Origin of the sequence: Pseudarthrobacter sp. NamE5 (genome assembly GCF_005796225.1) — a bacterium.
Classification (GTDB): domain Bacteria; phylum Actinomycetota; class Actinomycetes; order Actinomycetales; family Micrococcaceae; genus Arthrobacter.
The window spans coordinates 57,672-114,830 of the sequence record NZ_VAHO01000013.1; the positions used below are offsets into that span (position 1 = coordinate 57,672).

Genomic DNA, 57,159 nt, shown 5'->3' on the forward strand with positions numbered 1-57,159 from the left:
CGCGTATGCCCCGCCGGCAGCCAGCAGTGAGGCGTGCGTCCCCTGCTCCACGATCTGCCCGGCCTCCAGCACCAGGATGAGGTCGGCGTCGCGGATCGTGGACAGGCGGTGGGCAATCACAAACGAAGTCCGGTCGCTCCTCAAAGCACTCATTGCCTTCTGCACCAGCACCTCGGTCCGCGTATCTACCGAAGACGTCGCCTCGTCCAAAATCAATACAGAGGGCCGGGCCAGGAACGCGCGCGCAATCGTCAGCAGCTGTTTCTCGCCGGCAGACACGTTCCCACCTTCGTCCTCCAGCAGCGTGTCGTACCCGTCAGGCAGCGAACGCACGAACCGGTCCACGTACGTCGCCCGCGCCGCCTCCAGGATCTCGGCTTCAGTAGCCCCAGGCCGCCCGTACGCAATGTTGTCCCGGATGGTGCCCGCGAACAGCCACGTATCCTGCAGCACCATCCCCATCCGCGAGCGCAGCTCGCGCCGCGGGACCGAGGTGACGTCCACGCCGTCGAGCGTTATCCGACCCGCGTCCAGCTCGTAGAATCGCATCATCAGGTTCACCAGCGTCGTCTTGCCCGCCCCGGTGGGTCCCACAATCGCCACCGTCTGCCCCGGCTCCGCCACCAAAGACAGCCCGGAGATCAGCGGCTTGTCCGGCGAATACGAGAACGACACGTCCTCAAACACCAGCCGCCCCCGCCCAAACACCGGCCCAGCAGAAGCAGGAGGCTCAACAGACTCCTCCTCCTCATCCAATAGTGAGAACACCCGCTCGGCCGACGCCACCCCGGACTGCAGCACGTTCGCCATGGACCCAAGCTGCGCCAGCGGCATGGTGAACTGCCGCGAGTACTGGATGAACGCCTGCACGTCGCCCAGCTGCATCGCCCCGGACGCCACCTGCAGCCCGCCCACCACGGCGATCCCCACGTACACCAGGTTCCCGATGAACGTCATGGCCGGCATGATCAGCCCGGAAATGAACTGGGCACCAAAACTGGCCGAGTACAGCTCCGCGTTCTTCTGCCGGAACCGCTCCCCCACCTCCTGCTGCCGGCCGAACACCTTCACCAGCGCATGCCCGGTGTACGTCTCCTCGATCTGCCCGTTCAGCTCCCCCGTGTGCTTCCACTGCGCCACAAACAGCTTCTGCGAGCGCTTGGCAATCAGCGCCGTCAGCCCCAGCGTCAGCGGAATGGTCACCAGCGCGATCAGCGCCAGCGTGGGCGAAAGGATGAACATCATCACCAGCACGCCAACCACCGTCAGCAATGAGGAAACAACCTGGCTGATGGTCTGCTGCAGGCTCTGGGAGATGTTGTCCACGTCGTTCGTGACCCGGCTGAGCAGCTCGCCGCGCTGGATCGAGTCGAAATACCGCAGCGGCAGCCGGTTGATCTTCGCCTCGATCCGCTCCCGCAGCCCGAACACCGTCCGCTGCACCACCCCGTTCAGCACAAACGCCTGCACCCACATAAACGCCGACGACAACACATACAGCACCAGCGCCCACGTCAGCACACTGCCCAGCGCCGCGAAGTCGATCCCCTGCCCCGGCGCCAGGTCCATGGCACTGAGCATGTCCGCGCGCTGCCCCTCCCCGGACGCCCGCAGCTGCGCAAGCACCTGCTCCTTGGTGGCCCCGGCCTGCAGCTCCCGGGACACCACGCCGGCGAAGATCAGGTTGGTGCCCTCGCCCAGCAGCCGCGGCCCGATCACGGACAGCGCCACCCCGGCCACCGCCGTCGCGAACACCAGCATCAGCCACGCCCGCTCCGGCCGCAGCGTCCCCATCAGCCGCTTGGCCGACGGCCAGAAGTTCATCGGCTTCTCCGCCGGGACGTTCATCCCCGCGAACGGCCCGCCGCGTCCCGGCCCGCCTGCCGGACGGGGAATGCGGACGACGTCGGGAGTTGCCGTTTTGGCCCCGGGCGCGGTTTCAGCGGTGGTTCCTGGAGCGCCCAAGGGCGGGCGGTGCGGCGCGCTCATACCGTCTCCTCCGCCGCCAGCTGCGAGTTCACAATCTCGCGGTACGTCTCGGACGTCTCCAGCAGCTCACGGTGTGTTCCGCGCCCCACGATCCTGCCGTCGTCGAGCACTAGAATCTGGTCCGCGTCCACAATGCTGGAGACGCGCTGGGCGATGATCACCAGCGTGGCGCCGGCGGTGCTGCGCTTGAGGGCCTGCCGGAGCCGGGCGTCCGTGCCGGTGTCCAGGGAGGAGAACGAGTCGTCGAAGATGTACAGCTCGGGCCGCTTCACCAGGGCCCGGGCGATGGCTAGCCGCTGCCGCTGCCCGCCAGAGACGTTGGTGCCGCCCTGGCTGATGGGTGCGTCCAGTCCCTCCTCCATCCGCTCCACGAAGTCGCGGGCCTGGGCGATCTCCAGCGCGGTCCAGAGCTCGTCCTCGGTGGCGTCCGGCTTGCCGTAGAGCAGGTTGCTGCGGACGGTGCCGCTGAACAGGTAGGGCCGCTGCGGGACCAGGCCGATGTGCCCCCAGAGCAGGTCCGGGTGCAGCTCGCGGACATCCACGCCGTTCATCCGGACCGATCCTTCGGTGGCGTCGAAGAGTCTCGGCATGAGGTTCACCAGGGTGGTTTTTCCGGCGCCGGTGCTGCCGATGATCGCCGTCGTCTGCCCGGCTTTGGCGGTAAAGCTGATCCCGGTGAGGACGGGCTGGTCGGCACCCGGGTAGGCGAATCCGACGTCGTCCATCTCCAACTCGGCGCCCCGGCGGCCGTCCTGTCCCGCCGTCGTACTCACTGGATGAAGTGGCGGCCGGACGCTCGACTCTGTCCGCAGCACCTCCCCGATCCGGTCCCCGGATACCGCGGCGCGCGGGATCATCACCGCCATGAAGGTGGCCATCATGACGGACATCAGGATCTGCAGCAGGTAGCTCAGGAACGCGATGAGCGTGCCCACCTGCATGGAGCCGTCCTGGATGCGGAAGGCGCCGAACCAGATCACGGCCACGGACGAGACGTTCAGCACCAGCATGACCAACGGGAACGCGAGCGCCATGAGCCGGCCGGCGCGCAGGGCGGTGTCCGTGACGTCCTCGTTGGCGCGGGCGAAACGTTCGGTTTCAATGTCCTCGCGGACGAAGGCGCGGACTACGCGAATGCCGGTGAGCTGCTCACGGAGGACCCGGTTCACGGTGTCGATCCGCTTCTGCATCTTCCGGAACAGCGGCACCATCCGGACGGTGATCAGGCCGACGGCGACCAGCAGCACCGGGACCGCGACGGCGATCAGCCAGGACAGCTGGGCGTCCTGCCGCACCGCCATGATCACGCCGCCGATGCTGAGCATGGGCGCGGTGACCAGCATGGTGGCGGACATCAGGACGAGCGTCTGGACCTGCTGGACGTCGTTGGTGGACCGGGTGATCAGGCTGGGCGCGCCGAACCTGGTGACCTCCTGTTCGGAAAACTCCCCCACCCGTTTGAAGATGGCGTCCCGCAGGTCCCGGCCCACGCCCATGGCAGCCTTCGCCGCGAAGTACACCGCGGTAACCGCGCACACGATCTGCATCAGGGTGATCCCCAGCATCACTCCGCCCAGGCTCAGGATGTAGCCGATGTTCCCCTTGGCCACACCCTCGTCGATGATGTCTGCGTTCAGGGTGGGCAGGTACAGGGACGCGATGGACTGTGCCAGCTGGAAAATGACGACGGCGGCCAGCAGCTTCCGGTGCGGCCGGACGTATTCAACAAGCAGCTTCCAGAGCAAGGGCGGCTCCTGACTCCCAGCGTCACGGGCAGGTGGCGCGAAGGTCAGTTTACGTCCGGAGGCCGGGGTGGAGCCGCGGATGCTCGCGAGAAATTGTCCTGGACCTCCGCTTCCCTGTCAGATCCAATAGGTCGGATACCTGCTTCCGCGGAGCCGGGACCCGAGAATTCCAAACCCGACGAGGATGCAGGCGGCGATGCCCGAGCACACCACAAAGGAGACCTGTCCCGTCGTCGCCATGGTACCGATGACTGCGGTGGCAGCCGCCGGCGAATGAGGCATCCTCAGCCACAGGGTCGCTCCAATAGCCACACTGCCCGCAACCGCGGCAGCCCAGAACGAATGGCTGACCAACCCCGTGCCCACCCCCACCAGGGCGGAAACCACCTGCCCTCCGATCACGCTCCGCGGCTGCGAAAGAGGCAGATGGGGCGCCGCGGCCACGAGCGCCATGGACGCGGCCATCGGGGGAATGAGCAGGAGGTGGCCGGACAACTTCCCCAGCAGCACCAGGCAGACGAGGGCGGCGACGCTGGTCAAAGTGGTGACAACCAGCCTTGCCATCGGAGGCCGGCCGGGAGCCTGGGAGGACCAGCGCCTGCGGGGCTGAGCGGGATCAACCGATGACCGGGCAGGAATCGTAACGGGCACGGCCATCCCCTTTACCCGGCGACGAAGTACAGGCGCTTGTTCACGAACTCACCCATGCCCAGCGGACCCATCTCACGGCCAAACCCTGACCGCTTAACACCGCCGAAGGGAAGTTCAGCCGCCTCCGCAGCAATGATGTTGACGTGCGCCATCCCTACGTTCAGGCGGGAGGCAATTTTCGCCGCCCGTGCCTTGTCGGTGGAGAAGACCGAACCGCCGAGCCCGAAGTCCGAATCATTCGCCAGTTCAAGCGCCTCTTCGTCGCTTGATACCTTGTAGACGATCGCCACGGGCCCAAAGATCTCTTCCCGGAAGGAAGCCGAATCGCGGCTGATTCCTGTCAGGACGGCGGGTGAGAAGTAGGCACCTTCCCCTTCGGAGAGGACACCGCCGACTTGAAGCGTGGCACCTTCGGCGACAGCGCGCTGCACCTGGGCGTTCACTTGCTCGGCAGCTGCCCTGCTGGAGAGTGGACCGTAGGCGCCCTCGGGCAGGTTCAGGGGATTACCCGGCACGAGCCCGTCAGCGAGTTTCTTGAGCTGGGCCACGAACTCGTCATAGATGTCTTCCATGACGATCATCCGCTTGTTGCCGTTGCACACCTGGCCTCCGTTGTAGACCCGGAAGTTCCAGGCGTCCGCAGCGACCGATGCGAGGTCATGGGAGTCGAGCACGATCATCGGGTCGGTTCCGCCGAGCTCGAGGACAGCCTTCTTCAGGTGCCTGCCGGCCTGCTCTCCGATGATGGAGCCGGCCTGCTCAGAGCCTGTGAGGGATACGCCCTGCACCCGGGGATCGGCGATGATCGCAGCGATTTGCTCGTGCGTGGCAAAGATGTTGGCGTAACCGCCGTCGGGAACCCCTGCTTCTTCCATGATCTGCTGGATCGCCAGCGCTGAACGGGGGCAGATGTCTGCGTGCTTGAGCAGGATGGTGTTGCCGAGGACCAGGTTGGGCGCAGCGAAGCGGGCCACCTGGTAATACGGGAAGTTCCAGGGCATGACGCCGAGCAGGACACCCACGGGGCAGTTCTCGATGATCGCCTTGCCCGGAACGGTGCTGGGAATCTCCTGGTCAACAGCGAGGCTGGGGCCGTGCACGCCGTAGTAGTCGAGGATCGAAGCCGCGAACTCCACCTCTTCGATGCCCTCTGCCAGGGGTTTGCCCATCTCCAGGGCGATGATCCTGGAGAGCTCTTCCTTGCGCTCTTCGAACAGCTCAGCGATGCGGCGGACAACCGCGGCTCTCTCCTGAATGCTTTTTTCGCGCCACAGGCCGTAGGCGGCGTCAGCACTGGCAAGTGCCTGCTGGATCTGTTCGTCCGAAGCTGCTTCAAAGGTTTCGACGACCTCACCTGTTGCGGGGTTCTGAACCCGGTACCGGGACATGGTGCTCCTTTTTTTAAGTAGTCAGGGCTGATACGTGAACCGGCTGCCCGTGGTCGGTGCCTTTTCCACGGTCAGGTGATGCCCGGTGATGTTGCGATACATGCGGCGCTCCAGCGTGGGTGAAAGAATCCACAGAGCCGAACCACTCGTCGTTTTCGCCACAACTGTTCCGTGATGCAGGAGTTGGCCGTTGTTGGAGAGTGACACTTCGGTGCCAAGTTCAACTTTGGCCCATGCATTACGTGTTGCGGGTTCCACTTTCATGTGGCTGCTCTTCCGTCTCTTGCCACGACGTCGTGGACTGGATTGCCAGCGTGCAGGTTTTTTCGGGTGTCCGTCAGTTGCCGCCCGGCTGGATTCCTTCAGGGGCCCAGGGGTAGCCGGTTGCCAGGGGTGCACCGTCGTCGTGGCGGGAGAGCCACTCGACCGCAGCTGCGTGGTAGCGGTGGAAACCCTTGTAGTCGACGAGCTCCGGGTCCAACGAAGCGAGGGCGCGGTGGATGCGCTTTGCCCAGTCGGGGGCGTACTCCACCAGCTCAGCCAGGCTGACGAGGTAGGTACGGACGGGGAACACTATGGCGTTCGACCGGGGCAGACGGTGCAGGGGCTGCAGTTCGATGCGCAGGTACACCTTTTCTCCGGCGTTTTCGCCGTTGACGGTCGCCCGGTCAGGGGCCCATTCCGGCAGTGTTTCCACGGAGGTCTCCAGACGCGGGTTGACGGTGAGCGACCAGTTAACCCTCCTGACCGGGTGGCCGGGCTTCATGCGCAGCAGGAACTTAAGCGCCCGGTCCAGGATGCCCATCTCGTGCAGCTTCGGTACCGGGCCGTGGAATTCGAAAAAGCTCATGCCAAGGTTGAACTTCAGGGAGTAGTCGGCCCGCTGGGTGGTCATGCCTGCGCCGATGACGAGCGTATTGTCCTTTTCCTCGAGGACTACGAATTCGCCCTGTGCCTGGCGGGTGGCGTACTCCATCGGGTCCATCGGCAAGGTGGCCGGATCACCGAACGTGAATGAATCATCGATGCCGAGGAGCCGGTTCTGCCACCGCCACTCGTTTCCGTTCTTGGTCAGGGTGAAGTGCTCCGGAAAGTCCCTGGCGTAGGACTCAAAGATGAGCTCGAGCAGATCCCACTGCGCTTCCAGCATGTGCGGCAGTGCAAGGTAGTGGACGCCCGGCATATCGCTAAGCATCTGGGCGCGGTGGGTGCACTCGGAGACGTAGTGTTCATCAATATCGAACGCGGCCCGCAGGGCGCCGTTTCCAGCCGGAACGTGCGGTTCCAGGTTCATGGAGTACATGTAATCGTCGTCGGGGAACGGGAACGGCAGCCGGCGAACGCCCTCGGGTGAGTTCCGGAACTGGTATTTGCCTTCCGGCGTGTAAGTCTCGCCAGTTTTGAAGGCGGCTGATTCAGAAATCGCGGTCATGGGATTTTTCCTTAAGCGTTGATGACGAGTTTGGTGCAGGTGGCCCGCGATACGCAGGGCATGATGAGCTTGCAGGTTGCCCGGTCCGACTCGGACAGCCAGTCGTCGCGGTGATCGATGGTGCCGTCAAGTTCCAGGACCTCGGTTTCGCACTCCCCGCAGGCGCCTCCCCTGCAGAGGTAGGGCAGCTTGTGGCCTGCCTCCTCCACTGCTTCGAGCAGCGACTGCTCGGGAGACACCTCGATAACTGCTCCGGAGCGCGCCAGGGTCACCGAGAACGGGTCGCCGGTGGAACCCAGGTCCTCGAACCTTTCGAAGTGGATGTTCGAGTCCGACCAGCCAAGAGCGTGGGCGGAATTGACCACGTCATCGATCATCCGCGTTGGCCCGCATACGTAGGCGTGCGTGCCAAGTGGCCGTCCTGCCAGGACGTCCATGGTGTTGAGCCGTGATTCGCCGTCGTGGCCATACAGGGTGACCCGCTCGCCGTAGCGCTCCTTAAGCTCGTGGCCAAGGGCAGCGTGCTCCGGGCCGCGGACGGCCAGGTGCAGCTCGAAGGAGCTTCCCTTGAGGCTGAGTTCTTCGAGCTGGGCAAAGACGGGAGTGATGCCCACGCCGCCGGCGATGAAGAGGTGGTGCCGGGCATGTTTTGACACCGGGAAAAGGTTGGCCGGAATACCTGCGAGGAGAATATCGCCCTCGCGGACGTTGGTGTGCATGGCCAGCGAGCCGCGCTTGCCGTCGTCGACCCTGCGGACGGCTATCTGGTATTCACTGGTGTCGTAAGGCGAACTCATCAGTGAGTACGCGTTGCGCCTGGTGTCTCCATCGGCCGGGATCAGGACGGTGATGTGGCTGCCGCCCGAGAAGGGCGGGAGCCAGGAGCCGTCGGCTGCGCCGAAGGTGTACCGGTTGATTTCCGGGGTCACCGCTTCGATTCGATTTACCCGGAGCCGCAGGGCTCCGTGCTGGGACTCGCTCACGTATCCAACTCCTCATTTTCCGGCATTTCGCCGGGTACTTCGCTGTCTGCTTTCACTCCTTGGAAGGCCGCGAGCCTCCCGGAGTAGTGGTCGCGAACGATCAGGTTCAGTTCACAGCCCGGGCATACAAAGATCCGGTGGGTGACATTCTCGGAATAGTGGCCACAGTGCGCGCACCACACGCGCCTCACAAAGGAACCGGCGTGCTCGCGCAGCACTTCGTCCCGGTTCATGCCGTAAGAGGTGGCCACCTGCATTGAGGTGCCGATAAACCCCTCAGAACCGGTCAGGTACAGCCGGGTGCCCATCTTCGCCGTCGCCAGGTATGCGTCGAGTCCGCTGACGGCGTCTGCGTTAGTTGGGAACACGGCCAGGTCACGCACCTTGAACTGTTGGAGATCGATCAAATAGTTCTGGCCGGTGAATGATTCGGTTGAGTACAGTACGGTGGTTGCCGCCAGCTGTTCAGGGGTCATCGCCCGGAGCAGGCGCACCAGCGCTTTCCCACCGCTGCCCTGGCCGGCAGCGAGGTGGATGAGGCCGCTCGCCATCGGCGTCAGCTCGTCGTAAACAGGTCGGCTCTTGATGCCGGTAATCAGCATGGGATTTTGTTACCTTTCGTCCTTCACAGCGGCTGGCGGGCGGAGAGCGCCGGAACTGCATCGGCCGCCGGAGCGTCGCCTTTGAGGTGGGGCTTCTTCCAGGCCATGTACAGCAGACCGAGCGCGACCACAGTGACGGCGGAGATCAGGACCACGTGGTTGGCGAACCACCCGTCTTCGGGTGTCCGCGGCCAGGCCATGTTGACCATGCCAAGCACACCCCAAGCGAGAGCTGCGATATTTACCGGAATGCCCCATACGCCCAGCCGGAAAGCTCCGTTCGGCTTCCAGCCCAGGATGCGTGCCCGAAGCGCGGCAAGGACAACCATCTGGAAGCCCATGTACATGCCCATGGCTGCGAAGGAGATGATGACGGTCAGCGCGTCGCTGGAGACCTTGGACCCGATGACGATGAATGCCGGCACCAGCCCCGCCAGGAGCAGAGCATAAGGAGGCACATGGCGGGATTCGCTGAACGTGCTGAGGAGCTTGCTGGCCGGAAGGATCCCGTCACGGGCCATCGAGTAGGCAAGGCGGGAGGTTGCCGCCTGCAGGCTCAGCACGCAGGAGAGGAACGAGATAAGGACGACTGCGAGAACGGCCTTGAAACCGATGGGGCCGAACGCCGAAAGGAGGATGTTGCCCACAGGGTCCGTCTCGGTCCCTGAAATCACGGCAGCGAAATCGGGAACTGCAAGGATAAGGGACAGGCAGACGAACATCGCCGCGAAACCGCCAATGTAGATGGTCATCCGCATGGCTTTGGGGATGGTACGGCCCGGGTTGGGGACTTCCTCCGCTACGTCGCCGCAGGCCTCAAAGCCGTAGTACTGGAAAATGCCAATGAGTCCGGCAGCCGCAAATGCAAAAAAGTAGTTGTTGCCTTCCCCTGCACCAAAAGTCTGGAACAGGACGCTGAGGTCATGGTGCCTTGCGGTAGCAAGCAGCCAGATGCCCACCACCAGGGCGCCACCGAGTTCTGCGAGGAGGCCGATCATGGCCACTGCGTTCAGCACTTTTGTGCCACCAAGGTTCAGGACTGTAGCAAGCGCTATAACCACGAGACCGCACAGGATCGTGGCGTCCACGCTGCTTTCCATGCCGGCCAGGGTACTCAGGAACGGGCCAGCCCCGTATGCGACGCTGGCGATAGTGGTCAGGAGCGCCACCAGGTAGACCCAGCCATTCATCCAGCCCCATTTGCGGCCCCAGAGCCTTCTGGACCACGGATAGACGCCGCCGGCCACTGGATAGGCCGCTACCACTTCACCGAAAACTGTTGCCACCAGGAGTTGTCCGACTCCCACGATGACCAGGGACCAAAACATCGGCGGCCCGGCCACGCTCAGGGATGCCGCGAACAAGGAATAGATCGCTACTACAGGCGACAGGTAGGTGAATCCCAGCGAGACGTTCCCCCAGAACGTCATCTCCCGCTTGAATTGCCTCTCGTATGAATAACCAAGGCTGGCAAGATGCTGAGCGTCGTCATCGACGTCAAGCTCCCCAACCGGTTCGGGGGTTTCTACACGCATTGGACTCCTTCTTTCGGTCATTACCGCTACCTGTGAGCGGGACCACGTCGTAAAAACCATAGTTTCATATCTTTAGGAGCGCAACCTCTACCGGCAGACCCGCAAGAAGTAGGTCTTTTTGCCGCTTCCTCAGGTACAACGGGTTTCTAAAACTATGATTTCCACTCTTTTTGCCCTTCCTGAAGTACACTTCAGAAGTAGCGAAGCCAGCAGGTCTTACCGGTATTAGAGTTACTGCTGTCCCTATTTCCCATGGAGTCGTTCTTGGCATCTACCACCGCTTTCCAAGCCCAGGTGTACCGGGCGTTGCCGGAAACAGAGCGCTCCGAAGCCATCGTCAACCGGATCTCCAAGGCGATCGCCCTTGGCCTGCTGAAGGTTGGCGAGCGGCTTCCCCCCGAAACAGCACTGTCGGAGATGTTCGGCGTTGCGCCGTCCACTCTCCGGGAGGCGTTGTCCGACCTTCGTGATCAGGGAATTGTTGCCACGCGGAGGGGGCGCAGTGGCGGCACGTTCGTCGTCAAGCAGCCCTTCACATCCGCCGATGTCATAAAGAAATGGTTCCAGGACACGTCCATTGCCGAGATCCGGGACCTGGGGGACGAGCATGCTGCCATCGCCGCCGCAACCGTACGACTGGCCTGTGAACGGGCGGAACCTCATGAGATCAACCGGCTGTTGGAACTTGCCCGGGGCGTTGTCATGACAGACAAATCAGAACTGCAAGCACGCGCCGACAGCAGATTCCATATCGAGCTGGCGGTCCTGGCGCAGTCCCCAAGGCTTACGAATGCAGAAATCAGGCTCCAAGCCGAGACAGTTCAAGCGCTCTGGGCCCCGGTATCACTGACCCGGGACCCGGAACAGGTGGCCGCCGAGCACTTGGCCTTGGCCCGCGCCATCGCAAATGACGCACCTGAAGATGCTCAACGACTGGTGCTGGAGCACATCCGGCATGACGTCCACCATCTGGTGGACGCGAAATTGTCACTCGGATACCCGACGTATCAGCAGGAGCGCCCATGACAACCACTACCCCTGCGACCAAGGCCGCGAAGGAAATTGCTGCCTGGACGAACGCTCTCGGGCTGGACGTCGACAAGTTCGCATCCCGCACGGCCGCGTTGTGGACGAATCACCAGATCCCTTTCAGCGTCACGCCCCGGGACGTGGGGCAGCTGGAGAGCATGAGCAAGGACTTCCTCGAAACGCACAGTTTCGTGGTGGGAGCTGGAGTCATCTTCTCTGCAGACGCCATCGAGAACCGGGACGGCGTTCTGGAGTGGTGGATCAGACGTGGAGAGGGAATCGAAAAGCTGGAATTCGATCTCACCCCTGGCGGCGAGCGGTTTTACGACTACCAGAACATGCCCTTCTTCACCTCGGCAAGCCGCACAGGGGAACGGTCGATGTGGGGGCCCTATGTCGACTACCTCGGCCTGGACGAATACATCCTCACCTACACCGCACCCATCCATGTAGGTGGAGAGTTTGCCGGGGTAGCCGGCTGCGACATCAGGATCCGCAAGCTTGAAGAGATCTTCATGCCCGCGCTTCGTGCCATCCCGGGAGACGCCGCCCTCCTCAATGCAAGCAATCGGGTCGTCGTCGGAAACTCCGGGGCGTACCTGGTCGGCGAAAGAATCCGCCACATCCCCGGCGACAAGCAATTGCTCCCGATCGAGGCGGCTCACCTGGAACTCTCACTGTTGAGCGGCCGGTAGCTGGCCCGCACTCCTGCGGCCCAACTCTGTTTACGGATGCTGGCGGGAGTGGGTGGCAGGGTGTTCGTCCTGTCGCTTTGGTAGGTCTATCGGGACTGCAGAGCATCCAGTGCGACTGCCATAGCCGCGGCAACCCGGCCATCGAGTCGTGCACCGGGAAGGGTGATGAGGTATCGGTCGCGCAGTGACTTTCCCCGTTCTGATATCATCAGCACTTCTCCATTGGCGTCGACAAAGTCGAAGTGGAAACGGAAGGGTGAAGGGACTGCATCACCAATCGGCGTTGCTTCCCATATGCGCCGGCCGATGGCCACGCCAACGTTGCGTTCACTTCCGGTGAGTTTGAGCCCGGACGCTTCAAGGTGCCACGTCGATCGCAGCAGGGACTTGGCAAAGTCCTTTCGGAAGCTGCCGATCGGTTGTCCACTGGCGTCCAGCACGTCGTACGTTGCACCGAGGTCGAGGCGTTGCCGAGCCTTGAAGGAGAAGATGGGCATAATCCTTGACTCGTCCTGGTAGAAGGTCACTTGCTCCTTGAAAGCTGCCCGCTTCTGCTGGGCGACGGCAAGCAGAAGCCCGGACTGCCCGTCTCCGGTCACGGAACGTATTTCATAGCGGTTCACCAGCAGCGTGAGCTTCTGGGTCACGGTGAAGCGCTCGATGCCCTGTAAAATTTCTGCGGTCATGTCGGTCCTCGTGGTTAGAGCGGTCTCGCGTCGTTTGACCTAACCAGCAGGTAGCGGGCTGGCCTGGACGATGATCTTCTTACCCCAAAGATCCTCCGTGTAGCAGGTGATGAAGACAATTCGTCCCGGGACCCCGCCACAGCGGGCGCAGGGGCACACCGGAAGTCAGCCAACCCGCGCGTCAAACCGCCGCCTGTACTCCGTCGGAGTCGTGGAGAAGGCCGGCCGCGAAGTTTTGCCGCAGGGTGACGGCGTTGCCGAAGCCGCAGTCGGCGGAGATCTGATCTATCGACAGCTCTACTGGCACGTGGACCATTGCCCTTGCCGCGCAGCAGGTGCTCAAGGGGAGCGACCTCGGCAGCTCGGCTGTCGCCGGCCTGGAGCTGGTCCCGCAGGCCTTAACCAACGGTCCTTGGCTTCCCACCGGCGTCATCGGTGGGAAGCCGGGGAACACCAGCAGCATTCGCGCTGTTGCACACTCGGGGACCAAGCCCCAATGACTCTCAAGGACTGAATTGATGAAGTGGATTTTCCTCGCCGGCGCGATCCTGAGTGAGGTGACGGCATCCCTCTCCTTGAAGGCGGCCCTTGATAATCCTGCTTTTTTCATCGTGGTGGTTCTAGGTTATTCCGCCTCCTTCGCTTTCCTCGCCGGAGTCCTCCGCAAAGGCCTCGGCCTGGGAGTTGCCTACGGCATCTGGGCTGCACTGGGGGTTACCCTCACGGTGCTGCTGGCCGCGATGCTTTTTGGCGAAGCGCTGACCCCGGTGATGATGATTGGCGTCGCCATGGTCATCGGTGGGGTGCTCTGCGTTGAACTCGGGTCACACAAAGAGCCAGCAACAGAACCCGCAAAAGAAATGGCCCGCTCATGATGTGGCTGCTGCTGGCTGGGGCCATCCTCACCGAGGTGACCGCCACACTGTTCCTGCGCGTAGCCTCAACCGGCAAGCGGCGCTGGTACATACCTGTCGCCGTCGGATACTTCCTGGCGTTCACGCTCCTCACGCTGACCCTGGACCAAGGCATGAGCCTCGGGGTTGCCTACGGCATTTGGGCCGCGGCCGGCGTCGCATTAACTGCCGTGGGAAGCCGCGTTTTCTTCAAGGAGACAATTACTCCCGTCATGATGCTCGGGCTGGGACTCATCATCGGCGGTGTCCTGCTTATCGAGCTGGGCGCAGCACACTAGCTAGCCCGGAGTAAACAAGGCTGGGACAAGCCTTGATCCCAACTTACCCGGCCCGCTTCTCTCATAGCGGACAGGGGTTCTCTTCCGCTTGCCCGTCCATGTTCAAATGGGAAGGTTGAACCGGCTGCCCGAGTCCGGCTGCGGCCTCGGCCACATGGAAGGAAGCACATGACCGATCCTCAGGAACACCCTCCAGTCCCCACGCCGGGAAGCGCCCAAGGCTTAGACAGCAAGGTTGAGGGCGGGTGCCCGGTTGCGCATGGCAGCGTGACCTCGCACGGCAGCGAGAGTGAGAACCCTGCCATCGATTCGCCGCAGCCCAAGGGGCACCGGCCGCGGACCGTTGCTGACTGGTGGCCCAACCAGCTGGACCTCTCGGTGCTCCACGCCAACCACCCCAAGGGCAACCCGCTCGGTCCTTCATTCAGCTACCGCGAGGAATTCCAGAAGCTCGACGTCGAGGCGCTCAAGCAGGACATCACCGAAGTCCTGACCACCTCCCAGGACTGGTGGCCGGCGGACTTCGGCCACTACGGCGGACTGATGATCCGCCTGAGCTGGCACGCTGCCGGGACCTACCGCGTCCACGACGGCCGCGGCGGTGCAGGTGACGGCAGCCAGCGGTTTGCGCCGCTGAACAGCTGGCCGGACAACGCCAACCTGGACAAGGCCCGGCGGCTGCTGTGGCCGGTTAAGCAGAAATACGGCCAGAAGCTCTCCTGGGCAGACCTGCTGGTCTTGGCCGGCAACGTGTCCCTCGAGTCCATGGGCTTCAAGACGTTTGGCTTCGCCTTCGGCCGCGAAGACGTGTGGGAGCCCGAGGAAATCTTCTGGGGCCCTGAGGACACCTGGCTCGGCGACGAACGCTACATCGGCGAAGGCCAGATGTCCGAGGAGGTTGGCTCCACGGAGATGGGCCTGATCTACGTCAACCCCGAGGGACCGATGGGCAACCCGGATCCCAAGCTCGCCGCGGCGTTCATCCGCGAGACGTTCAAACGGATGGCGATGAATGACGAGGAGACCTTCGCGCTGATCGCCGGCGGCCACACGTTCGGCAAAACCCACGGAGCGGGCGACGCCGATGCGCACGTAGGTCCCGAGCCGGAGGGCGCCGACCTTGAGGCGCAGGGCCTGGGCTGGCTCAGCACGTACGGCAGCGGCAAGGGCGCGGACACCATCACCTCCGGCCTCGAGGTCACCTGGACGGACCGGCCCACCGAGTGGAGCAACCGTTTCCTGGAAATCCTGTTCGAGTACGAGTGGGAGCTGGTCAAGAGCCCGGCCGGCGCGCACCAGTGGGTTGCCAAGGAGGCTCCGGCGATCATCCCGGACGCGCACGACCCCAACAAGAAGCACCGCCCCACGATGCTGACCACGGACCTGTCGCTTCGCTTCGATCCGGTCTACGAGCAAATCGGGCGGCGCTTCCTGGAGAACCCTGACGAGTTCCAGCTTGCCTTCGCCAAGGCCTGGTACAAGCTGCTGCACCGCGACATGGGACCTGTGGGCCCGCACATGCTGGGGCCGTGGGTTCCGGAGGCACAGCTGTGGCAGGACCCCGTTCCCGCCGTTGACCACGAGCTGGTCAACGAGCAGGACATCGCCTCGCTCAAGTCGGCCCTTTTGGAGTCCGGACTGTCCGTTTCGCAGCTGGCCACCACCGCGTGGGCTTCCGCGTCCACCTACCGCAAGACCGACAGGCGCGGTGGCGCCAACGGTGCGCGGATCCAGCTGGAGCCGCAGCGTGGCTGGGAGATCAACCAGCCTGAGCAGCTTTCGACGGCGTTGCAGGCAATTGGGCGCGTGCAGCAGCAGTTCAACACTGCCCAGGCCAACGGCAAGAAGGTATCGCTGGCGGACCTGATCGTCCTCGGCGGCTGCGCGGCGGTGGAGAAGGCGGCAAGCGACGCCGGGTTCCCCGTCACTGTGCCGTTCCGTCCGGGACGCACCGATGCCGCCCAGGAGCAGACCGACGTCGAGCAGTTCCAGTACCTGAAGCCGCGGGCGGACGGGTTCCGCAACTACGTGCGGCCCGGCGAGAAGCTCCAGCCGGAGACCCTCCTGCTGGACAAGGCGTACCTGCTGGACCTCTCCGCACCGGAGATGACGGCTCTCATCGGAGGCATGCGTGCCCTCGGCACCAACACGGGCGGTTCTGCCCACGGCGTCCTCACGGACAAGCCGGGGGTCCTGACGAATGACTTCTTCGTCAACCTGCTCTCCCCCGGCACCAAGTGGAAGGCGTCCGAGAACGAGGAGAACGTCTACGAAATCACGGACGTGGCCACTGGGGAGCTGAAGTGGACCGCCACTCCCGTGGACCTGGTGTTCGGCTCGAACTCCCAGCTCCGTGCCCTGTCCGAGGTCTACGCGAGCCAGGACGGCAAGGAGAAGTTTGTCAACGACTTCGTGGCGGCCTGGGTGAAGGTCATGGAGCTGGACCGCTTCGACCTGCGGTGATGTTGGTTCGTTGACCAGTGCGTCCGGGCCGGCTGCCTTTTGGCAGCCGGCCCGGCTGCTTCCTGGGGCCGGCCCGGCGTGCGTCCACGGCCGGGTTCAGGCACAATGACCGCATGACTCAAGAGCCGCAGCTGCCCTCCGCCACTGCGCCGCCGCGCGTGGACGCTGACCCTGCTTTCGAAGCCGCTTATCAGGCCGCGCAAAAGAGCGCCAGAGAAGGGGGCATTCCCATCGGGGCAGCACTCGCTCGCGGCGGGGCGGTGATCGCGAGCGGGCACAACGAACGGGTCCAGAACGGTGATCCGATAGCGCACGGGGAGATGTCCGCACTGCGCGCAGCCGGCAGGCAGAAGAGCTACCGCGACACCACTCTCTACACCACCCTGGCCCCCTGTGCCATGTGCACCGGAACCATTATCCAGTTCAAGATCCCCCGCGTGGTGGTTGGCGAAGCGCGCACATTCGGCGGCGAGTTCGAGCTACTGCGGTCACGCGGCGTTGAAGTAATAGTTCTGGACGATCAGCGGTGTGTGGACATGATGCGGGCGTTCCAGGAAAGCAAGCCCGACCTTTGGGCGGAGGACATCGCAGAGGATACTGCCGAGTAGGGCCGGCGCCGCACAGCTTTTTGCCGCCAGGCCGCCAGGTCCCTCACCCCGTTGCTCCTACGGCCATTTTCGGCCCGGCGGCGCGGGAAGCAACTCCTGCATCATTGCAAAAGCCCCGTCCGGTACGTTTGAGGCACAGCAAGCCGAGGAGTTTTCCCGCGTCATCCACGACGGCGAGGCGGCGCCGGCCTGCCGACTGCAGGGCAACAGTGGCGGCAATGAGAGAGCATTCGTGGTGTATCGTCCTGCCGGGGGTCACCCCGAAGCCACGTGCATTTTCATCGCCACGGGCTTCCGGTGGAATATCAGAACGCTCTAAAGTCGTAACAAGCTGCCCGCCGGAGCCAACGATCAGTGCCAGGTGAACGTGGTCGTCATCAAAGAAGCTGCGGACCTCCGCTACGCTGCTGTCTGGTCCGAGTGTCTTTGGGCACGAAATCATCGCGTCCTTTACCCGTAACGGATGAGTAGCCTCAAGCACATCGCTTCCAAGTATTTCGAGTGGGCACCTGCATCTATGAATTCTACTTAAACGCAGCTGCTAGATGCGGCTTGCGGGCTGTACCTGGTCAATCCACCCAGGCGACCGCCCTCACTGGCGCGCCGTCAGCCTGGTCCAGTTTCAAGGGGAAAAAGCCGGTGCGGCACCGGGCCGGCAGGTTGCTTGCGCCCCGCACGTTTTCGATAATCAGGCCGCCGGATCCAAGCACGAACTGATGGACGGGAAACGCCATCGTCTCCGTTGACTGGATCGTCCTGTCGGGATTGAGGGTGTCCACAGCCAGTAGTCGCATGCCCCGTTTCCACAGTTCTTCAGCTGCCTGGAGGGCAAGGACTGGGTGATCAAGGTACGCGGCGGTGCCAAAGTGCCTGTCCCAGCCGGTGGCCAGCACCACGATCGGTGGTATCTCCTCATCCACCTGGCCCTCGATCTGATCCCACAAGATCTCCTCCCCCGCGGCAATGCCCATGAGGTGCACAACCGCAGCCTCGCCAACAAGCTCGTCAAGCAGCACCTCGGACGTGGTGCGCCCGCCTTCGATGCTGTGGCTCGGGGCATCCAGATGGGTTCCGGTGTGTGAGCCCATGTGGATGCCCATGACGGCTACCCCGTCCGTGGCCAGCGACAGTGCGTGCTGCAGTTGTACGTTGGGGTCGCCAGGGAAGACCTGCATGCCCGACTTGATGGGATGGGTCAGGTCAATCAAAGGCATCAGAGAGCCCGTCCGCTCATGTCCCCGGCTTCCTCCTTTGACGCCAGGTGCCCGATCTCTGGATCGCCAGAAGGGCGGCGGTTCCGGATTGAAAGGGCAAAGTAGAGCAGGAAGCTGATGACGAACGCCGGCATGGTAGCCCCCACCGGGCTTGGCCACAGGTAGGTCAGCACATAGGAAACCAACGCTCCCACCACCCACACGGCTACAGCGAACCAATTGATTCCCCCGGCGTACCAGTAGATGCCGCCACGATCGTGCAGGATGTCCCGGGTATAGTTGCCGCGCCTGATGATGTAGTAGTCGACGATCATGATTGCGAACACCGGGACGAAGAACGCGCCGATAACAAACAGGAAGTCTGTGAACTGGTTGAGCAGCGCCATCCACGTTGACCCGAGGATCGAGATCGCGCCGATCACCAGGCCCGTCGGCAGGAACCGCAGCTTCCAGCGCGGCTGGGCGTTGACCACCGACGTCACCATGCCGTACACCACCATGGTGTTGGTGGCCATGACCGAGATGAAAACCACGAGTGCCAAGGGCGTTCCGAAGGCAGCCACGATCACCGTAGGGTCGAATGCCGCCGCGGGCTGGCCTGAGAGGATCACGAATCCAAGCGCCGTAGCGCCCAGTGCCATGGACAGCACCGTGGACAGCGTGTATCCGATTCCCGAGCCGATGATCCCGGCCCGGCTGGACTTGGCCAAGCGGTTGAAGTCGGCGGAGAGGACCGTCCATGAGATGGCGGTGGCAACAACGATGTCCAGCACGGTGAAGTTTGTGAAGCCAAGGGACTCGTCCACGTCCAAGGCAGCGAACTCGGCGGGGCTGTAGGTAGTGAAGGCCGTGACAAAGACATATGCCATGATTGCCAGGATCACCACAGCAAGCCAGGGCTCCACCTTGGCGATACCCTCATGCCCCAGGATCGCAAGACAAACCACAGTGGCCTGGCAGAGCACCGCAAAAAGTATCGGGTTGGAGAAGCCGGTTACCGGTTCAAGCAGGTAGTTGACGGTCACACCGGCAAGCATCGCCTGCACCCAGCTCCAGCCCATGAGGATGATGAAGTTGGCCGCGACCGGCAGGAGGCTGCCCCGGGTCCCGAACGCTCCGCGGGTAATCGCCATGGTGGGCAAACCGGTACGTGTTCCGATGTTGCCGATCAGCGTAAGCACCACGGCGCCGATAAGGGTGCCAACAACAATCATCGCCAAGGCCGAGACGAAACTGACCCCCGGCACGAACAGGGTGCCGGTCAGCAGCGTTGTAACGACGAAGTTGGCGGCGAGCCAGATCATGCCGATGCGACGGGTGGACAAGGAGCCGCGGATCGGCCCGAAGCCATCCGCATTCTGCTGGAGGTGCGCGTCGAGGCGCTTGTACATATTCATGGTGATCCTTGGGGAGGAGAGTCCGCAGTTCCGGCTACGGCGCTGCAGCAGGTAGCGGAGAAAGGTGCTCGTGTATTGCGGTCAGGCTGCCGTCTGCTGCCTGGCGGAAAACGACCGTTTCGCGTTCCCGGTAGGATTCCTGGCCTTCGCCGGTTTCCACTGTCGTCGCTACTTCATGGACAAAAACGGCACCGCCGGGGAATGCGGTAACCATTTGATCGCTTGACTGGCAGGAAACTACTTTCCACCCCCCGGCCAGCCAAGCCTTCCACAGCTTTTCATAATCGCTGCGGCTGCCCAGGGCCGTCGGCTCAGTATGGAAGACGAAAGTTGCATCTTCCGTGAAACAAGAAAAGTAGCGGCCTGTGTCAGTGGCAGCGAAGGCCTCGACGATGCTGGCTGCTGCTCTCAGCACTTCCTGTTCTGTAGGCATGACGGCCGGCCCGGCAGATCCCATTTCGCGTCCTAGGGGGAAGGGCAGGGCGATGCCTGCAGATAAACGTCTGTTGAACATTAGAATACACAGCGGAACGTGTCAACGGTCACAGCCGCCTTTAGGGAAGCGGTTGGCGCCTGTGCCGGGCTTCAAGGGGACGGCATCGCCGCGTAGAGTTTAAGTTCCATGCAACGCAGCCACCGCGCCGATAAGTGACAGAAGGAGAGGCAGTGGCAGGAGCAGCCAGGGGACCTGAAGTGAACTTTTCCGTTTCCACCCCTACAGCGCGCCGGATGAACATCAAGGAAGTAGCTCAGATGGCAGGCGTCTCGTACGGGACGGTTTCACGCGTGCTCAACGGCGCCCCCGATGTCAACGAAGCGACACGTGAACGCGTACTCCAGATCATCAAGGACGTCGGGTACCGCCGGAACCGTACGGCCACAGCCCTCGTAACTAATCGCTCCACCTCCATCGGCATAGTGACAGACGGCTCTCCCCGGTTTGGTCCAGTAGGAACGCTTATCGCCCTTGAGAGCGTGGCCCGGCAGAAGGGATATGCGACCACTGTCCTCTCGGCGGAACCCCCGTACGAGGACTCGGTACCGGAGACCCTCAATACTCTGGAAGACCTGGGTGTGGACGGGATTATCGTGATCGCCCCGCTTGTCCCCATGGCCGCCGCTGTTTGGAATGCACCCCTCCGCATTCCTGTCGAGATGATTGCCGCCGGCGCATCATCCACTGCCAACGTCTTCACCTACTCCGAAAACCAGGAATTGGGAGCGCGGCTGGCTACCCAGCACCTTATCGACCTCGGGCACACCGACATTGCCCACGTCGCCGGTTCCATGGACTGGTTTGATGGGCGGGTGCGCAAGCGCGGCTGGGAAGCGGCGCTCAGGGATGCCGGACTGAAGCCTGGACTCTGCCTTGAAGGGGACTGGAGCCCCAGATGGGCCTATGAAACAGGACTGCGGCTCGTGAAAGAGGGAAGGGTTCCCCGATCCATATTTGCCGCGAGTGACCACACGGCACTGGGCCTGATTCGTGCCTTTGCGGAAAGCGGCATCAATGTCCCCAACGACGTGAGCATTGTCGGATTCGACGACATCGAAGGCTCGGACTACTTCCTCCCGCCCCTGACGACAGTGCGCCAGGACTTCACCGCTTTGGCGACCATGAGCATAGAAGTTCTGCTGGGCGTCATAGCTGGGCAGGATGTGGACCGCACGCCTATTACTCCGACACTTATCACCCGCCGGAGCACCGCCAGGGCGCGCTAACCACCCCTCACACCCTCTAAGTCTCAAAAAGTTCCCTTCCCCCCGGTTCTAACCCTTGACACGCTTTCCGTAAACGTTCACGATTGTTCCACCGTAAACGTTCACGGAGCTATCGGACCTCAACGAGGAGGAAGGAGCGCAGGATGAACGGCGTAGTTGCTCAGGCCCTGGCGCTTCGGCCAGATGTAGCACCAAAAAATATTGACGCTGCCCAGTGGGCGAACGTGGAAAAACTCTTCGGGCAGGCAGCATGGGCCGATGAAGAAGCCGCGGAAGCCGTCCGAGCCTTTGTCCCACAGAGCACCTCCGCGGTAGTGGGGGTCGTTGAAGGCCAGATGCTCTGGGCAAGCCTCGTTGTCACCGTTGACGGTCAGTGCTTGCCCGTGTCGGTAACGACCGTCGGCGGCGCCACCGCACAGCTTACGGCTGATCTGGCCACGGTGGCAGCAGAGGCAGTCCGGTGGGTCCGCACCCAATATGGGCCCTGCTCCCTGGGGCTGTTCCTCGACAAATCTCATGCTGAAGCGTTCATCAGCGCTCCAGACAAGGCTGCCGCCCTGCGCGCAGCCTCGGCCGCTGGCGGGCTCGTCCTGTCGCCGGTCCCCCCTGCGCTGGCGATCGCCCTCGCCTGAGCAATTCGTATCCATCTCCACACCACCCTACACGCGCACATTCCGGCATCGTTCCTACAACCCGTCGGTGCGCATGCAACCCCACCTCCCAGTATTGGAGAACATCATGATTCGCAGGACTTCGCTTCTGGCGGCGGCCGCAGTCCTCTCGCTGTCTCTCGCTGCGTGCAGTTCCACCCCAACAACCACCGGAAATGAGGACGCCGGTGTGTCCCAAAAGGCCGAGCAGGCTCTCGAACAAATAAAGGGGCAGGTCCTGAGTAAAGGCCCCAACGGTGAAGCGCCCTCTCCTTCCTCCGCGGCAGATCTCACGCCGGAAGAAATCGAACAGGTCAAGGGCCTTGGCGCCACAGCCGCCATTGTCATGCACTACGGCGGCAATGACTGGGCCACCGCCCAGATCAATGGCCTCAAGAGCGAGTTCGAGAAGCTGGGCATCCGGGTCATTGCTACCACCGACGCCAACTTCAAGCCCGACAAGCAGGTCTCCGACATCGAGACAGTGCTCAGCCAAAAGCCGAACATCATCGTCTCCATCCCCACCGATCCAGTGGCCACGGCATCTGCCTACAAGAGAGCCTCCGAAGCCGGCGCCAAGCTCGTCTTCATGGATAATGTGCCCCAAGGCCTGACCGCTGGCCAGGATTACGTTTCTGTCGTCTCTGCAGACAACTTCGGCAACGGCGTTGTATCCGCCCACCAGATGGCGAAAGCCCTTGGCGGCCAGGGCAAGATCGGCTTGGTCTTCCACCAGGCAGACTTCTTCGTCACCAAGCAGCGCTACGACGGTTTCAAGGAGACCATAACCAAGGAGTACCCGGACATCCAGATAGTTGAGGAAAAAGGCATTGCCGGTCCGGACTTCGCGGGTGACGCCCAGGCCGCCGCAAACGCGATGCTGAGCAAGTACCCGGACCTCTCCGGAATCTGGGCTGTCTGGGATGTCCCGGCCGAGGGCGTTATGGCCGCCGCACGCGCCTCCGGGCGCCAGGACCTCAAGATCGCCACCGAGGACCTGGGAAAGAACGTGGCCATCGGGCTTGCCAAGAATGAGCTGATAGTCGGGCTCGGTGCCCAGGTGCCATTCGATCAGGGCGTTACTGAAGCACGGCTGGCGGCCGGCGCTTTGATCGGCAAGCAGGCGCCCGCCTACGTTGCACTGAGCGCACTGCCCGTGGACCACGCCAACGTGCTGGATGCCTGGAAGCAGGTCTACCACGAGGATGCTCCAAAAGAGCTTCAGGACTCCTACGAACAGTAGCGGGAAGCGGTGCGGGGACTCCTGTCCCCGCACCGCCGCTCCTGCTGCCACTCGGGAAGGGCACCAATGAATACCCAAGACAACAGCGACGTCGTCGAAATGCGTTCCATTTCAAAGGGCTTCAACGGCGTTTCCGTCCTAAAGGACGTCGACTTCCAAGTCCGAAAAGGCGAGGTCCACGCCCTCGCAGGTGGCAACGGTGCAGGCAAGTCCACCCTCATGAAGATCCTCCAGGGCGTCTACCACGCGGATGCAGGGGACATCCTCATCAGTGGCAAACCCGTTGCCATCAACTCCATCCAGGACGCTAAGGCCGCCGGCATCGGCATGGTTTTCCAGGAGTTCAGCCTGGTGCCCAGCCTGACTGTCGCACAGAACATCTTCCTCGCGGCCGAGCCCTTGGGCCGGGGTCTTCTTATCGATGACCGCACCGCCGTGCGCAAGTCGAGAGAGCTCTTCGCGGAAATGGAAGTGGACGTCGACCCCAGAGCCGAAGTTTCGCGGCTAGGCACCGCCTACTGGCAGCTGACGGAGATCGCCAAAGCACTCTCGCAGAATGCCCGGGTGCTCATCATGGACGAGCCCACCGCCAGCCTTGCGCGGCATGAGTCAGAAGCACTCTTCGAGCTGATTGACCGACTAAAAAAGCGTGGCATCTCCATCATCTACATCTCGCACCGGATGGACGAGGTCTACCGGCTCGCGGACAGGATCACCATCCTCCGGGACGGCCGCCGCCTGCTAACGGAGCCCCTGACCAATGTCACACCGGAGCAGATCGTAGAAGGCATTGTGGGCAAGAAGATCGAGGGCCAACTCGCCTACCGCGCCAGGGACCACATCATCCACGACGGCGCCCCCCTTCTGGAGGTGCGCGGGCTTACGGCCGGCCGGCGGGTACGGGACGTGTCCTTCACGCTCCGCCCAGGAGAGATCCTGGGCTTGGCCGGGCTGATGGGCAGCGGCCGCACTGAGTTGGCCAGGGCGCTTTTCGGCATCGACCGGGTGGACGACGGCGAAATCCTGATCCGGGGCAAAAAGTCCAGCCTCGCCTCTCCGCAGCAGGCTATCGACGCCGGCATTGCCCTCGTGCCCGAGGACCGGCGGGCCCAAGGCCTTGTGCTGGACCATTCCGTCCGCGAGAATCTGCTGCTGCCGCTCCTTGGGAAGATCAGGCGGGGACCGCTTCTGGACCAAGGCGCCGGTAAGGAACTTTCCTCATCGCTGATCTCGAAATTCGCCGTGAAGGTCGCCCATCCGAACCGGCCTGTGCGGCTCCTCTCCGGCGGTAATCAGCAAAAAGTCGTCATCGCCAAGTGGCTGGGCAACGATCCAGACATCCTGATCCTTGATGAGCCCACCGCGGGCGTCGACATCGGCACCAAGAGCGAAATTCTTGACATGATCCGCGATCTGGCCAGCGCCGGCAAGGCGGTCATTGTCATCTCCTCCGAGTATCCCGAACTCCTCGCGGTCAGCGACCGCGTTCTCGTCCTGAAGGACGGCTCCGTCCTCCGAGACATCCCCCGCAGCGAGATCGCTGACGAGGAATATCTCCAACTCGCAGTCCAGGGAGTCTAACCATGAGCAAGACAACCGCAATCAGCCCCGGCAACACCACCGAGGCACGGCGCAGCTTTGGTACCGCACTGAAGGAACTCGACTGGCGGCGCTACGTCATCTACATCGGCTTCGTTGTCGTATTCCTCTTTTTCGCCGTCCTCCTACGTGACCAGGGCTTCCTGTCACCGAACAACCTGCTGAACATCTTCCGGCAAACGGCCACGATCACGGTGATCGCAGTCGGCATGACCTACGTAATATCATGCGCAGAAATCGACCTCAGCGTCGGCTCGGTGGCAGGCCTCTCCAGTGTCTGTACTGCAATGGCGCTCTCGCAGTGGGGGCTGATACCAGGCATCCTCGCTGGTCTCGCCGTCGGCCTCTTGGTCGGCTCCATCAATGGAGCGCTGGTCAGCCTGCTGGGGATCCCCTCGTTCCTGGTCACATTAGGCATGCTTGGCATCGCCGCCGGAACCGCACAATGGATCACCGCCTCAGCACCGCAACCCATCCTCGATGACACCTTCAACACCCTCTTCGGCTCCGGCAACATCGGCCCGGTTCCCGGCCTGATCGTCTGGAGCGCAATCTTCGTGGCGATTGGCGCCGTGGTCCTTAACCGCACCAGGTTCGGCCGCCAGGTACTGGCCACCGGCGGCAACCGGACCGCAGCGGAGTTCACCGGCATCAACACCAAAAAGATCAAATTCCAGGTTCTGCTTATTTCAGGTGCAGTGGCCAGCGTCGCCGGCATGCTCTACGCCGGCCGCCTGCAGTCCGGCCGCTTCCAGTGGGGGGCAGGTGACGAACTATCCGCCATTGCTGCCGTCATCCTCGGCGGCACAAGCCTCTTCGGCGGAGCCGGCACCGTGATCGGCACCCTCTTCGGGGCCCTGCTGATCGGCCTCATCAACAACGGCCTCATCCTCGCAGGTTTGGATGCAAGCCAGCAGCAGGTCGTCCGGGGCGCGATCATCATTCTCGCCGTCGCCCTCGCCCGCAAGAAGTAATGTCCAGAAAGGCTCAGCATGAAACTCGGATACTGCACCATCACCTGGGGCGGCGTGGTCGGCCACCCGGTCGGCGTGACCAGCGTCAAGGATCTCTTTTACATGACCCACGGGCCCATGGACCAGGCAGTCACCGACATTGCCGCCGCCGGATACGAAGGCGTGGAGATGTTCGACGGCAACGTGGCTGAATACACCGACAGGCCGGAAGAACTCCGGGGCATCCTCGACAAGGCCCGCGTCTCCCTGGTCAGCGTCTACACCGGCGCCAACTTCATATACGCCGATATCCTCCCCGACGAGCTGCACCGCATACAGCGCGCCGCCGAGCTCGCGTCAACGTTCGGGGCGGAGCGGCTGGTGGTTGGAGGCGGTGCGCGCCGCGCTATCGGCACCAGCGAGGAGGACTACCGGCGGCTCGGTGAGGCACTGGACCGAGTCAACGACATTGCCCAGGCAGCAGGCCTCGCTGCCAGCTACCACCCGCACCTGACCACCATCGTGGAGAACCCGGACGAGCTGGAGCGGCTTATGGGGTTAACCCGCATCGGATTCTGCCCCGATACCGCCCACCTGGCAGCCGGAGGGGGCGACCCTGCAGCCGTCATCCGCAAGTATCCGGACCGGATCCGGCACGTCCACCTCAAGGATTACCGCAAGGATCCGTTCGCATTCCTGCCCCTCGGGCAGGGCGAGCTGGACTTCCCGGACATCATCGCGGCCATCAAGGAGAGCGGCTACGACAGCTGGCTCATGGTGGAACTTGATGAGTACGACGGCGATCCGAAAGCGGCTGCCGAAATCAGCCGGAAGTACCTCCAGCAACTCCTTCCCTGACCCCACACTTTGAAAAGGAACACGATCGTGAAAAACCTCAACGTCGGCCTCATCGGAGGCGGTTTCATGGGCAAGGCGCACTCCTTGGCGTACTCGGCGATGCCCATGTTCTTCTGGCCTGCCCCCGCCATCCCGGTCCGCCACACCATCGCGGAAGCGAATGAGTCCCTTGCCTCCGAGGCCGCCCGCCGCTTTGGTTTCGAGAACTCAACCACCGATTGGCACAGCATTGTCGAAAACCCGGCGATCGACGTCGTGGACATCGCCACCCCTAACCACTTGCACGCTGAGATTGCCATCGCGGCCGCCCAAGCAGGCAAGCACATTATCTGCGAGAAGCCGCTGGCCCGTACCGGCGAGGAATCCAAGGCGATGTATGAGGCGGTCAAGGACACCGGTATTGTCCACATGGTGGCCTTCAACTATCGTCGGACACCCTCAGTGGCATTGGCCAAGAGGTACATCCAGGAAGGCGCCATCGGGCGCATCCTGAACTTCCGCGGCACTTACCTGCAGGACTGGTCAGCGGATCCTGACTCACCACTCTCCTGGCGTTTCCAGAAGAACATCGCTGGCTCGGGTGCACTGGGTGACATCGCCACGCACGTGATCGATATGGCCCGCTACCTTGTTGGGGAGTTCGCCTCCGTTAATTCGATCCTCTCAACCTTCATTCCGGACCGCCCGCTCCAGACCGGCGGAGCTGACGCGCTGGGCAATGTCCGGGGCGGGGCGGGCCCGCGCGGAGAAGTGGACGTGGACGACGAGGTGTTGACGATGGTCCGCTTTGCCAACGGTGCAGTCGGCTCGATCGAAGCCACCCGGAACGCCTACGGCCGGAATAACTTCATCACCTTCGAAATACACGGCACCGAAGGCAGCATCTTTTTCAACTATGAGCGCCGCGACGAGCTGCAGGTCTGCTTCGCCGCTGATGGCAACGACCGGCGCGGCTTCCGCACCGTTTACACAGGTCCGGCCCACCCCTACGGCGAGGGGCTCTGGCCCATCCCAGCCCTTGGCGTCGGCTACGGCGAAACCAAGATCATCGAAGCCCACGACTTCTTCAAGGCGATAGCAGAAGGTGGGAGCGTGAGCCCCAACTTCGCTGATGGCTACCAAACCGCGCTTATCGATGACGCCATCATTGAGTCCGCCGAGAAGGAAGCGTGGGTAGATGTGCCCGTACTGGCGGAACTTGCAACCTCCACCAAGTAAGGGTATTTAGCTGATCCCGCTTCATCCACCGGGCCGGCTGCTTTCCGCAGCCGGCCCGGTGCACGCCGATCGCAGATGTCAGTGGACTCCGTCACAGCCGCTTTTCAGTGCCTGACGGCCGCGCTCCGCTTCCCCTGCATTAGGTAGGTACGAAGAATTCAGCGGTCATAGAAGGCTTCTTCAAGCCCCTAATTTGTCTTAAAACCCCCTAATTGCCTGTCAAGCAAGCCCTCCACCTTGACATCCGCTGGGCCCGGCCATGAACTCTTTAACTAAGCCAAGCAGCGCGCTTACTTCCATCCCACGCGCGAGGTGGTGATTTCAGCTTCGATTCCTTTCCTCACCCGCCACTTCCCGGCGTCGGCCATCCGAGGGCGGAACGCGATCACGAAGGCGGGGCTCCAGGTCCAACCCGCGCACCGGGAGATGATTAGGCACGAAAACGGTATGGCGCCCAGGCGACAGCGCAAAAAGCGACAACCTCCGGTGACGGGTACCGGCACCTGAACAGCCACCCGGAGCCGCAAAGACGTGCAGGATTCAGCCGATAGCCCGCCGCTCTGCACTACTCTCCGGCCAGCAGAACGGTAATTGCAGAACAAAACGGATAAATGCCAGCGGTGAAGAAATTGCCGCCTCCATTCCCTCCCCGATGAGAAGAAAACTCGGGGGAATTCCTTCGCATTACTGCGCTTTTGACGCATCAATGCAATTGAGGAATACGCATGAACCAGAACAAGGACTCATCAAATCTGTGGGAATGCCCTGACCGGCCAGGGCTTTTGTACTATAACCCCGAATACAGGCTTCATACCGCCCATTGCTCGGGTTCCCCCGCCCTAAGGGGAACTCCTGCCTACCCGCCCACAGGGCCGGGCCGCCGTGAAAACGAACAGTGCAGTAATAGCGCGAGTGACTTTGCCCTTGGACGCCGGTGCGATGACTACTGACCCAGCTATCGGCAGCATCGGGACCGCCGGCGGCACCCGCCGGCAAATAAACCCAGAGGAGGACCTGCTCACTCCCCGGCCCCTTCCAAGGCAACGGGTGCTGTTCGCGAGCACCGAGGCCTACCCGTTCATGAAGGTGGGCGGACTGGCTGATGTAAGCAGTGCGCTGCCGAAGAGATTATCCGAGCTTGGCTTCGACGTCCGTCTCATAATCCCGGCGTACAGGGGTCTCGGGGGCAGTCCGGTGCTGACGTTCGATGTGCCGTTCGGTCCCGTCGCCGAGCGTGTCATCGTGCGCCGGCTCCCGTCCTTGGGCGGGGTGGAGGTGCTGACACTTCACGCTCCGGGGTGGTTCGACCGGGAGATACCGTACAGCTACCAGGACGGCGATGTCATACCGTTTGTGTTCTTCTCAAAGGCAGTCACCGCGCTGGCTGCACACGAGACGTGGCGTCCGCACATCATTCACTGCAATGACTGGCATTGCGGGCTGATTGCCCAGGAAGCCCGACAGGGACAGCACCGGCAGGCGTTGGCCGGTACCGGGATCGTCTTCACCATCCACAACATCGCCTATCAGGGCCCCGTGGGAGCTGCAACGGATCAGCTGATAGGGCTGCCGCCGGCGGGGAGTCTGCTCGAACGGGGAATCACTTTCGCAGATCGGATCAACACTGTCAGTCCCCGCTATATGGAGGAGATCCTCACTCCGGCTCAGGGTGCGGGCCTGGACCGGCTCCTGCAAACTCGCAGGGAAGCGGCCCGCGGCATCCTTAATGGCGTTGACTACGACGAGTTCAATCCGGTGCGGGATCCCTGGATTGACACGCGCTACGACGGCGATTTTATGGCCGGCAAGCGCGCGAACAAGGAAGTCCTGCAGCGGCTGAGCAACTTAGAGCCCGCGCCGGACCGTCCGGTCTTCGGCATGGTCGCCCGGCTGGTGTCCCAGAAGGGTGTTGGTCTGCTGACTTCCGCATTGGAGCAGTTTGTCGCCAGGGGCGCCCAAGTGGTGGTGCTCGGTGAGGGTGCGCCCCGGTACCGGCGTAAGCTCGAGTGGGCCTCCCGGCGTTACCCGGGAAGCGTGAGCTACCATCCCACATCGAGTGAGCCCCTGGCACGGCAGATCTACGCCGGCAGTGATTTTTTCCTTGCGCCGTCCGTTTTTGAGCCGTGCGGGCTGACCCCGCTGATCGCCCTGAAATACGGCACCATCCCCATCGTGCGCCGCACCGGTGGCCTCGCCGACACCGTGACGGACTACATGGAGGATCCCGCCGAGGGCTTGGGGTTTGTCTTCGTGCAACGCCGCGTCGCCTCGATGCTGTCGGCAGTGGACAACGCATTGGCAGTCTACTCGCGGCGTCCCGAATGGAACCGGCTCCAGCGGCGGGCAATGGGTGCAGACTTCTCCTGGCGGGCACCGGTACGTGAATATGTGGCCCTGTACGAGGAGGCGCTGCATTCACGCCGTAACGCGGACGTCAGTTGGAGCGCCGTTCAGGTGAATAACGCGGGACTCCGGTCAAGGCAGCGGCCCGCTCCGCTTCCCTTGGCGCTTGTCCATCACGCCAATCAGTTCCTGATTTCAGACGGCTATGAGGACCGGGAGGGCCTGACGGCGCTCGTTAAGGGATACTCGGCACTGCTGCGGTTGCACGAGAAGTACCGCGTCCCGCTCAACCTCCATCTGTCCGGGACATTGATTGAAGCCGCGGCCTGGCAGCACCCCTGGTTCCTGGCGGAGGTCCGCCGGCTTCGCGATGTCGGGTTGGTCTCGCTGACGGGCGGAACATATTCGGAAAATGTCCTTACCGCCTTCGACAGGGAGTTCAACCGACGGCAACTGCAGGAGTTGTTTTGGCTCTACCGGCGCCACCTCGGGTGCGCCCCCGCGGATCTGGAGATTTGCTGGGTCCCCGAGCGCGTATGGGATACGGACCGTCTGGCCAAAGTGCTGGCCGACCCGCGGCTGCCAAATGGCGGATATCGTTACGTTCTGCTTGATGACCGGCTGCTGTACCCCTCCGATGGTGCCCACGGCGCCAGCGACAGGCTCGAATTTGACGGAGCTGACCCGGCCAGCCCTCCTCCTGCCGACGCGCTCCGCCCATACCGCATCAAGGGCGGCAAGGGCCTGCAGGTAGTGCCCATGTCGACCCGGCTGCGCTACTGGATCCCGCCGGAGGACCGGAGCCACTGGCGCAGCCTGTCCCGGGCCGCCGAGCTTCCAACAGCTCCCGGCGACGACAGCATCCTGGTTTATGCGGACGACATGGAAAAGAGCGCGGGAGTGGGGCCGTGGGATCCCGGTGCCCTCGGACGGTATGAGGAGTTCCTGCGTTGGCTGGCCACCCAGCCCAATCTTGTGCCTGTCGACCTGCCGGGGTGGCTCCGCCAGCGCCGGAGGCGCCCGGGTGTGCGTGTCCTGGAACGGGGAACCTTCGTGGAACTGGCCCAGGACTGGCACGCGGGAGAAGACTACAGCGGCTGGGGCCAGGACGAAGCCTGGGCTCCTTATCAGGACCACCTCGCTCGGACGCGCCGTGCAGTGGCCGAGGCAGAGAAAGCGGAGGCGGAACCCCGGCTGACGGCGCTGGCCTGGAAGCACCTGCTTGCTTCCGGGTACGAGACGGGGTGGCACGACACTGAGCGCCCCGACCGGCCACCGGCTGCCTGGGCCAAGGCGGTCGCCAGCCATGCGCGCGCGGCCTGCGTGTTGGCCGCCGCCGCCCGATGGTTCGGCCGCCCGGCCCGCCCGCTGGAAGCAGAATTGGCGGACATCGACGAAGACGGCACCGAGGAACTGGTGCTGCGGAGCAGGCACTTGTTCGCGGTGCTGGCCCCGGAGCACGGCGGCCGGCTGGTCTACCTGGCGTACCGGGGCCCAAACGGGGGCGTATTGGTCATTGGCAACCCCACGGACGACTGGAACCGCCAGGAGGAGCTGAACAGCTACATGGTCCTCCCAGCGAACCACCCCGGCGGCTTAGCCGACGGCGGAGGTGTCCATGACCGCTACGAAGTCAGCATCCATTCGGAGGACGGAGTAATCGCGGCGGAGTTGAGGAATGTCCAGGAGGACAGTCCCCTGCACGGGCTGTTCAAACGGGTGGTCATCGACGACGCTGATCCCACACTGCTGGTGGCGTACGATCTGCCCCCGGCAGTAGACGGGATCACAGTCCACACCTGCCTGTCACCGGACTATTACCGGTTACTCCGCCATGGTGTGGCAGAGCTGCAGCGCACCGGAGGAACCAGCTGGCAGGGCGCCTCCAACCGGACAACACAAGTATGGGTAGCGCTGGCCGGTGACGAAGACACCGCCTGGCGCGACCCCGACGGACCGGGACCGGGGCACGGCCTTCTCGTCAGCCTGCACGCCCAGGCCAGATCTTTCCATGTGCTCATAGGCCTGGGTGAAATCGACGACGAGCTTGCCCAAGCAGCGGTGGAAGCGGCCCGGGAACGGCTCGCCTCCCGGGTTCACCGCGGCGTGACAGGAGGCCGGACGTGAATGCGCCGAACCCTGATGGTGATGTACGGGCCCAGAGGTACGCGATTGCCGAGACCTTGCTCGCCTCTCCTCCACCGCTCGATGCCCTGGCTCCGGGACGGGCGGAGGTGCTCACGCGCTCGGTCGTGCACGCCTCCCGCAGCCGCCCAGTGGTTCGGTGGACCGTAACCCTTGAATCCCGGTCCGGCACGTCAGCTCCGCTGGCAGTAATCGGAAAGGGGTACCGCGCCGGTGGCGGCGAGCAGGCGTGGCGGCTGCTCAGGAGCTTGCGTCAGGCTGGCTTCGGCGACTCCGAACTCCGGGTTCCTGCACCATACGGATTCGACCCGTCCCGTCAGCTTCTCACGCAGGAAGAGGCCCCGGGCACCACGCTGCACTCACTCCTGGACGGCGACCCACGATCGGCCGCGCCGGAGGCGGGCCGGGCTGGGCGCTGGCTCGCCCGCCTGCACCAAGTACAGGGAGTTCACGCGCCCGAGTTGGCGGCAGATTTCGAGCGGCGCAAGCTCACCGAGTATGCCGAGGCTTTGGCCGGACTCCTTCCCCGTGCCGCAGGCAGGCTGGCCGAGCTCACCGCAGCCACCCTTGAGGAGCTGGCCAAAGCCGGAGGATCCCGCGTGCTCACACACGGGGACTTCCAGCCCAAGAACATCCACCTGGACCGGCACCGTCTCGTGGTTATCGATTTTGACCGGGCGGCCTGGGCACCTGCAGGGCGGGACCTCGGCCATTTCATCGGGCAGACCCTGACCATGGGAGCCTCCCGGCACGGAAACCTGGCGGCCGCCGCGCCCTGGGTGGACGCCTTCCTGGAAGGCTACTCGGGTGCCGGCGGCGAGGAAGACGCGGTCCGGTCCGCCCCTGCCTATGTTGCCCGCACCTTCGCCGAGGTCCTTTTCTACCGCCTCGTGGTGCGCCCGGTCGCGGACTCCTCATTCGTCCCTGACTGGCTGGACTCCTGGGAAGGGGCAGTCGGCGCCGCCGCGGGAGGGAGGCACCGGTGAGACGAACCAGCAGGACCCGCACCCCCGCTCCGGTCATGCGCGCCCCGGCGATCCTGCGCACCTTCGGACCGTTCCTGCGCCCGCAATGGTTCGGCTGCCTGCTCGCCGCCCTGCTCGCCGTCGCCGGTACCGGCATCGCACTGCTCAAGCCATGGCCGCTGAAATATCTCTTCGACGAAGTGCTGCTGCCCAGCGGGAACCCCAGCAGCCAGGATGTCCAGTACATCCTGGTCCTGGTCGTCGTGGCACTGGCCGCCATCGCCGTCCTGGACTCCCTGGTCGGCGCAGCCCGAAGCTACATCCTGACCGTGGTCGGCGAACGCGTCGCCGCAGGCATCCGCACCAGGCTCTACGATCACCTGCAGCGGCTGCCCCTTGCCTACCATGAAAGGACCCCAACCGGTGAGCTGACAACCCGCCTGACAGGAGACGTCGACAAAGTCCGGGCATTGCTGACCGTGACGTTCGTTGACGCCTCCACCCATGTGCTCACACTGGCTGGGATGGCGGGCGTACTGCTGGTGTTGGACTGGCAACTCAGCCTGGCGCTGCTCATGGTGCTGCCCCTGCTGATGCTCACGGTCACCAGCTTTCGAGCCCGCATCCGGGCGGTGGAGGAAAATGCCCGCGATAGCGAGGGTGACCTGGCGGCGGTCGCGCAGGAGTCGCTGGTAGCGATCAAACTGGTCAAAGCCACAGGACGGGAAGGGCACGAGTCCAAGCGCTTCCGTCACCACTCCGATGCATCGGTCGCAGCTGTACTGCGCTCAGCGCGCACAAGCGCCGCATTTGGTGCCGCTGTGGACGCGGTTGTCGCTGTGGCCACCACAGGCCTGATCTGGCTTGGAGCCCAGCGTGTGCTCCAGGGCGCGCTCACCCCCGGCGACCTGGTCATCTTCACCTCGTACCTGCGTGACTTTTTCGGGCCAACACGCGCGTTGTCCAAGCTGCCCGCCCAACTGACCCGTGCGGGGGTGCGAGCAGCACGTATCGCTGACACGCTCGGGCGGAGCCCTGACATCCAGGACAAGCCCGATGCCCGCCCCGCGGGCCCGCCCCGAAAGCAGCTGAGCCTGGACCGGGTTGGATTTGCCTACACCCAGGACCGTCCCGTCCTGCGGAATGTGGACCTGACCGTGCCGGTGGGCACCACCCTGGCGGTCGTCGGACCCACGGGAGCCGGAAAATCCACCATCGCTGCGCTGATGTGCCGCCTGCAGGACCCCACCAGCGGCCGGGTCCTTCTGGACGGCACGGACCTGCGTGACCTCACCGTCGCGAGCCTGCATTCCCAGGTGGGACTGGTTACCCAGGACGCAGTGCTTTTCCGGGCGACCGTGCGGGAGAACATCGCGTACGGGCGCCCGGATGCCTCATTCGAAGAAATCCAGGACGCAGCCCGGGCTGCCCAGGCCCACGACTTCGTGCAGGCGCTTCCCCGCGGTTACAACACCGTGCTGGCTGAGCGCGGGGCCACACTGTCCGGAGGCCAGCGACAGCGGTTGGCGCTGGCGCGCGGAGTGCTGCAGGGCTGCCCGATCCTTGTGCTCGATGAACCGACAACGGGCCTGGATGCCCGAGCAGAGCGCGCAGTGCTAAATGCCCTTCGGCACGTTGCATCCGGGCGGACCACAGTGATCATCACGCATCGCATGACCGCGGCAATGGCAGCCGACGAGATTGTCGTTCTTGATGCGGGCAGGGTGATGGAACGCGGTACCCACCAGCGCCTCATCGCCGCCGGCGGCCTCTATACCGAAATGTGCCTTCTACAAGGGATCACCGGCTCACGCCCCGCCCGGAACCGCAGCGCACGCAGCAACGGACACCACCACTCACCACCACAGTCCAAAGCCGAGGCCGACCAGCCCATTACCTACCCGAGAGGAGGCCGACAGTGACCGAGTCCAGTTTCCGGTGGGACCAAAGCGACCTGACCGGTCGCACCACTGATAGCGGGACGCCTGCCTTCTCCGGCGTCACAGATCCTGCAGCCGAAAGGGCGGAGCACATGCTGCTCCACAGTTCCGTAGCCCGCCAAGGAGGCCGGCTACCGGCCACCACCGTCGATGAAGCCGCACTGTTCCCACTGCTGCAGAACGCCTACGGCTTCGGCCGTTGGCACTCCTGGTGCCGGACCGACAAGGGCTCATCGAACATCAGCTGGTTCGTCCAAACCGATGTGGGCATGGTGGTGCTGCGACGCTCACACAACCTGAAGACCGTGGCAGGGGCGCAGTTCGAGTCCGCTCTCATCGAGCACCTGCGCGGGCACGGCTACCCCGCCCCGCCCATCCAGCGCACGCAGGACGGAGCCATCTATGTCCAGGTTCATGGCGTCCTGCACATGGTCATGGGCCTGCTGCCAGGGCGGGCCTACGATCCCGCTGACGGGGCCCAACTCGAGGCTGCTGCCCGGGGACTGGGTCGTTACCACTCCATCGTCTCCGAACTGACGCCAATGGGGGAATCGAAGCGGTCATCAAGCCTGGCCTCCCTCGGACAGCTCGGGCAGGAGAACCTGTACGCCGCCGTCAACGTCGTCTTGCCGCTGCTGCCAACAGATGCTGCTGCGGGTGTGACCAGTGAGGCCCAGTACCTGGCCGACCGCATGGAGCAGCTAAACGTCGGACTCGGGCAGCGACAGAAGGACATGCGCTCTCTGGTGATCCACGGCTCCTACGGCCAGTCCGCTGTGCTGGTCGACGGGCACCGGCTGACCGGGGTGCTCGACTTCGACCGATCCGCCCATGACCTCCTGGCCCTGGACTTGGCCTATGCGCTGAGGTCTTTCTGCCGGGAAGTCCCGATCCGGCACGATGGTCCCGCCGTCAACCTGGACCTTTGCCGCACCTTCCTCCGCCACTACCGCAGCCAAACCTCCTTGACGGACGCGGACCTGGCGGCCCTGCCGGAGGTGTTCCAAGCCCAGCGGCTGGTTGTGATCGCCAAGAAATGCCAGAACCTGCTGACGAAGCAGGCGGTATTACCCCGGCAGCCCAAGGACGCCCTCAATTTCGCGCTGCTGCTGCATCGCGAGTGCGCACGCGTGCGCTGGTTAACCGATAACCCCTTCCCAATAACGGAGGACACATGAACCGCACCCAAGTCCAGTCCCAGCACCGCCAGATCAAGGAACAGCAAATCAATCGCGCCGACCGGGTCTGTGCACCGGAGTTCCTTGACCGCTACGTCCGCCCACACATGAAGGCGGCAGCCGCCAGCGCTCCGGACGGCGGTCAGTGGACAACCCAGGTGATTCAACTGGACGGTTCGGGGGCCGCAACCGTAAAGATCCAGCTCGGCGGCGGCCCCCCTGTTTTCGCCAAGCTGTTCCCCTTCGAGGATGGCCCGGCCGTGCACGCAAAACTGCAGGCCCTGCGCAACGCCGGACTGGGGGCCGGTTCCCCATTCCAGGCAGTTGAGCCGCTGGCGTGGTACGGGGACGAGAAGGTCCTGCTGTGCCAGGGAGCCGCGGGCCGGGCACTGTCGGAGATGTTCAACGACGACGCTGAACTCACCGAAGGCTGCGCCCGGGCCGGAGCATGGCTGGCCCACCTGCACGGCGTAAATCTCCAAATCGGGGCCCAACATTCCCTCCTGGTGACAGGGGAACTGACCAGCCTGGCCAAACGCCTTGCCAAAGTGGTCGCTGACCATCCGGGCTACACCGACGTAGCTCTGGGCATGCTCGAACGGTTGGACGATCTCACCCATGACACCGTAGACGGCATCCTGGCACAGAGCCACGGCCAGTACCGGCCGATCCATGTCTTCCTGGCCGAGGACACCGTCACGGTGATCGACCTCGATCGCAGCGCGCCAGCGGATCCCTCACGTGATGTGGCCGAGTTCCTGCACCGGCTACGCCATGGCGTTTACTTGGCCACCGGTGGCATTTCCCGGGCAGACCAGCCGTGCAACGCCTTCCTTGCCGCCTATCGGGAGGTAGCCGGCTTCGAGCGCCTGCGGAACCTGCAGTTCCACTGGGCCCGATACCTTTTCCACAGCCTCAACCGGGAAGTCAAAGGCGGGGACGGTGACTGGCGGAACGGCGGCAATGCCATCTTCAGGCACTACCGGGATGAGTTCAACCGGGTGGTAGATGGACGGGCAGGCGCATGACCGCAACTGTTGGCATCCTGCTGGACCGTGCGGGGCAGGAGCTCCCGCTGGCCGAGCTCGCCGGTCTGTGGCCGCTGGGTGGCTGGAACTCAATTGTCCCTGTGACCGGCGGCAAGAACGAGCACCTGCGTGTCTCTGCCGGGGATGGCGACCACTACTTGCGCCGCTCCTACCGGTCAAAACCGCCCGAGGAGCTGGTCCGCCAGCTGCGTCTGATGCGGCTTCTCCGCGAGCGGGGATTCCCCGCACCGGAGGTAGTCTCCGCCTGCTCCGGCGAGGACTACGCTGACCTGGACGGCCGCCTGTGGATTGCTACGCGGGGAGTCGGAGGGACACCGTTTGACGATGCATCCCGCGAGCATGTGCGGGCCTTGGGCCGGATGCTGGCCAAGTACCACCACACCGTTTCCGACCTTCCAGCGCCCGTGACCGAGCCGGCCGTGCTGGCTGAGTTGCGCGGCCGGGCAAACGACGAAGGGGTAGATAACGCCTTGAGGGCCCGGACCGCGTACCTGGCGGAGCAATTAGCCAGCCTCCTGCCGCGCCTGCCCCGGGTGGTGGTGCACGGAGGTGCCCGACGCGGCAGTCTCGTGTTCAACGGCGGCCAGGTAGCGGGCGTTCTGGACTTCGACAGTGCCCACCCGGACGTGCGGGTTCTGGATCTTGCCGTCGCCGTGCACGACGTCGGCAAGGTCTACACCCGCCCAGGGGAAGCCGATAATAAAGTGGCCCTTGACCTGGGCCGGGTGACCGAACTGTTGGCCGCTTACAACCAAGTCCTGCGGCCTACCGAGGTTGAGGTTGAGGCACTGCCACTTCTACTGGAGGCCAAACGGTTGAAGCGCGGCCTGGGGCGGCTCAGCCGGGCCCGGCTGGGGGAAAGCCTCTCCGACAACGACTACGCCAAAATCCGGTTGGAAGACCAACGGCTCGCCTGGCTGGACAAGCACCGCAACGCGTTGTCGACCGCTATACACGCGGCGCTGGCGGGGTAAGAGCCAGCGCGCAGGACATCTGGCTGCAGCACCAGCCCGCTACCCCTAGTCCGCCGCAGCGAGCTGCCCGCAGGCGCCGTCGATCTCCTTGCCCCGCGTGTCGCGCAGGGTGCAGGGCACGCCGGCGGCCCGGAGTCGTGCGATGAATTCCTGCTCCACCGGCTTGTCCGAGGCGGTCCAGATGGAGCCCGGAGTCGGGTTGAGCGGGATCGGGTTCACGTGCACCCAGCCCCGGCCGCGCTGGTTGAGCTTCTTGGCCAGCAGGTCCGCCCGCCAGGGGTGATCGTTCATGTCCTTGATCAGTGCGTACTCGATGCTGACCCGGCGGCCGGTCTTGCGGTAGTAGTCGTACGCGGCGTCGAGTGCCTCGTCCACCTTCCAGCGGTTGTTCACCGGGATCAGCTCGTCGCGCAGCTCATCGTCCGGAGCGTGCAGGGACAGTGCGAAGGTGACCGGGACGTCCTCGTCCGCGAGCTTGCGGATCGCCGGGACCAGCCCGACCGTGGAGACGGTGATGTTACGGGCCGACATGCCAAGGCCCTCCGGCGAGGGGTCCACGAAGCGGTGGACGGCCGCCATCACGCGCTTGTAATTGGCCAGGGGCTCACCCATGCCCATGAACACGATATTGGTGACCCGCTCGTCGTCGTGCTCCTTCGGACCCAGCTCGCCGGCAGCGATGACGCGGTTCGCGGCGACCACCTGGTCCACTATCTCCGCGGTAGACATATTGCGGGTCAACCCGGCCTGGCCGGTGGCGCAGAAGGGACAGTTCATTCCGCAGCCGGCCTGGGAGGAGACGCAGAGAGTGATACGGCCGGGGTACCGCATGAGCACGGACTCAACCAGCGCGCCGTCGAACAGCCGCCAGAGGAACTTGATGGTGTCCCCGCTGTCCGTCTGGACGCGGCGGACCTCGGTAAGCAGTGGCGGGAACATCTGGGAGACGAGTTCCTCGCGGCCAGCCTTGGGCAGGTCGCTCATGGCACCCGGGTTTGTGGTCCAGTGCTGGAAGTAGTGTGTGGAGAGCTGCTTTGCGCGGAAGGCAGGGAGGCCAAGCTCCTTCAGCTTCGCAGCGCGCTCGGCCAGGGTCAGGTCGGCCAGATGCGCCGGCGGCTGCTTCACCCGCGGGGAGGCAAACTGGAGCAGCGGCCTGCCCTCGGAAGTACGCGCCTGTTCCCACCCCTCGGCCGTCGGGCGGACCTGCGGGCGGCTGCTCTCGCCGTCGTCCTTGCCCTTTTTGGGGGCGCGAACGGGAGCGTCGGAGGAAGTGGTGGGGGAAGTCATCCCTTCCATCATCCCAGACCACTTCCCGCAGGGGAACTTCAGTGGCCTGACAGAGTGAAACACGACGTCGGAAGGCGGCTTCCAGCGCCATTGTCCACGAGAAAATTACTCGCTTTCGTTGACACCTCCAACACCCCGACTTAGGCTCCTGCCATTGTGGGTCAGTGGATGCGGGGACGAAGGGACAGTGCTGTGAACCAGGACAACGGGCAGTTGCGGAACCAGATGGGACGTCTCGGTTTTGGCGGTACCGGCGTTGGAAATCTGTACCGGGCCATCTCTGAGGAGCAGGCGGCTGCAACCATCGAAGCAGCCTGGGATGCAGGGATACGCTACTTCGATACTGCACCGCACTATGGCCTCGGCCTGTCCGAGCGGCGGATCGGCGAATTCCTCGCCGCCAAGCCACGGAGCGAGTTCGTCATCTCCACGAAAGTCGGCAGGGTCCTGGTGCCGTCGCCGGCGACCGCGGATACGAAGGACCCGGAGGGTTTCGACGTGCCCGCCGTGCTGCGGCGGGAGTGGGATCCCTCTGAAGCGGGGGTGCGGCGCAGCATCGAGGATTCCCTGGAGCGGCTGGGCCTCGACTACGTCGACGTCGCCTACCTGCATGACCCCGACGTCTACAGCATGGAAGACGCAGTGAAGTCTGCCCTGCCGGCCCTGGAGAAAGTCCGGGCCGAAGGCCTGGTGCGGGCCATCGGCGTGGGCACCAACACTGCCGGCGCAGCTATGGAGTGCGTGGAAGCGGCGGACCTGGATTTGCTCATGCTGGCCGGCAGGTTCACCATGCTGGAACAGCCCGGCTCTGACGGCCGCCCGGGCGCAGGGCTGCTGGACCGGTGCCTGGAGCTGGGCACCGGGGTGGTGAGCGTCGGCGTCTACAACTCCGGCATCCTTGCCAAGCCGGAGCTGCCCGCTGACGCGCACTACAACTATTCGCAGGCCAGCGAAGAGATCCTGGACCGTGCCCGGGAACTGGCAAGGATCTGCAAGGAATACGACGTCGAGCTCCCCACCGCCGCCATCCAGTTCCCCTTCCGCCACCCGGCCGTCGTCAACGTCACCGTCGGCGCCAGCAAGCCGGAGCAGATCAGCCAGAGCGCGGAGCGCATGTCCGCCGACATTCCCGCCGAGCTGTGGCAGGACCTGCAGCAGCGGAGGCTGATTCCAGCTTGAGGGCCCGGGCCTGAGGCCCCCAAACGGCTCAGCCACACGATCAGGGGATCAGGTTATCTGCCTTGTAGCGATCGAAGAGTGCGGTGAAGGCGTCCAGCGTCCGCCGGAATCCGATGAAACCTGCATCGCGGCTCTTGCCCATGTCGGTTACCACCTCAATGCCACGGCCCAGGTCACTGTCCGTGTGCCACCAGGAGGCCATACGGTTCAGGTCCGGCTCTCTGAGGTTGTAGCGCTGGGCAAGTTCCCTCCATTGGTCCTCCCGCCCTGCCATGGACTGCTCGAGAGGACGGGGCTCCCCCTGGTACCCTTCCCACTCCACCCCGAAGTAGGCTGCAAGCTTGGGCCACATCCAGCGCCAGCGGAATACGTCACCGTTCACAATGTTGAAGGCCTCGTTGGCGGCTTTGGGCGTGGTGGAAGCCCAGAGCATATGCTCGGCGAGCAGCCCGGCATCCGTCATGTCCGTCAGGCCGTTCCACTGCATCTCGGATCCCGGGAAGACGAACGGCACTGGCGTTGCCCACCGCGTGTCCGATTACCGTATGTGCACGGTGAACGGACCACGTAAAGCCTTGCTCCTCCGCTGCCGCCCAGAGTTCGTCCTCCTGCGCATAGTAGAAGTTCGGGACCGGCAGGCGCGGCTCCTCCTCGTGGAAGGGGGTATCCGGCATCTCTCCGGCTGCGTACGCTTCAAAGGGTCCAAGGTAGTGCTTGAGGCCGGTCATCAGGGCAACATGGGCCACGTTCTTGCCCCGAAGCGCGGCCAGGAGATCCCGCAGCATCCCCGCGTTAACGGTGATGTTCTCCTCCTCGGTGTCACGCCGGGACCACGCCGTGAAGAAGACGTGCGAGGGATTCTCGGGCGCCAGCACAGCCTTTACCGATGCAGCCGAGGTGAGGTCCGCGGAAAGCCACCGTACCCCGGGGCGCTCCGCTGCTGGCTGCCGGGACAGGGCAAGGACCGCCCATCCCTCCTTCACCAAGGTATCCACAAGGGCCGACCCGGCGATTCCGGTGGCTCCCACGACGAGCGCTGTCCGCTTCGTGTCCGCTGTTGCTCCTGCGCCGATAGTCATAGTGCTCCTGCTCCTCCTGGTAGTGCTGCTTTGCCCGCACTCAAAAAAGGGCACGAAGCCCCGGAGGGCCAGCACGCCGGAGCACGGGGGCGATCAAGCCGACGTCGGCCCACTAGCGACAAGCCACCGCCTCACGCAGATATTCCACCGCCCGCCGTTGGGAGCGTGAGGATTTCCGCACCGGAGTTGGTGATGGCGATGGTGTGCTCGCTGTGCGCGGTCCGGCACCCTGTTGCGCTTTTGAGCGTCCACCCGTCCGTGTCCGTGACGAGCTCAGCGGTGTCCGCCATGATCCACGGCTCCAGTGCCAGCAGGAGCCCCGGGCGCAGCTTGAAACCGTGGCCGGGCCTGCCCGCATTGGGGACGTGCGGGTCCTGGTGCATGGTGGAACCGATGCCGTGGCCGCCGAACTGCGTGTTGATCGGATACCCGGCCTTGCCCAGGACTGTGCCGATGGCATGGGAAATGTCACCGATGCGGGCGCCGGGGCGGGCCGCTGCTATCCCGGCAGACAGCGCCCGCTCGGTCGCATCGATCATCGCGGCGCTTTCCGGGTCTTGGGAAGAGCCAACAATGAAGCTGATTGCGGAGTCCGCAGCTATCCCGTTCTTCGCGACCGCGAGGTCCAGGGTCAGCAGGTCACCGTCGGCAAGGGTGTAGTCGTGCGGCCTGCCGTGGAGCACGGCATCGTTGACGCCGGTACAGATGTAATGCCCGAACGGCCCCCGCCCGAAGGACGGCGCGTAGTCCACATAACAGGACTGCGCTGCGGCCCCATTGATCATGGACTTGGTCCACTGGTCAATCTCCAGGAGGTTAGTGCCAACGGTGCTGCGGCTCTTCATTGCCTGCAGGATGCCAGCCACCAGGGCACCGGCCTCCCTCGCGCGGGCAAGCTCGGTGGGATTCAGGATCTCGATCATGCGGCGCCTCCCATTGCGCAACCAATAACTATCCCGGCCATATTATCCCGGTATTAGTATTGGAGCCATGGTCAGAATGCCGCTTACGGCCGGGGAAGTGGAGCGCGGGCAGCGCCTCGGAGCCCTACTGCGCCGTGCCAGGGGCGAGCGTCCCATGCTCGAAACCGCGCTTGAGGCACGAGTTTCCCCGGAGACTCTCCGGAAAATCGAATCAGGGCGCGTCGCCACCCCCGCATTTCCCACCATCGCCGCTATCGCCGACGTCCTGGGACTTTCACTCGACGATGTTTGGGCCGAGATCAACCGGACCGAAAGCAGCGGCAAACCCTCCGGCGCAAGCCACGGTGCAGGTGCGCGCCTGGCCTCCTAGGGTTCCAGCCGGGGACGGCGCTACCCCGCCGGCCGCAGCGAGGTGATCATCCGCTTGATGTCCTGGTACTCGGGAGTCTGCGCATACAGTTTCGCCTTGTCCAGGTAGGGCAAGGAAGGATCACCCGGCGTGAGGTTGAGCTCCGGGTTGTAGAACGCCCCGAACGTGGCGGCGTTGGGCGGCCACGTGAAGAAGTGGAAGATGTAGCAGGCCGAATCGCCCTCGGGCAGGGGTGCGGACGTGATGCCGTAGGCCGCTGCCGGGGTGTCCGGCGGGCCTGGCGTGCCGGCGTCGCCGCGGGTTTCGAACGTGTACCGTGGCACGGTGCCGGATTGCGCCAGCTGCAGCATTTCCTGGGATTCCAGCACGGAGTAGGGGTACCTTTCGGTGCAGGTGGAGCCGGTGGCCATGTTGGTGCGGAGCGTCGCCAGCAGCCTGCCGTCCTCGCTGGTCACCTCAGCGAAAGCGCCGCCGCCCTCGGCCAGCTCCCCCGCCGGGTCCTTGATGTTCCAGCCGGCGGGCAGGTCGAAGGAGAGGTCACCCGCCGCAGTGGTGTAGGTGGTCCAGGCGTCCGACGGCGGCGTGCTGGTTGCCGTGCCGCCTGTGGCACTTGGCGACGCGGCCGCCGTCGTGGTTTCCATTGCTGTTGGCGCTGGGGAGACCGCCGCCGAGGGGGAGGCGCTCGACGGCGTCGGCTGCGGCTGAGTGGCCGGTCCGCCGCAGGCGGTGAGCAGCGAAAGGGAAAGAAGTACTGCCGGGGTTATAGCGCCGGGCCATGCTGACCGCCGCATCTCCGCCTCCTTGTCAGCGTTCTGATTCCTTAAATTGTGCTGCCGCGCACCGCCCCGGGAACTGGTAATCAACCGATTGGAGCCAAACCGTTGCACCTCATAACGGAACTTCCGTCATAGGTTGAGGTGCGGACGATGGAGAGGAAACTGCGGTGGCCGGGACGACGTCGACAGGGACGAGCGTGGAAGAGCTGCTGGCTGAGCTGGCCGGGCTCGAAGACCCTCGGGCGCGGGAGGTAAACGAGCGGCACGGCGACGACCCCGGCGTGAACCTCGCGAAGCTGCGCGCCATCTCCAAGCGGCTTAAGACGCAGCATGAACTCGCGCTCGGACTGTGGTCAACGGGCGATACCGCGGCCCGGTCGCTCGCTCTGCTGGTCTGCCGGCCCAAGGCACTGGGGCGGGCCGAGCTGGACGAGATGCTGCGGGAGTCGCGGGCGCCCAAGGTCCAGGACTGGCTGGTGAACTACGTGGTGAAGAAGAGCCCGTATGCCGAAGAGTTGCGGGTGGCCTGGCTGGTTGATCCGGATCCGGTGGTGGCGAGCGCCGGATGGGCGCTGACCAGCGAGCACGTGGTCAAGGCGCCGGAGGGCCTGGACCTCAACGGTCTGCTGGAAGTCATCGAGGCGGAGATGAAGCACGCCCCGGAGCGACTGCAGTGGGCCATGAACAGCTGCCTGGCCCAGATCGGCATCGGGCATGCCGGCCTGCGAAGCCGAGCGCTGGAGATCGGCGAGCGCCTGCAGGTTCTCAAGGACTATCCCACGCCCCCGGGCTGCACGTTCCCGTTCGCCCTATTTGGATCAACGAGATGGTGCGCCGGCAGGACGGCAAGGACTCCTAGCCCTTCCGTTCCGCCCGGTAAGCGCTGGGGCTCATCCCATGCATCCGACGGAACTGCCGGGAGAAGTAGAACTGGTCCTGCAGCCCCACCTCACGGCCAACATCGGCGGTGGCAAGGTCAGTGGCCGGAGGCGCCGTAGGAATGCGCCTCGCCGGTTCCCCCTGGAAGCACGACGGCGGTGGCCTTGCCGACGTCGAACCTGGAACCGGGACCATCCTCTACAGGCGCAGGAACCACACTGGCGGTCAATGGCCGGGTTTGGGGGCGGAACCCCCGCGCGAGTCAGGCTCAAGCGCGGGGGGCCCTGTGCTTCCGTGTTGGGGAAATAACGTGGAAACAGGAAGAAACTTACCGGCCAGTAGGCTGGCAAATCCCCGAAATATAGCCCCTTTGGTTAATCTTGACTAAACCTTGAGCGCAGGGCATGCTGCCCGGCGCGTCAGCTCCTCGGGTCCTCCGTGGCGTCCGGATCCTCCTCGGGCTCGAACGTGTTGGGCTCCGCGTCCGCAGCGATGCCGATGCCGTCGCCGCCCGCGGGGATTCCGCCGTCGTCCTTCCGCATGGCGCCTTCCGCACCTCCGGGGCGCTCGTCCCCAGGGCGCTCGTCCCCAGGGCGCTCGTCCTCAGGCAGGGAATCGGGTGAATTGATAGTCATCGCTCCTCCTTCAATGGCCGGGCCTCTACGCTAACAGCCATTGAGTCCAAAGGCGTCGAAGAAGGGAAAGTTTTTATGGCCGACGGCGGATGGGGGCTGCCGCACGGAGGATGACGCCCAGTGCTGCGGGGCTTCCGTGCCAATGGCGCTCCAGCGCCCCAGGTCCGGCCCGAACAAGGACTGAGCGCAGCACCAGCGCCACGATAACGGCGTCGTCCGCGTAGCCGATTACCGGAATGAAATCCGGCACCAGGTCGATGGGCAGCAGGAGGTAGGCAAGCAGCAGTACCAGCCGCACGCGGATCCCGACGGCGACAGTCCGGTCAGCAGCCAGCCCTCGGATCAGACGGAGCAGGTCCGGCAGCATCCGCAGCGCATCCTTCATGGTGACGGTCTCCGGGTGGCGGCGCGCATAGACCCACAGCAGGACGAGCAATACGGCGTACGCCAGCAGCAGGCCCGCCACTATTCCGACGACGGTTTCCCAGGACATCAGGAACCTCTCCACAGTGCGGCCGAGTGTCCGGCCGCTGCCATGATGCTACGGCAGGGTACCGCCATTCAGCCCTGCCAGGCATCCGAAACGTCTCCTCCGGGGCGGTCACATTGCTGAACAAGTTGGAACAAAAACCTAACAAAGGGTCTTGACCCTGCATGTAACAGCCTGTTACAAATGCAGTAACGCAGATCTCATTCGAGAGCCACGCGAACAACCCATTCCGGCAGGTGACATTACTTCTTGCATCTTTTGAATCGATACAAGAACAGAGCCTGCTGACTCATCATCAAAGGAGATGAACGTGACTGAAAGTTCCAACGCCGGAGCCGGCAGGAGCCGCTCCCGGAAGCCTTTGGCCTCCTGCCTGGCCGCCGCTGCCGTAATTGGCGGCACAGGGTTTGGCTTTTCGGCCCCGGCAGCTCACGCCGAGCCCAGCAACTACAGGTTCGACTTCGGCGGCGGCCCGGTGGAGGACGGCTATATCGGTGTCAGCGCATCCGATGCCTACAGCCCTGGTCTCCGCTATGGGTTCAACACCCCGGAACACATGGTGAACGTTGCCGCCAAGGGGACCGGTGCCGGCAGCGACGCCGTGCGCTTCCTGCAGTTCGGCACCAAGAGTTCCAACACCTTCAACGTGGACCTGAAGGAAGGTTTGTATAAGGTGACTGCCACACTCGGCGACACCTCCCGGGCCAGCCTCGCAGCCGAAGGGGTTTTCCAGGAAATGAACCTCACCGGCAACGGCGCCACCGCGTCCTTCGAGATTCCGGTGACAGACGGCCAGCTCAACTTCCTGGTTACGGAAGGCAAGGCGGGCACCGCCTTCACCCTGAGCTCACTGGAAATCGAGAAGGTGTCACGGCACCCGGAGATGGACCCCACCATCTGGGTGGGCGGTGACTCTACGGTGGCCAGCTACTACCCCTTGGAAACAAGCGTGCAGGGCGGCTGGGGCCAGATGCTGCCCCAGTTCGTTGACCCGGAAGAGTTCGATGTCCGGAACTTGGCAACCGGCGGCCAGATAGCCCGCGGTTTCCGCAATGACGGCCAGCTCGAGGCGATCCTGCAGTACATCAAGCCGGGCGACCTGTTCCTGCTGGAAATGGGCATCAACGATACAGCCGCCAAGAACGCCACCACGGAGGCGGAGTTCAAGGAGATCATGCGGGACATGGTCCGCCAGGTCGCGGCCACCGGCGCCACTCCCGTCCTTGTCACACCGCAGGGACGTGCCACGGATTTCGTGGACGGCGTCCACACCTCGGTGAACCGCTGGTACCGGAACTCCACGGTTGCCCTGGCGCAGGAGGAGAACGTGCCGCTGGTGGACTTGAACGTCCTGGCCTCCGCCTACTTCACCGAGATTGGCCCGGAGGCGACTTTGCGGCTGTTCATGACGGGCGACACGCTGCACCCCAACCGTGCGGGCGCCACCGAACTCGCCCGCTTGGTGATGGAGGACCTTGCCCGCCAGGGCCTTTACACCCAGGACCTCTGACTCGGGCCTCCAGGCGGGACAGTACGACGGCGGGGTGCGGCAGAGTGCCGCACCCCGCCGTCGTACTGTCCCCGGACGCTTCGGAAGCTCCGGCGACCTGGGGCTAAATCCAGTCGGACGAAAAATCCGGCGGCCACCAGCGGGTCCGTGTATGGACGTTGAACCTTCGTCCGGTGACCTCCGTGGGAACTATCCTGACCAGGTGTTCCTTGAGTCCCTGTTCCCAGGGTTCACGATCCGGATCGGCAAGATCCAGCGGCATATCGCCGTCCTGCACCGGCGTGGGTGTCCCTTTCACCACAACACTCCAGACCTCGGTGCCGTAGACATTGAGCGCGTCGGTCTCCAAAGCCACCGGGTTTCCGGTCAGCAGGGACCGGAGCTTGGTTCCCGGGGCCGTCCGGAAGAAAATCGCCCGCTCCAGCGGCACGAAGTTCACCGGAAAGATTTCAGGGGTGGACCCATCAATGACCGCGAGGCGGCCAATATAAGAGGATGCCAGGAGCTTCCAGCATTCCTCAACGGTAAGAACGTGGGTTGCGGAACCCGGCGTTGCAGTGCCCATGCCCGGAAGTCTAGGCGCACTGGGCCGGCGGGAGTAGGGCCTTCTTTCCCCTTGTTGAGCCCCTTCGCAGCTGCCCGTCCCGCCGACACAAGAATTGATGGTATCTTGCGCTAAACCTTGCTGCCCATTGACGTTGCGGGTCCACCCTGAAGTCATGCACAAACCAGCTCGTGGGGAGCAGGAAGTCATGGAATACAAGACAGTTGTGGATCAGGAAGTCACCACTGTGGGAGGCGTGCTCACGGACCAGCACCCCCTTGACTTCCACACCTTGGGGCTGGCCGGCTGCATTGACCGGCTGACGGCGCCCCTCCGCCGGCAAGGGACCGTGGTCCGCTGGGATACTCCGCACTGGGGCATCGAGATCCCGGCGGACTGCGCCTCCCTCCTTTACCAGTCGGCGCGCGAATCGCTCAGCAACGCCTACAAGTACGCCGAAGCCTCCCGCCTCACCGTGCAGCTCTGCGCCGTTCACCACGGGGTGCGGCTGGTGGTGTCCGACGACGGCAAGGGCTTTGACAGGGGGCTCGCCACGTGCGGGCGGCACCACGGCTACGGGCTGCGCCTCATGTCCGTAGCGGTCCGGGAAGCAGGCGGCTCCGTGGACATCAGCTCCACCCCCGGGAAGGGCACCAGCATCACGGTGACACTGCCACTGGATTGAGGGGCAGCAAAGGCAGCGCGACAAGAAGCCCGAACCCAAAAGCCCGGAACAACCAAAAGCCCGGATGCCCGTCTCAACGGCGCGGCGGGCATCCGTACATGCCGGCGTTACCGCGGCTACCGCTGCAAGGCGGGCTACCGCGTCAGCTTGGCCTCGTCAATCTCGAGATCGCCAATATGGCCGGGTGCGTTGGCGGCCAGGACCCGGGCAACGAACGCGGCATACTCGTCCATGTAGTGCCGCAGGAATTTGGCGGTGCCGTCATTCTTGACCTCGCCGTCCTCACCGAAAACGGCCGCGTCGTAATGGATGTAGGCCTCAGGAGCGTTCAGCTGCGGGGCGTCCAGGAAGCTCAGCACACTGCGGAAGGACGACTGCATCACTGCGGTGCCGATGCTTCCCACCGAGGCGCCGATGATGCCGGTGGGCTTGCGGGCGAAGGAGTTACTGCCCCACGGCCGGGAGCCCCAGTCGATGGCATTCTTCAGTGCGCCCGGGATGGAACGGTTGTACTCCGGCGAAACAAACAGGATGCCGTCCGAACCCTCGATGGCTTCTTTAAGCGCACGTGCTGCCGGCGGAAAATCGGCGTCATAATCGTAGCTGTACAGCGGGAGGTCCTTGATGGGAATCTCCGTGAACTCCAGGTCCTGCGGTGCGAGGTTGATCAACGCTTTCGAGAGGACCCTGTTGATGGAGCCGGTTGCCAGGCTTCCCACGAAATACCCGATCTTAAAGGGTGCCATGAGTGTTCCTTCCCAAAGGCCGGCCAGTGCCGGCTTTCCATGTTTTTTCGGAGATGGTGCCGCCGCAGTGGCAGCGGCTGGTGGTCACTGCCCCACCAGTCCAACACAGAAGATCCGGCCCGGCCAGAGCCTTCTCCCTCAGGCGCGTCCTTGACACGCCCCGTCCGCGGGGGCTGAATGATGGGTAGCGCGATTCCACCGGACACTGAGGAGCAGCCATGACCGAAAATCCAGCGAAGGACGAGCGGATCCACAACGAGGCGCCCGCCGAGGGCGACCCGGATGCGGACCCGAGGGACATAAGCGTCCACCCGCAGGACCCGGCCGAGGGCCCCGATACGGACGAAACCACGAAGTCCGGCTCATAGCAATCCACGTTCAGCACTAAGCGCCCGGCTCGCCTGGCACCCGCGCTCTCCTGGCGCCGCTGTTAACTTCACTCCATATGCCGGGCCACCCCTTGCGGTCCTGCCGCCCGCCGGTTTATTTTGAAACGAATCAGAAAGCGCTTTCCCGCGGCATGGCTACGGGTGCATGCGCCTCCATCACGGCGAATTGGATGACATGACGGATAGCACCCTCATCAGGTGGATCGACGGCGACGCACCTTTGGAGATCAGCGGCGGAACCACCTGGGGCATGCCCTTTGCCCGCGGCTCAGTGCCCGCAGCCGAAGCCCTGGCTGTAACAGACAGCCGCGGAACCACGATTCCCAGCCAAGCCTGGCCCCTTGCCACTTGGCCCGATGGTTCCCTGAAGTGGGCAGGCATCGCACTTCCGGCCACCGATTCGCCGTCGGAGACGTACCAGGTGAAGTACGACGGCGGTGCCTCGCCGCAGGAAGCCGGCGCACCGCCGTCGGGCGGCACCGCAGTCAAGGCCACCGAAAGCGCGGACGCGCTCACGGTGGACACCGGAACTCTACAGATGGTGATCAACCGCAGCGGCTCCACCCTTTTCAGCAGCCTCACTCGAAACGGCAGGGAGGTTGCACGGGACGCCCGCCTAATCAGCCTCCTCCAGGACGGCGTTCCGGAGGGTTCGGGCACAGCTGCACGGACCGCCTTCACGGGTGAGGTGACCGGCGTCGTGCTTGAACAGAACGGCCCCGTACGCGCGGTGGTGCGGCTGGAGGGACGGCACCGCCCGGACTCATCCGGCGCAGACAGTCCCTGGCTCCCGTTTGTGGTGCGGTTCTACTTCCATGCCAACGCCCGCAGCGTCCGGATGGTACACACGTTCATTTGGGACGGCGACGCTGAACGCGACTTCCTCGCCGGCCTGGGAGTCCGCTTCACCGTGCCGCTGCAGGCGGAGCTGCACAACCGGCATGTCCGCATTGCTGGGGCCGATGGCGGCTTCCTCCTGGAGGGAGTGCGCGGGCTGACCGGCCTGCGTCGCGATCCTGGCGAGGAGGTGCGCCGGGCGCAGGTGGAAGGCAGACCCACCCCTGACGTGCAGGGCTGGAACCCGGAGGTCTCCGGGCGGCTGCACCTGATCCCGGCCTGGAATGACTACACCCTGAGCCAGCTCAGCGCCGACGGCTTCGAACTGCGCAAGCGGACAGCTCCCGACCACGGCTGGGTGGGAATCTCCGGCGGAACCAGGTCGGCCGGTTTCTGCTCCTTGAGCGACACGCGTGGCGGCTTCGGCGTAGGCATTAAGGACTTCTGGCAGTCGCACCCCGGCCAGCTGGACATCCGCGGCGCCGCCACTGAGGAAGCTTCCCTTACTGCCTGGCTGTACTCCCCCGAAGCCCAGCCCATGGATCTGCGCTTTTACCACGACGGCATGGGCCAGGACACCTTCGAGGAACAGCTCGAGGGGCTCGAAATCACCTACGAGGACTACGAGCCGGGCTTCGGAAACGCCAAGGGAATTGCCCGCACACATGAGTTAACTCTCTTCGCCTACGACAGCACCCCCGCCACCGGGAGCCTGGCCGCGGACGCCGCCTCCGCCTCCGCCCCTGCCCTGCTGCAGGCAACGCCCGGGTACTTGCACTCCGCGGGAGTCTTCGGCGACTGGGCTCCGGTGGACCGCAGCACCCCCGCCCGGGCAGAACTCGAAGAACACCTGGACTTCCTCTTCGACTTCTATGCCGGCCAGGTGGAGCAGCGCCGCTGGTACGGCTTTTGGAATTACGGCGACGTGATGCACACCTACGACCACGACCGGCACGTGTGGCGTTACGACGTGGGCGGCTACGCCTGGGACAACTCCGAGCTCTCCCCCGACCTCTGGCTCTGGTACTCGTACCTGCGCACGGGCCGGGCGGACATCTTCCGGTTCGCGGAGGCCATGACCCGGCACACGGGCGAAGTGGACGTGTACCACCTGGGGCCGTGGAAGGGCCTGGGCACGCGCCACAACGTCCAGCACTGGGGTTGCAGCGCCAAGCAGTTGCGGATCAGCAACCCCGCCTACCGCCGCTTCTACTACTACCTCACCGCCGACGAGCGCACCGGGGACCTGCTCACGGAACTGGTGGACAGCGACCAGAACTTCCTGGGCCTCGATCCAGTCCGCAAGGTCCGGCCCGATGCCGACACCTACCGGCCGGACCGGGGCGCCCTGGGCGTGGGGCTGGGAACCGACTGGGGCTCGCTGGCCGCCACCTGGCTCACCGACTGGGAGCGCACCGGCAACCCGCGCTCACGTGACCGGCTCCTGGGCACCATGGCCGACATTGGCGCCCTCAAGTACGGCTTCCTGACCGGCGAGGCCCTGTACGACCTGGACAAGGGGCGGTTCGACACCGGCCGGGAGCTGATCCGTGTTTCCCACCTCAGCGCCGTGTTCGGGCTGGTGGAAATCTGCAGTGAACTGGTGGACCTGGTGGACGATTCCGGCTTCGAGCGCGCCTGGCTGCAGTACTGCCGCCTGTTCCTGGCTACCAAGCAGGAGCAGGTGGAAGCCGTGGGCCAGCCGCTCGAAGGGATCTACCTGACCCAGGCGCACAGCAGGCTGACCGCGTATGCCGCCGCCAAGCTCAATGATCCGGAACTTGCCGCCCGCGCCTGGGCAAGCTTTAGGGAGGGCGGGGAGCACCTGAACCATGAGTCCGCCTTCACGCTGCGGAAGGTCCTGCCGCCGCACGTCCTGCTGCCCGTGGACGAGGCGCCCACGGTGTCCACGAATGACACCGCACAGTTCGGCCTCGCCGTGATCCAGAACCTGGCGCTGATCGGCGACCACCTGCGCTGACTCTTCCCTGGGAGAACGCGCGACGACAGATAGCGCTACCTGGTTGGAATTTAGACAGGCTCTGGAAACCACGCCGCCCAAAAGGTATGTTGGTAAGCATGCTGATGATTTTTACTTCATCAGTTCCGGTTACACAGCAAAGGAGACGTTATGAGCACGAAGGTGGAAAAACGCATTCTGGTGAACGTACCGGTGAGCACGGCCTACAACCAGTGGACCCAGTTCGAAGACTTCCCGCACTTCATGGGCGGGGTCAAGAAAGTCACCCAGCTCAGTGACGACAGGTTGGAATGGGTAGCCGAAATCGGCGGCATTCGCCGTCAGTGGGAAGCCAAGATTCTTGAGCAGGTTCCGGACCGCAGGGTTGCCTGGGCCGCCACGGAAGGCGCCACGAACGCTGGTGCCATCGAGTTCGAGGACATCGGGGGCGGCCAGACTTCCCTGCAGCTGACGCTCGAATACGAGCCCGAAGGCCTGATCGAAAAGGTCGGCGACAAGCTGAACGTGGTTGAACGCCAGGCCGAAGCGGACCTGCAGCGGTTCAAGGAGTTCATTGAGGACGAGGGCTACGCGAGCGGCGCATGGCGCGGCACGGTCAACCCCGGCGCCGCCGTGGGCACACCCGGCGTTGAAGACGCAGGCGCCTCCCGGGGCGACTCCGGCAAGGCAGGAATTTCCGGGAAGGTGGCCGCCGGACTCGGCGTTGCCGCGGCGGCAGGCGCAGCAGCAGCTATGGCAGCCGGCGGCAACAAGGACACCACCACCGCAGCAGCAGACGAAACCGTCACCCCAACCGCTACCGGCGAGGCGGCCACCGTTACGCCGCTCACAACCGACACGACTACGGAAACCGGCACAACAGGAGCCGCCACCACCGGGACCGCAGCAGCCGGTACGGCGGCGGCAGCCGGCTCCACCGGTTCGGTCGCCGATCTGGGCGGCGATGACCGTATTGGCCACCCCTTCGACCAGACGAACGGCCTGGTGGATGCCACCGGTGAGTCGGACGAGACGCTTGAAGGTGAAAACCTGAGCGCGGCCGAGCGCCTGCGGGACGACCGCCGGCCCGACGGCGGCCTGCCGCCGGTGGGCGGCAACCTCGGCCAGCACTGACATCCCCGCAGCATAACGAAAGCGCCGTCCGCCTCTCCCCCGAGGCGGACGGCGCTTCGCCGTGTACTGCTTACTTCTCGATACCTTGTTACTTGCGGTGCCTGTTACTTGTTGGCGCCTGTTACTTGCCAGTCCCTGCGTAGACCACAGACGGCGCAGCCGGCGTTTCCATGCCCTCACCGATGAAGAAGCTCGGGTGCGGTGGCTGGTTGTAAGATACGCTCTCGCGCGCCACGCCGGTCCGGTACATGGGATCGTGCATCAGGGTGCGGAGCCGGACCTCGGTGGGCGAGGTGCTGGTGTAAATCCGCAGTTCCGTGCTGTCCGACGACGGGAAGGCCAGTTCCTCGCGCCAGTCGCCCAGCAGGTCGGCCTGGACAGCCGGGTTGCCCTTGGTGTGGTTGTTGGTGCGTGCACCGGTGGCGGTCAGGAGCCTGTCGCTGGTGTTGGTTTCCCAGTTCCACTTGGAGACGGTGGGCACGCCTACGCCGGCGGCGGCGTCGAAGTCGTGGTCCACGATTTCGCGGAGCAGGTCGCCGTCCCACCAAGCCAGGAAGTTGGCGGCAGGGATCTTTTCCGCGATCCGCGCACCCTTGGCTGACATCAGGTAGCCGACCGGGGAGTTCCAGGCAGCGTCGCCGCCCACAGCCCAGCCCTCGGCACCGGCATAGCGGGGATCGATGTCCCCCGCTGCACCGCGGCCGGTGTCCCGGGCGGCCGGGATGCTCCAGAGCACCTCGCCGGTTGCGGAGTCGCGGAAGGTGGCGCCGCGGTTGCCGCTCTGGCTCATGCTCTCGTGCACCGCGAACGTCTCCAGTCCGGGCCGGGAGGGATCAAAGTCACTGGTGTGGATGGCGTCGCCGTGGCCCAGCTTCGTGTTGTACAGCGGCTTGCCGTCGTCGTCGATGGTCATGGAGCCGAAGACGAACTCGTCCTTGCCGTCCTGGTCAACGTCAGCCACGGAGAGGTTGTGGTTGCCCTGGCCCTTGTATTCGGCACCCGAGACGTCCGAGTCGAAGGTCCACCGCTTCACCAGCTTGCCGTCCACCAGGTCGTAGGTGACCATGACCGTGCGGGTGTAGTAGCCGCGGCTGAACATCATGGAGGGCTTTTCACCGTCGAGGTACGCGACGCCGGCAAGGAAGCGGTCCACCCGGTTTCCGTAGCCGTCGCCCCAGGCGGACACGTTGCCGCGCGGCGGGTCATAGGCCACCGTGTCCATGGCAGCACCTGTGGCTCCGTTGAACACCGTGAGGAATTCCGGGCCCGAGACTATGTAGCCGCCACTGTTCCGGTAGTCCGCCGCGGGGTCGCCGATCACGGTTCCCGCCCCGTCCCGGGTGCCGTCGGCCGTCTTCATGGACACTTCGGCCTTGCCGTCGCCGTCGAAGTCGTAGGCCAGGACCTGCGTGTAGTGCGCGCCGGCGCGGATGTTGCGGCCGAGGTCGATGCGCCAGAGCTTGGTGCCATCCAGCTTGTAGGCATCCACGTATACGTTGCCGGTGAACCCGGACCTGGAGTTGTCCTGCGCGTTGGAGGGGTTCCAGAGCTGGATGACTTCATAGCTGCCGTCGCCGTCCAGGTCGGCGACGGTGGCGTCGTTGGCCGAGTACGTGTACGGCTTCCCGTCCTTGCTGACGCCGTCCGCCGGCTTGTCCAGCTTGATGGACAGGTAGTTCTGGGCCAGCGGCGTGAACTCCGCGCTGAGCTTGTCCTGGCCATTACCGTTGCCCACCGTCTTGATGACGTACTTGGAGTCCGCGGTGCCGTCCGCGTCGATGTAGGTGGTGGTGTTGCGGATGGGCTCTTCGGTGATCTGGACGCCGTCGCGGATGACATGGAAGCCAATACTGTTCTGGTCCAGGCCCAGCATGCGCCAGCTCAGTGCGGCGCCCTGGTCCGTCAGCACGGCAACAGGAGCGCGGTCCAGGTTCTCAACCTGGCGCTTGAGCTCTGCCTTCCCGGACTGGCCGGGCGCCGTGCTGGGGTTTGCCTGGTTTGGGTTTGCCTGGGCCAGCGGCACACCCGTAAAGGCCAGCGCTGCCGCCGTCAACGATGCCGCCGCCGCCACCGGGGCAGCTTTCCAGGCCCGGCCGGCGCGGGACGAAAGGGAACATTTTGAGGGATAGGGCAAGGGAACATCTCCTTTGATGCGGCGGCAGCTGAATCTGCCGCACGACAGGTTGTAACGTTTCACTCAAGCCGCGAGAGCAAACCTTTAGGTTGGGTTGGTTAGTGTCGGAAGCAGGAGGAAAGCGTTTTCTGCCCTTAAGGTGTATCAGCGCATGACAAGGGCAGTCAAGGGGTTAACGGTGCTATATGGGTGAAATTGTTCCGATGCGTTCACTTCTCCACCGTTCCCCGTGATGCCCGTCCCGCCACGGCCTGCAGCAGCGGCAGGGTCCGGGCGGGCATTACTTCCACCAGGGACATGGCGGTACTGGTGCGCACGACGCCGGCCACCGCCAGCATGCTGTTCGTGACCCTATGCAGGTCGGCCGGGTCCCTCGCGGCAACTTTCGCGAGCAGGTCGGCGTCGCCCGTAGTGGCGTGCATCTCAATGATCTCCGGAATGGTGCGCAGTGCCTGCATCGCTTCGTCGCTGGCGGACTGGCTGATGGAAATCGAGATGAAGGCAATGAGCGGCAGGCCCAGCGCTTCGGTGCGGACCCGTTGGCTGAAGGGGGCAAGGCTGCCGTCATTGACCAGGCGGCGGAGCCGGGCGTGAACCGTGTTGCGGGCCACGCCAAGCGCCCGCGACAGGGAGAGGACGGTGGCCTGCGGGTCTTGGTCCAGTGTGAGGAGGATCTCGGCATCGAGGGAATCGATGAGGTGCATATTGAGCATTTTGCCACCCTCTTCGCATTTTCGGCCCGGATCTGTCCTGCTGAAACACGTCGTGTTGCGCATCCGCACTGGAATCGCGCACGATGCTTCCATGACCAGCACCCTGCCCGAAACGTCGGCACCCCAGCTTCGCGCCGCCGTCGCAAAACTTCCCGCATACGTTGCCGGCAAGAGCGCCGAGTCGGAACTGACCGCTGCCCTGGCCTCGAACGAGAGCCACTTCGCTCCCCTGCCTTCCGTCGTCGACCTGATCGCGGCTGAGGCCGGCCGGATCCACCGGTACCCGTCCATGGGCGCGGTGGAGGCCCGCGACGCGATTGCCCGCCACCATGACTTGTCCGCCGACGAAATCGCCGCCGGACCGGGCAGCTCCGGGGTGCTGCAGCAGATCATTTCCGCCGTCTGCGACCATGGCGACGAGGTGGTCTTCGCGTGGCGTTCGT

At 64.1% G+C, this 57,159-nt stretch carries 53 protein-coding genes and 2 pseudogenes (2 of these 55 running past the window's edge); 28 read left to right on the forward strand and 27 right to left on the reverse strand.

Annotated features, from left to right (window positions below; translation table 11 throughout):
• The 9 genes from FDW84_RS14845 to FDW84_RS14885 all read right to left on the reverse strand — a co-directional run.
• On the reverse strand, positions 1–1,989 hold the 5' portion of the coding sequence (locus FDW84_RS14845; RefSeq protein WP_138610286.1) for an ABC transporter ATP-binding protein. The gene continues 45 nt to the left of window position 1, outside the view; the window shows 1,989 of its 2,034 coding nt (coding positions 1–1,989); its start codon is at positions 1,987–1,989; its stop codon lies off the left edge, out of view.
• Entirely contained in the window at positions 1,986–3,734 is a 1,749-nt protein-coding gene (locus tag FDW84_RS14850; RefSeq protein WP_138610287.1) for an ABC transporter ATP-binding protein, read from the reverse strand. The genes FDW84_RS14845 and FDW84_RS14850 overlap by 4 nt, the downstream gene beginning before the upstream one ends.
• Positions 3,735–3,851: 117 nt before the next feature.
• Positions 3,852–4,385: an HPP family protein gene (locus tag FDW84_RS14855; protein ID WP_240721533.1), complete on the reverse strand. Its 534-nt coding sequence runs from the start codon at positions 4,383–4,385 to the stop codon at positions 3,852–3,854.
• Positions 4,386–4,396: 11 nt separating this feature from the next.
• Positions 4,397–5,773: an NAD-dependent succinate-semialdehyde dehydrogenase gene (locus FDW84_RS14860; protein WP_138610289.1), complete on the reverse strand. Its 1,377-nt coding sequence runs from the start codon at positions 5,771–5,773 to the stop codon at positions 4,397–4,399.
• A gap of 21 nt (positions 5,774–5,794) precedes the next feature.
• The gene (locus tag FDW84_RS14865; protein ID WP_138134838.1) at positions 5,795–6,037 is read right to left on the reverse strand and encodes a hypothetical protein; all 243 of its coding nucleotides are present in this window, start codon (positions 6,035–6,037) and stop codon (positions 5,795–5,797) included.
• A 73-nt stretch (positions 6,038–6,110) separates the two neighbouring features.
• Positions 6,111–7,205, reverse strand: coding sequence for a heme-dependent oxidative N-demethylase family protein (locus FDW84_RS14870; protein WP_138610290.1), 1,095 nt, complete (start codon positions 7,203–7,205; stop codon positions 6,111–6,113).
• Between the two features lie 11 nt (positions 7,206–7,216).
• On the reverse strand, positions 7,217–8,188 hold the full coding sequence (locus FDW84_RS14875; RefSeq protein WP_138610291.1) for a PDR/VanB family oxidoreductase: 972 nt from the start codon (positions 8,186–8,188) through the stop codon (positions 7,217–7,219).
• Positions 8,185–8,790: a dimethylamine monooxygenase subunit DmmA family protein gene (locus FDW84_RS14880; protein WP_138610292.1), complete on the reverse strand. Its 606-nt coding sequence runs from the start codon at positions 8,788–8,790 to the stop codon at positions 8,185–8,187. The genes FDW84_RS14875 and FDW84_RS14880 overlap by 4 nt, the downstream gene beginning before the upstream one ends.
• Before the next feature lie 23 nt (positions 8,791–8,813).
• Positions 8,814–10,325 carry an APC family permease gene (locus tag FDW84_RS14885; protein WP_205754749.1) on the reverse strand — a complete coding sequence of 504 codons (1,512 nt, stop codon included), beginning with the start codon at positions 10,323–10,325 and terminating at the stop codon, positions 8,814–8,816.
• 264 nt (positions 10,326–10,589) lie between these two features.
• Between FDW84_RS14885 and FDW84_RS14890 the strand changes: the two genes are divergently transcribed.
• Both FDW84_RS14890 and FDW84_RS14895 read left to right on the forward strand, forming a co-directional pair.
• Entirely contained in the window at positions 10,590–11,351 is a 762-nt protein-coding gene (locus FDW84_RS14890) for a FadR/GntR family transcriptional regulator (RefSeq protein WP_138610294.1), read from the forward strand.
• Complete coding sequence (locus tag FDW84_RS14895) at positions 11,348–12,049, forward strand: cache domain-containing protein (protein ID WP_138610295.1); 702 nt, start codon at positions 11,348–11,350, stop codon at positions 12,047–12,049. The genes FDW84_RS14890 and FDW84_RS14895 overlap by 4 nt, the downstream gene beginning before the upstream one ends.
• Positions 12,050–12,135: 86 nt before the next feature.
• Here FDW84_RS14895 and FDW84_RS14900 read toward each other — a convergent pair whose 3' ends face one another.
• Positions 12,136–12,735, reverse strand: a complete 600-nt coding sequence (locus FDW84_RS14900; protein WP_138610296.1) for an LURP-one-related family protein — start codon at positions 12,733–12,735, stop codon at positions 12,136–12,138.
• Between the two features lie 181 nt (positions 12,736–12,916).
• Positions 12,917–13,042 carry a hypothetical protein gene (locus FDW84_RS19910; protein ID WP_256371730.1) on the reverse strand — a complete coding sequence of 42 codons (126 nt, stop codon included), beginning with the start codon at positions 13,040–13,042 and terminating at the stop codon, positions 12,917–12,919.
• 211 nt (positions 13,043–13,253) lie between these two features.
• Here FDW84_RS19910 and FDW84_RS14910 point away from each other — a divergent pair, with 211 nt between their 5' ends.
• From FDW84_RS14910 to FDW84_RS14925, 4 genes are all read left to right on the forward strand, one after another.
• Positions 13,254–13,610, forward strand: coding sequence for a DMT family transporter (locus tag FDW84_RS14910; protein WP_138610297.1), 357 nt, complete (start codon positions 13,254–13,256; stop codon positions 13,608–13,610).
• Positions 13,607–13,927 carry a DMT family transporter gene (locus FDW84_RS14915; RefSeq protein WP_138610298.1) on the forward strand — a complete coding sequence of 107 codons (321 nt, stop codon included), beginning with the start codon at positions 13,607–13,609 and terminating at the stop codon, positions 13,925–13,927. The genes FDW84_RS14910 and FDW84_RS14915 overlap by 4 nt, the downstream gene beginning before the upstream one ends.
• A gap of 168 nt (positions 13,928–14,095) precedes the next feature.
• Entirely contained in the window at positions 14,096–16,390 is a 2,295-nt protein-coding gene (katG, locus tag FDW84_RS14920; protein WP_138610299.1) for a catalase/peroxidase HPI, read from the forward strand.
• 113 nt (positions 16,391–16,503) lie between these two features.
• Complete coding sequence (locus FDW84_RS14925) at positions 16,504–16,998, forward strand: nucleoside deaminase (RefSeq protein WP_138610300.1); 495 nt, start codon at positions 16,504–16,506, stop codon at positions 16,996–16,998.
• A gap of 43 nt (positions 16,999–17,041) precedes the next feature.
• Here FDW84_RS14925 and FDW84_RS14930 read toward each other — a convergent pair whose 3' ends face one another.
• From FDW84_RS14930 to FDW84_RS14945, 4 genes are all read right to left on the reverse strand, one after another.
• Positions 17,042–17,440 (reverse strand): CBS domain-containing protein, encoded by a 399-nt coding sequence (locus tag FDW84_RS14930; protein ID WP_138610301.1) that lies wholly within the window; start codon positions 17,438–17,440, stop codon positions 17,042–17,044.
• Positions 17,441–17,567: 127 nt separating this feature from the next.
• Positions 17,568–18,212, reverse strand: a complete 645-nt coding sequence (locus tag FDW84_RS14935) for a cyclase family protein (RefSeq protein ID WP_138610302.1) — start codon at positions 18,210–18,212, stop codon at positions 17,568–17,570.
• Complete coding sequence (locus tag FDW84_RS14940; RefSeq protein WP_138610303.1) at positions 18,212–19,609, reverse strand: purine-cytosine permease family protein; 1,398 nt, start codon at positions 19,607–19,609, stop codon at positions 18,212–18,214. The genes FDW84_RS14935 and FDW84_RS14940 overlap by 1 nt, the downstream gene beginning before the upstream one ends.
• A gap of 34 nt (positions 19,610–19,643) precedes the next feature.
• Positions 19,644–20,066: a YybH family protein gene (locus FDW84_RS14945; protein ID WP_240721534.1), complete on the reverse strand. Its 423-nt coding sequence runs from the start codon at positions 20,064–20,066 to the stop codon at positions 19,644–19,646.
• A 209-nt stretch (positions 20,067–20,275) separates the two neighbouring features.
• Between FDW84_RS14945 and FDW84_RS14950 the strand changes: the two genes are divergently transcribed.
• The 13 genes from FDW84_RS14950 (at position 20,276) to FDW84_RS15010 (ending at position 38,446) form a co-directional block, all read left to right on the forward strand.
• Positions 20,276–21,331: a LacI family DNA-binding transcriptional regulator gene (locus FDW84_RS14950; protein ID WP_371419175.1), complete on the forward strand. Its 1,056-nt coding sequence runs from the start codon at positions 20,276–20,278 to the stop codon at positions 21,329–21,331.
• A gap of 143 nt (positions 21,332–21,474) precedes the next feature.
• Positions 21,475–21,963, forward strand: a complete 489-nt coding sequence (locus FDW84_RS14955) for a hypothetical protein (RefSeq protein WP_138610304.1) — start codon at positions 21,475–21,477, stop codon at positions 21,961–21,963.
• A 106-nt stretch (positions 21,964–22,069) separates the two neighbouring features.
• Complete coding sequence (locus FDW84_RS14960) at positions 22,070–23,224, forward strand: substrate-binding domain-containing protein (RefSeq protein WP_171046795.1); 1,155 nt, start codon at positions 22,070–22,072, stop codon at positions 23,222–23,224.
• A 66-nt stretch (positions 23,225–23,290) separates the two neighbouring features.
• Positions 23,291–24,805, forward strand: a complete 1,515-nt coding sequence (locus tag FDW84_RS14965; RefSeq protein WP_138610305.1) for a sugar ABC transporter ATP-binding protein — start codon at positions 23,291–23,293, stop codon at positions 24,803–24,805.
• A 2-nt stretch (positions 24,806–24,807) separates the two neighbouring features.
• On the forward strand, positions 24,808–25,797 hold the full coding sequence (locus FDW84_RS14970) for an ABC transporter permease (RefSeq protein ID WP_138610306.1): 990 nt from the start codon (positions 24,808–24,810) through the stop codon (positions 25,795–25,797).
• Between the two features lie 18 nt (positions 25,798–25,815).
• A complete protein-coding gene (locus tag FDW84_RS14975; protein WP_138610307.1) occupies positions 25,816–26,634 on the forward strand; it encodes a sugar phosphate isomerase/epimerase family protein in 819 nt (272 codons plus the stop codon).
• A gap of 27 nt (positions 26,635–26,661) precedes the next feature.
• The gene (locus FDW84_RS14980; protein WP_138610308.1) at positions 26,662–27,852 is read left to right on the forward strand and encodes a levoglucosan dehydrogenase; all 1,191 of its coding nucleotides are present in this window, start codon (positions 26,662–26,664) and stop codon (positions 27,850–27,852) included.
• Positions 27,853–28,791: 939 nt separating this feature from the next.
• Positions 28,792–32,322, forward strand: a complete 3,531-nt coding sequence (locus FDW84_RS14985) for a glycogen/starch synthase (RefSeq protein WP_138610309.1) — start codon at positions 28,792–28,794, stop codon at positions 32,320–32,322.
• Positions 32,319–33,326 (forward strand): phosphotransferase, encoded by a 1,008-nt coding sequence (locus FDW84_RS14990; RefSeq protein ID WP_138610310.1) that lies wholly within the window; start codon positions 32,319–32,321, stop codon positions 33,324–33,326. The genes FDW84_RS14985 and FDW84_RS14990 overlap by 4 nt, the downstream gene beginning before the upstream one ends.
• Complete coding sequence (locus FDW84_RS14995; RefSeq protein WP_138610311.1) at positions 33,323–35,227, forward strand: ABC transporter ATP-binding protein; 1,905 nt, start codon at positions 33,323–33,325, stop codon at positions 35,225–35,227. Before FDW84_RS14990 ends, FDW84_RS14995 begins: the two co-directional genes overlap by 4 nt.
• Positions 35,224–36,423: a phosphotransferase gene (locus tag FDW84_RS15000; protein WP_138610312.1), complete on the forward strand. Its 1,200-nt coding sequence runs from the start codon at positions 35,224–35,226 to the stop codon at positions 36,421–36,423. Before FDW84_RS14995 ends, FDW84_RS15000 begins: the two co-directional genes overlap by 4 nt.
• Positions 36,420–37,451: a phosphotransferase gene (locus tag FDW84_RS15005; RefSeq protein ID WP_138610313.1), complete on the forward strand. Its 1,032-nt coding sequence runs from the start codon at positions 36,420–36,422 to the stop codon at positions 37,449–37,451. The genes FDW84_RS15000 and FDW84_RS15005 overlap by 4 nt, the downstream gene beginning before the upstream one ends.
• Entirely contained in the window at positions 37,448–38,446 is a 999-nt protein-coding gene (locus FDW84_RS15010; protein WP_138610314.1) for a phosphotransferase enzyme family protein, read from the forward strand. The genes FDW84_RS15005 and FDW84_RS15010 overlap by 4 nt, the downstream gene beginning before the upstream one ends.
• Positions 38,447–38,491: 45 nt before the next feature.
• On the opposite strand, the gene rlmN is transcribed toward FDW84_RS15010, so the two are convergent.
• Complete coding sequence (gene rlmN / locus FDW84_RS15015; protein WP_171046796.1) at positions 38,492–39,733, reverse strand: dual-specificity RNA methyltransferase RlmN; 1,242 nt, start codon at positions 39,731–39,733, stop codon at positions 38,492–38,494.
• 192 nt (positions 39,734–39,925) lie between these two features.
• Between rlmN and FDW84_RS15020 the strand changes: the two genes are divergently transcribed.
• Positions 39,926–40,912 carry an aldo/keto reductase gene (locus FDW84_RS15020; RefSeq protein ID WP_138610316.1) on the forward strand — a complete coding sequence of 329 codons (987 nt, stop codon included), beginning with the start codon at positions 39,926–39,928 and terminating at the stop codon, positions 40,910–40,912.
• 40 nt (positions 40,913–40,952) lie between these two features.
• On the opposite strand, the pseudogene FDW84_RS15025 reads toward FDW84_RS15020, so the two are convergent.
• Positions 40,953–41,991, reverse strand: a pseudogene (locus tag FDW84_RS15025) (SDR family oxidoreductase).
• Between the two features lie 131 nt (positions 41,992–42,122).
• Entirely contained in the window at positions 42,123–42,914 is a 792-nt protein-coding gene (gene map / locus FDW84_RS15030; RefSeq protein WP_138610317.1) for a type I methionyl aminopeptidase, read from the reverse strand.
• 67 nt (positions 42,915–42,981) lie between these two features.
• On the opposite strand from map, the gene FDW84_RS15035 reads away from it, so the two are divergent.
• Positions 42,982–43,284 carry a helix-turn-helix domain-containing protein gene (locus FDW84_RS15035; RefSeq protein WP_138610318.1) on the forward strand — a complete coding sequence of 101 codons (303 nt, stop codon included), beginning with the start codon at positions 42,982–42,984 and terminating at the stop codon, positions 43,282–43,284.
• A gap of 20 nt (positions 43,285–43,304) precedes the next feature.
• On the opposite strand, the gene FDW84_RS15040 is transcribed toward FDW84_RS15035, so the two are convergent.
• Positions 43,305–44,075 carry a hypothetical protein gene (locus tag FDW84_RS15040; RefSeq protein ID WP_138610319.1) on the reverse strand — a complete coding sequence of 257 codons (771 nt, stop codon included), beginning with the start codon at positions 44,073–44,075 and terminating at the stop codon, positions 43,305–43,307.
• Between the two features lie 152 nt (positions 44,076–44,227).
• Here FDW84_RS15040 and FDW84_RS15045 point away from each other — a divergent pair.
• Positions 44,228–44,919 (forward strand): annotated as a pseudogene (locus tag FDW84_RS15045) (DNA alkylation repair protein).
• On the opposite strand, the gene FDW84_RS15050 reads toward FDW84_RS15045, so the two are convergent.
• From FDW84_RS15050 to FDW84_RS15060, 4 genes are all read right to left on the reverse strand, one after another.
• Positions 44,916–45,008: an AraC family transcriptional regulator gene (locus FDW84_RS15050; protein ID WP_240721539.1), complete on the reverse strand. Its 93-nt coding sequence runs from the start codon at positions 45,006–45,008 to the stop codon at positions 44,916–44,918. The pseudogene FDW84_RS15045 and the gene FDW84_RS15050 overlap by 4 nt on opposite strands.
• 28 nt (positions 45,009–45,036) lie before the next feature.
• Positions 45,037–45,168, reverse strand: coding sequence for a hypothetical protein (locus tag FDW84_RS19915; protein ID WP_256371733.1), 132 nt, complete (start codon positions 45,166–45,168; stop codon positions 45,037–45,039).
• A 190-nt stretch (positions 45,169–45,358) separates the two neighbouring features.
• A complete protein-coding gene (locus FDW84_RS15055; protein ID WP_138610320.1) occupies positions 45,359–45,574 on the reverse strand; it encodes a hypothetical protein in 216 nt (71 codons plus the stop codon).
• 73 nt (positions 45,575–45,647) lie between these two features.
• Positions 45,648–46,067: a YkvA family protein gene (locus FDW84_RS15060; RefSeq protein WP_138610321.1), complete on the reverse strand. Its 420-nt coding sequence runs from the start codon at positions 46,065–46,067 to the stop codon at positions 45,648–45,650.
• Between the two features lie 307 nt (positions 46,068–46,374).
• Between FDW84_RS15060 and FDW84_RS15065 the strand changes: the two genes are divergently transcribed.
• Positions 46,375–47,574 carry a rhamnogalacturonan acetylesterase gene (locus tag FDW84_RS15065; RefSeq protein WP_205754751.1) on the forward strand — a complete coding sequence of 400 codons (1,200 nt, stop codon included), beginning with the start codon at positions 46,375–46,377 and terminating at the stop codon, positions 47,572–47,574.
• A 103-nt stretch (positions 47,575–47,677) separates the two neighbouring features.
• Here FDW84_RS15065 and FDW84_RS15070 read toward each other — a convergent pair whose 3' ends face one another.
• Positions 47,678–48,139, reverse strand: coding sequence for a pyridoxamine 5'-phosphate oxidase family protein (locus FDW84_RS15070; RefSeq protein ID WP_138610323.1), 462 nt, complete (start codon positions 48,137–48,139; stop codon positions 47,678–47,680).
• Positions 48,140–48,293: 154 nt separating this feature from the next.
• Between FDW84_RS15070 and FDW84_RS15075 the strand changes: the two genes are divergently transcribed.
• Positions 48,294–48,803 carry a sensor histidine kinase gene (locus tag FDW84_RS15075; protein ID WP_371419176.1) on the forward strand — a complete coding sequence of 170 codons (510 nt, stop codon included), beginning with the start codon at positions 48,294–48,296 and terminating at the stop codon, positions 48,801–48,803.
• 134 nt (positions 48,804–48,937) lie between these two features.
• Here FDW84_RS15075 and FDW84_RS15080 read toward each other — a convergent pair whose 3' ends face one another.
• Entirely contained in the window at positions 48,938–49,549 is a 612-nt protein-coding gene (locus tag FDW84_RS15080) for an NADPH-dependent FMN reductase (RefSeq protein WP_138610325.1), read from the reverse strand.
• A 218-nt stretch (positions 49,550–49,767) separates the two neighbouring features.
• On the opposite strand from FDW84_RS15080, the gene FDW84_RS19370 reads away from it, so the two are divergent.
• From FDW84_RS19370 to FDW84_RS15090, 3 genes are all read left to right on the forward strand, one after another.
• Complete coding sequence (locus FDW84_RS19370; RefSeq protein WP_171046798.1) at positions 49,768–49,917, forward strand: hypothetical protein; 150 nt, start codon at positions 49,768–49,770, stop codon at positions 49,915–49,917.
• Between the two features lie 196 nt (positions 49,918–50,113).
• Positions 50,114–52,756 (forward strand): exo-rhamnogalacturonan lyase family protein, encoded by a 2,643-nt coding sequence (locus tag FDW84_RS15085; protein WP_138610326.1) that lies wholly within the window; start codon positions 50,114–50,116, stop codon positions 52,754–52,756.
• A 150-nt stretch (positions 52,757–52,906) separates the two neighbouring features.
• Positions 52,907–53,869, forward strand: coding sequence for an SRPBCC family protein (locus FDW84_RS15090; RefSeq protein ID WP_138610327.1), 963 nt, complete (start codon positions 52,907–52,909; stop codon positions 53,867–53,869).
• 121 nt (positions 53,870–53,990) lie between these two features.
• Here FDW84_RS15090 and FDW84_RS15095 read toward each other — a convergent pair whose 3' ends face one another.
• Together FDW84_RS15095 and FDW84_RS15100 are read right to left on the reverse strand one after the other, a co-directional pair.
• Entirely contained in the window at positions 53,991–56,003 is a 2,013-nt protein-coding gene (locus FDW84_RS15095) for a rhamnogalacturonan lyase (protein ID WP_138610328.1), read from the reverse strand.
• A 209-nt stretch (positions 56,004–56,212) separates the two neighbouring features.
• The gene (locus FDW84_RS15100; protein ID WP_138610329.1) at positions 56,213–56,716 is read right to left on the reverse strand and encodes an Lrp/AsnC family transcriptional regulator; all 504 of its coding nucleotides are present in this window, start codon (positions 56,714–56,716) and stop codon (positions 56,213–56,215) included.
• Between the two features lie 91 nt (positions 56,717–56,807).
• Here FDW84_RS15100 and hisC point away from each other — a divergent pair, with 91 nt between their 5' ends.
• On the forward strand, positions 56,808–57,159 hold the 5' portion of the coding sequence (gene hisC / locus FDW84_RS15105) for a histidinol-phosphate transaminase (RefSeq protein WP_138610330.1). 743 nt of this gene lie beyond the right edge of the window; the window shows 352 of its 1,095 coding nt (coding positions 1–352); its start codon is at positions 56,808–56,810; its stop codon lies off the right edge, out of view.

Excerpts from the sequence above, each read along its gene's own strand:
- FDW84_RS15080 (WP_138610325.1), bottom strand. The coding sequence starts at position 49,549 with ATGGCACCCTTTAAGATCGGGTATTTCGTGGGAAGCCTGGCAACCGGC.
- FDW84_RS14975 (WP_138610307.1), top strand. The coding sequence starts at position 25,816 with ATGAAACTCGGATACTGCACCATCACCTGGGGCGGCGTGGTCGGCCAC.
- FDW84_RS14970 (WP_138610306.1), top strand. The coding sequence starts at position 24,808 with ATGAGCAAGACAACCGCAATCAGCCCCGGCAACACCACCGAGGCACGG.
- FDW84_RS14900 (WP_138610296.1), bottom strand. The coding sequence starts at position 12,735 with ATGACCGCAGAAATTTTACAGGGCATCGAGCGCTTCACCGTGACCCAG.
- FDW84_RS15060 (WP_138610321.1), bottom strand. The coding sequence starts at position 46,067 with ATGTCCTGGGAAACCGTCGTCGGAATAGTGGCGGGCCTGCTGCTGGCG.
- katG (WP_138610299.1), top strand. The coding sequence starts at position 14,096 with ATGACCGATCCTCAGGAACACCCTCCAGTCCCCACGCCGGGAAGCGCC.
- FDW84_RS14925 (WP_138610300.1), top strand. The coding sequence starts at position 16,504 with ATGACTCAAGAGCCGCAGCTGCCCTCCGCCACTGCGCCGCCGCGCGTG.
- FDW84_RS14960 (WP_171046795.1), top strand. The coding sequence starts at position 22,070 with ATGATTCGCAGGACTTCGCTTCTGGCGGCGGCCGCAGTCCTCTCGCTG.
- FDW84_RS15070 (WP_138610323.1), bottom strand. The coding sequence starts at position 48,139 with ATGGGCACTGCAACGCCGGGTTCCGCAACCCACGTTCTTACCGTTGAG.
- FDW84_RS15055 (WP_138610320.1), bottom strand. The coding sequence starts at position 45,574 with ATGACTATCAATTCACCCGATTCCCTGCCTGAGGACGAGCGCCCTGGG.
- FDW84_RS14860 (WP_138610289.1), bottom strand. The coding sequence starts at position 5,773 with ATGTCCCGGTACCGGGTTCAGAACCCCGCAACAGGTGAGGTCGTCGAA.
- FDW84_RS14935 (WP_138610302.1), bottom strand. The coding sequence starts at position 18,212 with ATGCCTTTGATTGACCTGACCCATCCCATCAAGTCGGGCATGCAGGTC.
- FDW84_RS14915 (WP_138610298.1), top strand. The coding sequence starts at position 13,607 with ATGATGTGGCTGCTGCTGGCTGGGGCCATCCTCACCGAGGTGACCGCC.
- FDW84_RS15075 (WP_371419176.1), top strand. The coding sequence starts at position 48,294 with ATGCACAAACCAGCTCGTGGGGAGCAGGAAGTCATGGAATACAAGACA.
- FDW84_RS14945 (WP_240721534.1), bottom strand. The coding sequence starts at position 20,066 with ATGGGATCTGCCGGGCCGGCCGTCATGCCTACAGAACAGGAAGTGCTG.
- FDW84_RS14930 (WP_138610301.1), bottom strand. The coding sequence starts at position 17,440 with ATGATTTCGTGCCCAAAGACACTCGGACCAGACAGCAGCGTAGCGGAG.
- rlmN (WP_171046796.1), bottom strand. The coding sequence starts at position 39,733 with ATGACTTCCCCCACCACTTCCTCCGACGCTCCCGTTCGCGCCCCCAAA.
- FDW84_RS14870 (WP_138610290.1), bottom strand. The coding sequence starts at position 7,205 with ATGACCGCGATTTCTGAATCAGCCGCCTTCAAAACTGGCGAGACTTAC.
- FDW84_RS19370 (WP_171046798.1), top strand. The coding sequence starts at position 49,768 with ATGACCGAAAATCCAGCGAAGGACGAGCGGATCCACAACGAGGCGCCC.
- FDW84_RS15100 (WP_138610329.1), bottom strand. The coding sequence starts at position 56,716 with ATGCTCAATATGCACCTCATCGATTCCCTCGATGCCGAGATCCTCCTC.
- FDW84_RS14985 (WP_138610309.1), top strand. The coding sequence starts at position 28,792 with ATGACTACTGACCCAGCTATCGGCAGCATCGGGACCGCCGGCGGCACC.
- FDW84_RS14965 (WP_138610305.1), top strand. The coding sequence starts at position 23,291 with ATGAATACCCAAGACAACAGCGACGTCGTCGAAATGCGTTCCATTTCA.
- FDW84_RS15035 (WP_138610318.1), top strand. The coding sequence starts at position 42,982 with ATGGTCAGAATGCCGCTTACGGCCGGGGAAGTGGAGCGCGGGCAGCGC.
- FDW84_RS15005 (WP_138610313.1), top strand. The coding sequence starts at position 36,420 with ATGAACCGCACCCAAGTCCAGTCCCAGCACCGCCAGATCAAGGAACAG.
- FDW84_RS15010 (WP_138610314.1), top strand. The coding sequence starts at position 37,448 with ATGACCGCAACTGTTGGCATCCTGCTGGACCGTGCGGGGCAGGAGCTC.
- FDW84_RS14885 (WP_205754749.1), bottom strand. The coding sequence starts at position 10,325 with ATGCGTGTAGAAACCCCCGAACCGGTTGGGGAGCTTGACGTCGATGAC.
- FDW84_RS15085 (WP_138610326.1), top strand. The coding sequence starts at position 50,114 with ATGACGGATAGCACCCTCATCAGGTGGATCGACGGCGACGCACCTTTG.
- FDW84_RS14955 (WP_138610304.1), top strand. The coding sequence starts at position 21,475 with ATGAACGGCGTAGTTGCTCAGGCCCTGGCGCTTCGGCCAGATGTAGCA.
- map (WP_138610317.1), bottom strand. The coding sequence starts at position 42,914 with ATGATCGAGATCCTGAATCCCACCGAGCTTGCCCGCGCGAGGGAGGCC.
- FDW84_RS14940 (WP_138610303.1), bottom strand. The coding sequence starts at position 19,609 with ATGAATATGTACAAGCGCCTCGACGCGCACCTCCAGCAGAATGCGGAT.
- FDW84_RS14910 (WP_138610297.1), top strand. The coding sequence starts at position 13,254 with ATGAAGTGGATTTTCCTCGCCGGCGCGATCCTGAGTGAGGTGACGGCA.
- FDW84_RS14880 (WP_138610292.1), bottom strand. The coding sequence starts at position 8,790 with ATGCTGATTACCGGCATCAAGAGCCGACCTGTTTACGACGAGCTGACG.
- FDW84_RS15040 (WP_138610319.1), bottom strand. The coding sequence starts at position 44,075 with ATGCGGCGGTCAGCATGGCCCGGCGCTATAACCCCGGCAGTACTTCTT.
- FDW84_RS14895 (WP_138610295.1), top strand. The coding sequence starts at position 11,348 with ATGACAACCACTACCCCTGCGACCAAGGCCGCGAAGGAAATTGCTGCC.
- FDW84_RS14865 (WP_138134838.1), bottom strand. The coding sequence starts at position 6,037 with ATGAAAGTGGAACCCGCAACACGTAATGCATGGGCCAAAGTTGAACTT.
- FDW84_RS15090 (WP_138610327.1), top strand. The coding sequence starts at position 52,907 with ATGAGCACGAAGGTGGAAAAACGCATTCTGGTGAACGTACCGGTGAGC.